The organism is Vibrio gigantis, from assembly GCF_024347515.1.
Lineage (GTDB): Bacteria > Pseudomonadota > Gammaproteobacteria > Enterobacterales > Vibrionaceae > Vibrio > Vibrio gigantis.
The window spans coordinates 230685-288355 of record NZ_AP025493.1 but is presented as its reverse complement, the minus strand read 5'-3'; the positions used below and the strand labels follow the sequence as shown (position 1 = coordinate 288355).

Genomic DNA, 57671 nt, shown 5'->3' with positions numbered 1-57671 from the left:
ACAAATTCATCGCCCGACAAACGCGCAACCAAATCTCCCGCTCTTACCTGAGATAACAACCGGCTTGATACTTCTTTAAGGATTTCGTCACCCGCGTCGTGCCCATAGTTGTCATTCACTTCCTTGAAGCCATCCAAATCCAAGTAGATTACCGCAAAATGCTGATTTGAGTAGTGGCCAGACGTGACAACATCATCCATAACCTTATAAAGCTGCGCTCTATTAGCTAACCCCGTTAACGCATCGTGATGAGCTAAGTGCTCTAGTCTTTCCATCTCTTTTACATTGGATAAATCAGACAGCGTTAATACCATATCAAACTCGTCTTTCTCGTTGTCTGAGGCTACTCGATTAACTTTGACAAACATTGGAACTAACTTACCAGATGCACTCTTCTCCCATACTTCCCCTTGCCACTGGCCATAGTTGTCTAACGAACTACGAATTGTCGGCATAAGTGAAGAAAACTGTTGCCAGGAAAATACTTCAAAAGGTGTTTTGCCCACCAGCAGATCGGAATGATAACCGAGAAGTTGTGTGATAGCTGGGTTAACCATGGTTATCACATTGGACGAGTTCAGCACAATCAAGCCGTCTTTACTGTTTTCGAAAACACCTGCCGCGATACGCTGACGGCTCATGGCTGTCTCTATCTCAGTGACATCTTGGATTGCATAAAGAATACGACCATGTTTTGACAGCGAACGGCTACTCACTCGTAGCCAGCGCTTTGATTGAAAGAGATCCGTGGTTTCGAGCAATTCATCATTGAGTTCAATATTGGTATCTATAACATCTTGTATGAAACCCGTTTGCTTAGTCGCGATCAACTCTTGGATCAACAAGTTTTCAAGAAAGGCTTCTGAGCATTTAAAAATATCGCGAGTGGCCGCATTCGCATGAACGATGAGCCCTTTTTCATCCACCACCAACAACGAGTGCTGAACGGTCTCAATTACCTCATTCGCGAAGGATTTTTCTTCTTGAAGTTTGTCTAATGTAAAATTGATTTGGTTGTCGCGATGTTGAAGCCTTTCTAGCATTGTATTAAAAGCTCGAACCAGATCACCTATTTCATCGCGGTTCGTAGCGATTAATTTTGGCTGTTCGGAACGACGCTCAACAAAAGCTTGCATTGCTTCATTAAGATTAAACATTGGTTCGATGATGAAACGTTGAACCAATTTGACCAGCACTGCACCTAAAACAACCAGAAATAGCAGGTATACGGCTGCAACTTTAAAAATATGAGTCAAGATCGTCGTAAACGTCTCTTTCGATATCGTCACCCTTAAGTTTGCGATAACAGCATCATCCAGCGTCACAGGAACAAGCAAAAAGATGAAATGCTCAGAGATGGCAAATTGGTGATCCGCTATATCGTCTAGTTCATCTTCATTTGGCCTTGGAACCAAAGTGTTGTTCACCTGATAGCTCGCAAAAAGCTGTTCGTTGATGTCATAAAGCTTCACTCTAACAATATCTTTATCCGCAACGAAAGCAGACAAGATTTCCTGAGCCGATGACTTGTCTTCAAATAAGATCGCTGCTTGTAGGTTGTAAGCAACACCTTGTGCTAACACTTTAACACGCTGGATAAGACTCTCTTTTTCCCTCTCAAACGTTACAGTGTAATTTATAGATTGAATAGTAACAAAAGTGACTGCGATGAAGATGATAATGGGCAATATCAGCTTGTTTTTAATCGATATATTATTAATGAAAGACAACATTATTGGCCCTCCACTATAGCGATTCGTAACAAGTTGGATCCAATGACGTATTCACCGCGCCTTGCGTTCTCTAGGTTGATCTTAGGTTTGAGTTTATTGTTGATGTGCTTGAGTTCAATGACCCCACCTAGGTCTGTAAAGTTAGGGATATCACTGATTGTCACAGTGTGTGGGGAGTGCTCTTGACTGCGAAATTGATCATTTTCACGGTAAGATAAATAAGTAATATCACACTTAGAAGTAATTGACTGTTGAACGTGGATAGCGAGTGAACGAATAGATTTCCCTTCTGTAATTGATGTTAGTACTTGGCTTACCTTTTCATCGCCAATCACACAAAAGTTCACAGCATTCATGGAGCTTTCATCATTCCAACGAATAAAATTCGCAATTCTAAAAAGGTATACCGCTTTCACTTCATAAGGTTTGAAGCTAGCCGCAGTGGTATTCAAAGGCACAATAAGCATCGTTAAAGCGGCAAAGCCGAGTTTAGATAAGCCCAACTTCATTTGGTGCTTAAGCCATCTAGAATTCATGAGAGATCCTCACATACACCGATTCTTGATTAACGCTTTTCTGAGAGGTGAATTCAGCTTGATAGCCGTCACTCTTACCTATGTTTTCAACAACCACTTCAATTAAAGGCGCTGCGGACGATTTTTTCCATGCGAGACGCGCATTAAAGGTTATTTCATGTGGATAAGATTGCCATTCATATTGAGTGCCATCACCTGCTACCCAATAGTCTGGGTAATTCACATTAATGTATTGACCGATAACATCGAATTGCCAGCTGTCGGTGATATTCCACATTAATTGTGCCGTAGCTAGATGTTCATTATCAATGTCGTAATAGACGGCAGTTTGCGGGCTAGATTGAGGGTCATCACTTTTATTTTTTCCCTCTAATGTTGCGTAGGCATAGCTCAAGTAACTGGTGATATCTTCAGTGAGCTGATAACTTGCGCCTAACTCCAAGCCATACGTTTTCGCTTTATAGTCATCAGACAGCGCGCCAACGTAGACATGATCCGCCGGGGTATCATTGGGGTCATAGCTATGGAAGCGAAGGTTGTCATGTTCACTTAGGTATATCGTTGCATCGAGTTCTAAATTTGAATTATTTGAGTAGCGATAACCCATTTCCGCCGTTACGACGTTCTCTGTTTCCAGGTCAGAGCTCGATTTATAGACATCTAGGTAACTGTCATTAGAATCAGCATAGTAACTGTTGAAGTAATATGTGGAGTTTGAATCCATATATGAAGGAGCAACCACCGCACGGCTAAGGCCCGCCCACACAGAATGGCGTTGATTTAGCTTATATAAACCGCGTAGTTGAGGGGAAAATTCTGTCGAAGCATTTTGTGTAAAGTGTTCAACCTTAGTACCGAGGGTAATAGATAACGCCTCAGTCATTTGAATTTGAGACTGCACAAAAGCGTTCGCAATGTAATCGTTGGTAGATTTGATGTTGTAGGCTCGACCGTAGTAATCGGGGTTGTACCAATCAACGTCCGAAACTTGGCTAGAGGAGAAATCAAGGTACATATACCGCAAGCCACCACCGAGTGTTAACTGATGGTTTGCCGATAGCTGGTGAATATAAGTAGAATCAAAATCGATTGTGGAATAGCTTCCCGGAGCGTCTGGCGCGTTATCTTCATTATATTCACCCCATAATGAGTATGAGACTGTCGAGCTTTCATCCAAATCGTGAGAATCGTTGAATTGGACGTAAACAGATTGGCTCTTGTTATCAAAGTCATTAGCTTGTGATCCGACAAACAATCCTGAATTATCATATTGGAACGTATATAACTCCGATTCATAATAGCTTTTCTCACCACCAATACGTAATGACCAACCTTCTTCAGCATTACTTGGTTGAAACACCATTCCTGCTGTTTGTGCTTTCCACTTTTCAGATTCGTTTGTGCGATATGTTGGCTCTTCGCGGTACTTATAGAATGCACGAGCATTCACGTTGTCATTGAGGCTTAAACCCTGACGAACGCTAAACTCGTAATTATCGGTATTTGAAGCGACACCAGAAAGATAAGTTCCTTGGGTATCATTGGCAGACTTCGTAATGATATTCACAACACCATTAACGGCATTACCTCCCCAAATCGTACCCCCGGGCCCTTTTAGTACTTCGATACGTTCGATGTCGGCAAGAACGTAATCAACATCACTCCAATAAGTACCTCCATACACCGGGCTAAATAAGCTTCTTCCATCCATCATCACGAGCATTTTGTTATATAGGCCATCGTGAAAACCGCGGGTGGAAACAAACCATGAGGTCTCGTTAAACTTAGTTACTTTTAGTCCAGGTACAAGCGCAAGGACTTCTGCAATGGTTTTCGCCCCACTGCGTTGAATTCGCTCATTAGAAAGCACATATACCGACGAGGGAATGTCGGTGAGTTTCTGTGTCGCTTTCGAAGCTGTTTCCATTTCGACATCTAACATAGATAACTCTTCAAGGCTCATGGACATGAGTTGGTCTAGAGAGTTTTCTTGAGCAGATACAAAAACAGGAGTCGTTAATGCTAGTCCCAAGTAAACCTGGTGGGATATCATGTGCTCACCTAATATGCAGATAGATATTAATCCTTTAATCAATAGGCCAACTATATATGAAATACCATACTGGTAAATATACGGTATCAAAAATTTGAGTTAGGTCACTGTTTATTTATGGTATTTATAAGACCGTCATTACTTACCTCAACGTAAAGGATTAGCACCACGTGACAACGAAGATTTTGCTTAATTGCGACATGGGAGAAAGTTTCGGCAATTGGAAGATGGGCGATGATGAGTCGGTCATGGAATGGGTCGATATGGCAAATATCGCTTGTGGCTTCCACGCGTCTGATCCGCACGTTATGTCCAAGACCATAAAACTGGCACGGCACTATCACACCCAAATCGGTGCCCACCCCGGTTATCAAGATTTAGTTGGATTTGGACGCCGTTCTATTCCACATACCATGGATGAAATCAGTGAGTTGGTGTGTTATCAAGTCGGCGCACTACAAGCGCTTTGCCGCTATCATCACACCTCTGTTGATTATGTGAAACCTCATGGTGCGCTTTACAACGATATGATGGCAAACATTGATGTATTTAATGCGGTTGCCCAAGCAGTCGCTGAATTTAACATCCCTTTGATGATTCTCTCTTCATCAGACAATCAACAATATTTGGATATTGCTGACGATCATGACCTGCCACTCTTATTTGAAGCGTTTGCCGACCGTGCCTATTTAAACAACGGGCAGTTGTCGCCACGAACTCAAAAAGGCTCGGTTTACACCAATCAAGACGATATCTACAACCAAGTCATGCAAATCATTAACTACGGTTCAGTCACGACTATTAAAGGTGAAAGACTGCCTATTGAAGCAGATACTATCTGTGTTCATGGCGATAACCCTCAATCCATCGCATTAATTAGAAAAATCAGACAAGACCTCAACGCTTTTAATTAGTATGAAGCGTGTAATTTGTATAACGCATGGACTAACCGTTCGCCTAACCAATAGCTAATAAAATCTAATTCTCTGTATTGGTTAGGGCACGGGAGTAAGAAGCACCAAGTAAGCAAACAAAAGTATGGATACGAAATGACGACGAATCAGATTGAATTCAATATAGCGCCAGTCGCAGAATGCAGCGTTTTGGTAACTTTGACGCTATCGCCTTCAAATAGTCAGTCTAGCATTCAATATGCGCAGTACATGGCTCACTTCTCCGATGTCATTCGTCAGAATTTGGCATCGGTGTTGATGAACGTGACGCCGGCTTACCACACTATATTAGTTGACTACCTACCTTATCGAATTTCAGAGCAGCAGATTACTGAACAACTTAACTCCTTGTTGAATCAAGCTCTGATTTCATTTTCCAGTGCCAATAATTATCGCAAGACTATCGAGCTACCGGCTTATTACTCACCAGAAACCGCACTCGATTTAGACAGGTACCAAGACAAAGGCATGTCTATCGACGACATAATTCAACATCACACATCTCAGACATACAGCGTCAGTGCTATTGGGTTTATTCCTGGTTTTGCGTTTATGTCTGATGTGGTTAGTGAGCTTGCTTTACCTCGTCATTCAACTCCACGCTTAAGTGTACCGAAAGGCAGTATCGCCATCGCTGATACAAAAACGGCGGTATATCCTTCGGAGTCCCCAGGCGGCTGGAATATTATTGGAAATTGCCCACTTCCGTTGTTTGAACATAGCCTATTGAAGGACGCCAACATCACGCAGAGGCCTCTGTCTCTACTTAATGTTGGTGACACCGTCCGTTTCCACGCAATTTCAAGACAAGAATTCATAGAGCTCGGTGGAGGTATCGTTAATGGCTAAGACAAAAACTAAACCAACGCTGACAGTCATTAAGCCTGGCCCGTTGAGTTTGATTCAAGATTTCGGACGATTTGGTGTTGCTCATCTTGGATTAACTCAAGGCGGTCCAGTTGATGATTACTCTTATAGTTGGGCCAATCACCTATTGGGAAACCCAGTAAACAGAGCAGCGTTGGAAGTCACACTCGGGCAATGCGCGTTACGAATCAATTTTGATTGTGAAATGGCGTTATGTGGTGGTGATTTACAAGCGAAACTCGATGGTAAACTACTGGCTAACTGGCGTACTTTTCAAGCTTTTAAAGGGCAAGTTCTCTCATTCGGCTTACCTAAAAATGGTTTAAGGGCCTACTTGGCCGTTAAGGGTGGCTTCAATGTTCCATCAACTCTTCATAGTTGTTCTACAGTAACTCGTGAAAATATTGGTGGGATAACGCAAGATGGAGAGCCATGTCAGCAGGGGCAACAAATTGCTTTTACCCAACACGAACTCTCTCGCCCATTTAAAGCGTTGAGTGTCACCTTCCGATACACGCCTGATTACAACCTACCAGTGAACCTGCGAGTTATTGAAGGCTATCAAAGCGAATTATTCTCCGAGTCTGCAAAAGAGACTTTGTATAATGCACAGTATCACGTTAGCCAAAACTCTAATCGGATGGGCTATCGACTCAATGGCGAACCGATCGACTCGCCTGAGATCTCGTTATTGTCAGAAGGCATTGCTCTCGGTTCGATTCAAATCCCACAAGATGGGCAACCTATTGTGTTGCTTAATGACAGACAGACCATTGGTGGCTATCCCAAGATTGGATGTGTCGCCAGAATTGACTTACCGCGCTTGGCACAAGCTAAACCTGGACATGAGATCTCGTTTAGCAAAGGCGATCGCTTAGGCTTACAAGATGTTTGGTGCCAATGGGCTCAGTTTTTCAGCTATTAGCCTTTGCTATTTGGTAAGTTGTTAAGAAGACTTCGCTTGGAAGGTATCGTTCAAACAATTTACAAGATACAAATTAGCGTTTTAGTTGAAGGTTCGGCTTACTTATCCTAGTAAGCCGAGTTGAAGGCGCCCAGCGTAGTTGATTATGACTGCCTATTGAACGTGATCTTGGCCTGATACTTTTGCAAGCGCTTCTGGATATCCACGTTCTTTTGTCAAACCTATTGCTCGGTTCTCAATATCATTCAGATTAAGTGACATTGTCACTGAGTGAGCATCTTCAATTGCCCCCGCCTCTCCTACATCAAACCATTGCGCAGCGATCTTTTGTGCAGCTTCTAGCGTTGAAGAAGCTTTGACTACTTCAAGTCGAGCATAGCGATCACCACAGAATGAAACGTCTGACGCTCTTAGGCTAGGATCAGTTCCTGGTATTTGCTGTGCACCAAACAAAGGCTTACCACCTACTAAGGCAGAACTAAAGCTTGGGATGTACTGAGACATATGCGTAATGGCCGCACGCGTTCTTAGTTCTAGCTGTTCTTCAGTCCAACCAGACACTATCTTCTTGAGCAGCTTTGATGGCAACTGAGGCTGTGACGAGCCTGTAGACGATGAAACCAGTCCGCCTTCAAACAAAGTGATCCCTTCCGTCATACCGTGAAGTTGGAATACGCCATCAGCATACGGGGTTAATTGAGCCATACCTTGTGGTGTCCCTCTAGGACCATGGAAGATAACCTCTGGCCACTCTTCCTTACATTCTTGCGAATACGGCCACTCTGTAACGTATGCGGCTTTAAACTCAACGAGCCTTTGCTGCTTAGAGCCCACAAAGTCGTCCACGATACCTGTTTCAAATCCACTCGCATTAATCAAGTAGTCGGTCGTAAGTTGACAGCTTTGATTATTAGCGTCTGTATACGTCAAAGACCACCCTTTCCCTCTCGATTCAACGGATTGTAATCGGCTCTTGGTTAACACCGTACAATTAGCCTGTTGCCCTAAAGAAAGTTGAGCGGTCGCAGATAAGCGGAATACACTCCAGCCGTACTCTTGAACCATAGCAACAGGGTACTTAAGAGTTTCAAGATCCGTGTGTTTGGCGAAAGGAATACACCAATCATCAAGAGATGTTGGCTTCAGAGGTTGTGTTTTCGCAGAAAGAGCTATTAAATCTTCTTTGCTGTACAGCTTGTAATACTGTTCCGGATCACCAAGCACTTGGTTGCTCTTATCTTGTTTTACAAGTTCGGCATAAGCGCTTTTGATTATCTTAAGGCGAGGAAGCAGATCCAACGGCTCTCCACCATCACTGTGCGGAACGGCGATGATTGTCGGACGAATATTGATCGTGTGAGGAAACAAACGAACGGTTTCAATTGACTGCGTGAGTAACTGAAGACACTGCTCTACAGAAATATCTCGATACAAATTGCCGCCAGCGTGCAGGTGGCAAATTGGTGGACCATTAACCAAACTCGGCCCTTTTTCCAATATAGTGACCTTAAAACCCAACTCACTAAAGTGAATAGCGCTCGTTGTACCGGCAATACCACCACCAACAATGGCAATAGAAGCTTGATTTTTATCCGTTTTGTCGTGGTTCATCGTGTTCTGTAGAATAAGATTAACTGACGCTATTCTACTTTTGTTCTGCAATGAATTAAAACACATTTTTATCAAGGTCTTAGGTAGGCGGGATTTAATATCTATGTAAAAAACAGAAATAATCTCTTGACTCAATAACTCAAGGTAGAGTTTTAAAGGTTATTCTAACAGTCAAATTTGTCCTAAGTGACGCCACATAAAGGCTGTCTCAGTACTCTTAAAACATAGAGGTTAACTTATCCCTAAAGTTATCCACCGTTTTTGTGGATAACTGTTGATAACGTTCTTGCTAAGTTGCGCAAACCCTTTGTTTACAGGGACTAACCGCTGTTCATTAAACCGACACTATTGATCAATTAGCTTTAAAAAACGCTAAAAAGAGTGGGATTTAGGGCGCGATATTTTTAGTTATGCTAAAGGTTGGTCAAATAAAAAACGGTCTAAAGCGACGTGATATAGATAGTGCATAACTAAGTATCAATAATTTCACTTTTAGACCGTTTTTAGTATTCGACTAAATCTCGTTAACTATTAGCCAAAATCCTTGTTTACAGGTGCCAACAAACGTTTGATTAAGCTATTCACTACCGCGGCTAATGTGATGAACGTTAGCACTGGTAGTGCTATCCAGAGCATCGGGTGGAGTGAAGGCTGTAACTCAAAACCAAAATTCATAACGCCTGCAACGCTGAGCTCAGAACCTACAGCCGCAATTGAGCCTGCCACTAACGCCATTAACCCGTATTCACACCAAATAGTATTGAGAATTCGCTTCTTACTCGCGCCTAGCGTTCGGTACAAGCGTATCTCTTGTTGCCTTTGAGATAAGCTCAATCGCAATAGAGTGAAGATAAGCAGCAGTCCCGCAACGACACCTAACGCAGCTAGTACGGTTATCGACCAAACAATCTGTTTGAGCAACTCTTGGATCTTACTACCCATCATACGAATATCCATCAAACTCACGGTTGGATGATTTCGAGAAAGTTCGTTGAGCATTTGATTGTGTTGTTCTTCTAATCTGAAACTGACTAGCCATGTAGAAGGAATAGAGCTCAAAACATCTGGAGTAAAGATGAAATAGAAGTTCGGCTTCATTTCACGCCACTCTACTTTGCGGATGCTATTCACATTGGCAGAGACATTCTGGCTATTGATTGTGAACGAAAGCTCATCGCCAATCTTTAAACCGAGCTGCTCCGCGACATCGGATTCCACAGACACCCCCTGCTCTTGTGTCCAGCGGCCTTCTAACACGTCATTGTACTCAGGTAGGCTATCTCCCCAAGTGAAGTTGATCTCTCGACTTAGCGCGTCTGTATCTCCTGAGGTATCGCTGTATTCTGATGCTTCAATACCGTTAATCGTCGTGAGTCTTCCTCGGATAATTGGAAACGCTTGGGTACGCTCTACTTCGTTTGCATCAATCGTCTCGAGATAACTGTCTTTCTCATAGCTTGCAATGTTAAGTGCAAACGCGTTGGGCGCATTCTCGGGCAAGGTTTGTTGCCAATCTGACAGTAAATCACTTCTTACCAGCCAGATGATAGAAAGCAACATGAGTGAAAGTGCCAATGAACCAAATTGAATCCCAGTTGCTAATGGCGTGCGATTAATTCGGCTTAATGCTAAACGCATAGATGTCGACGTCGGCAACTTACTCACCAAACGCAGCACAAGCGTACTTACAATCGCGAGCACTAAGAACAAACAAGCGATACCCGCTAGAACTATCCATACCAATAGATTGTCACCATACATCAGCATCATTGGAATAATCGGTACCAGTAACAACAAGTATTTCTTGTAGCTTTCATTGGCCTGATGACTTGATTGAATAACGCTGATTGCAGAAGTGCTGACCAAGCCAATTAACGGGATACCAAGAGCCGGAACACCAATTAAGATGCTTGATAAAATCGCCAAGATAGCCGGTTCAATACCATAGCTAGGAAGTGGCGTTGGTAATAGGTCGCCCAGAGGTATACGAAGCAAAAACTCTAAGCCAATACCGATGGTAATTCCCAGCACAGCACCGATCACCACTAACATCGATACCTGTACAGACAACCATTTAACGATCCACTGCTTGCTTGCACCTAAACTCTTAAGCATCGCGATGGTTTTACGACGACTCGCAACATAATGTTGGCACGTGAGTACCAAAGTGGTCGCAGCCATGATCACAACGATAGCAACGGTTAGCGAAAGGTATTGAGTTGTACTTTCGAACATGTCGTTAGTACGACTCGCTGAATCTTGCGTACGCCAGCGATCACTCGGGGTTAACTCTACGCTGTCTTGTGCCGCTTTGAGTTTTGAATCATCACCATTCAAGAACAGCCTGAAACTCACACGGCTTCCCGGTTGAATGGCACCAGTCGCGTCTATATCACTTTTGTGTATCAATACAGCAGGCATTTGCTGGAATGGGTTAAAGCTCAAGCCCGGCTCTTGAGTGATGCGCCCGGTTATCGTTAGATCGGCATCGCCAATGGTGACATTGTCACCCATCTCAACCTCTAACTGCGCAAATATACGCTCGTCTAGCCAAAGTTCACCTGGCTCAACATGGTTACTTAACGCTTTATTTGCACCCTCTAAGAGCATTTCTCCGCGTAATGGGTAATTACTTTCCACCGCTTTCACCGTCACTAACTGCATCGAGTTGTCACTGAACGCCATGGTTGCAAAACGGGTCAACTGAGAGCTTTCTAGCTGCTCAACCTGTGTGAGGTCTAAAAGTGGTTGAGGAATTGGGTTTGCTGAGATAAACACGCTATCGGCTGTTAGCGCATCTTTACCCTGCTTGACGATCACTTGTTCCATACGCTCAGCTAAAGCTGATAGCGCGAAAACACATGCAATTATGAGCGTCAAAGCGATGGAAACCGGCCATAGCTGGCCATGTCTAATCTCTTCAATGCTCCATGAAAACAGGCGCTTGTTCAGTCCATTTGATGAGTTCAATTTAGACTTCCTCTATCTGACCGACATGCATCTTGAGTGTGCGTTGGCAACGTTGTGCAAGTTTAGGATCATGTGTCACTAAAACTAGCGTAGTGCCGTGTGATGAATTCAATTCAAACAACAACTCAACAATTTTAGCTGCCGTTTGTTGGTCTAGGTTGCCTGTTGGTTCATCAGCAAAAAGGATTTTTGGTTTAATCATAAACGCGCGCGCTAAAGCGACTCTTTGTTGTTCGCCACCAGATAGCTGAGATGGCAAATGATCGAGTCTATCTTTCAACCCGACTGATTCAAGCAGAGCGGTAGCTCGCTCAACGTCTTCGTCTTCTCCCTTCAACAAACAGGGCAACGTGACATTTTGCAACGCAGAAAGGCTTGGGATTAATAAGAAACTTTGAAATACAAATCCTACCGATTCACTACGGATCTTAGCCCTTGCCTCATCGTCAAGCTGTGAAAGTGGCTGTCCTAATAAGCTGATTTCGCCTTTCGTTGGTACATCAAGACCAGCAAGCAACGTCATCAGGGTCGACTTACCCGCGCCAGACGTGCCGACAATTGCGACAGTTTCGCCTTCACGAATATCAATATCGACATGCTCTAGGATTGTTAAATGTTCTTGATTAGTAGACACTGTCTTCGAAACAGCTTCTGCTTTAATGATGGATGTATGCATGACTCGACTAATTTCCTTTTTATTCTTTATTTTATTTTCAACCGCTTCTTTGGCTCAAGATACCAAGTTAGATTCTAAGTTACTGGTTCTTGGTGATAGCTTGAGCGCTGGTTACAACATGGACATAAAACAGAGTTGGCCAAGCCTGTTACCAGACGCGTTAGCAAAGCATGACAAAACGGTAACCGTGGTAAACGGAAGTATTTCTGGTGACACAACGGGTAATGGTTTAGCTCGTCTACCACAACTGCTTGAAGACCACGCTCCAGACACCGTTCTTATTGAACTTGGTGCGAATGATGGACTTCGTGGATTCCCACCTAAGCTGATGTCTGCGAATCTTGATCAAATCATTAAACAGATAAAAGCAGCGGGCGCGAAACCGATAATGATGCAGATTAAAATCCCACCGAATTACGGAAAGCGTTACAACCAGCAGTTTGAATACGTTTTCGCAGAGCTTGCTGATCAACAAAACGTGCCACTTTTGCCGTTTTTCCTAGAGCATATCATCGTTAAACCTGAGTGGATGATGAACGATGGACTGCATCCAAAACCAGAAGCTCAACCTTGGATTGCTAAATTCGTCGCTGAAGAATTATATCAGTATCTTTAAGTTTTAATGGTCTAGCTCAATAAATTTTACACAGCTTTACGTTAGCCTGAATGCATATCATCGTTAACTGTAAGGTTATTTATGCTGATCGAACCTGTTATCAAGGGTGTGGTAGCCAAAAGCGCTCACCCTCTTGGCTGTCAAGAAGCCGTAAAGCAACAAATTAAATTCGTTAAGAGTGCGCCGCAAATCAAAGATGGCCCTAAACGAGTACTGATCATCGGCGCTTCCTCAGGCTTTGGCCTTGCCGCTCGTATCGCTCTTACCTTTGGCGGTGCTCAAGCCGACACCATTGGCGTTTCATTTGAACGTGGTCCAAATGATAAATCCCTCGGTAGTGCTGGTTGGTACAACAACATCTACTTCAAGAAAGAAGCAGAGCGAGAGCAACGCACTGCTATCAACATCGTTGGCGATGCATTTTCGCAAGAAACACGTTCACAAGTTGTCGAAGCAATTGAAACCTACTTCGAAGGTGAAGTGGATTTGGTTATCTATAGTTTAGCTGCGGGCATTCGCCCTAAACCAGATTCCGATGAGTTTTGGCGCTCTGCTATTAAACCTATCGGCGAAAGCGTGACAGGCGCGACAATCTCTCTTGAAAATGACAGTTGGGGTACTAACACCCTTGAAGCCGCTACTGCAGAGGAAGAAGAAAGTACCCTCAAAGTAATGGGCGGTGAAGATTGGGAACAATGGATTGATGAGCTCATCAACGCTGAATCTATTGCTCCGGGTTGTAAGACGATCGCGTTTTCTTATGTTGGTCCAGAAGTTACGCACCCTATATACTTAGATGGGACGTTGGGACGCGCTAAGATTGACCTTCACCAAACCAGCCACGCACTTAACCTAGAACTAGCTAACTTTGATGGCAACGCTTACGCTACGGTCTGTAAAGCCCTAGTTACCAAAGCGAGCGTTTTCATCCCAGGACTTAGCCCTTACCTACTTGCTTTGTATAAAGTAATGAAAGAGCAAGAGACCCACGAAGGTTGTATCCAGCAAATGCAACGCCTGTTCAGCAGCAAACTTTATGGTCAATCAAAAGTACCACTTGATGGCGAGCGGTTGATCCGCATGGATGACTGGGAATTAGCCCCAGAAACCCAAGCACACGTGACAGAGCTACTAGAAAAGATGGATGAGAACAACTTCCAAACTTTAGGCGATTACCAAGGGTTTAAAGAGGAATTTCTACAATTAAACGGGTTTGCTCAACCATCGGTAGACTATAGCGAGAAACTTAACAGTGAAGACTTTATAAACTTAAAGCCTTAATCGAAACTTATCTCATTACTGAGACCCAGATTCACATTTGAAAACCTCTGCAAAATTGCGGAGGTTTTTTCGCGCAACATTTCTTATACTTAACTAACGTAAGGTTCATAGTTTATTTGGTTCATCATAATTAACACAGGATGTGTTGATGCATTCAGCATGATTGACTCGGAGTCATATGAAGAAAATAAAAACGATAGACTTAGATATTCCAGACGATATGGAATCCGGTTGGCAGAACATTGTTGACCTTTTAGCTCAAATAACTCAAGTGCCCGCCGCACTCATCATGCGTGTTCACGCCAACTATATTGAAGTATTCTCGACCAGCCGCAGTAAAAACAATCCATACAACAAAGGTGATGCTGAAACCTTAGGCAATGGGCTTTACTGTGAAACGGTAATGGAGTCTCAACAACAACTTATAGTGCCCGATGCCCTCGCCGATCCTAATTGGGAAAACAACCCAGACATCAAGCTTGGTTTGGTCTCTTACTGCGGTATTCCGCTGCTTTGGCCTAATGGTGAATTGTTTGGTACCATCTGCATTTTAGATTCAAAAGAAAATCACTACACGCCCACCTATATCAAGCTTTTACAAAGCTTTCGTACCTCAATAGAGTCTCAGCTTAAAACCCTATTTCAGCATGCCAAGCTCACTCAAATGAATAGAGACTTAAAAAACCGTGTTTACACTCGAACTAAAGATCTTGCGAGCCTGAATTATTCATTAAATCAAGAAATTGATAAGCGAAAAGCAGCAGAGCAAAAAATCAATTTCCAAAAAAATCACGATCTGGGTACCGGCTTTTTAAACCGAAACGCATTTGAGTCCCGCTTAAACCACAAGCTAATGTCACAGCGAAGGCTAACAGACAGTACATTCGCAGTCGTCCATATTGGTTTTACCAATGGCAGACGAATTCAGGCTCGATACGGCTATAACGCGTTAGACCAAGTGCTTGTTGAATACCGAAAACGCATCGACAGTGTTTCTGATATCGATGTATTAACTGCGCGCCCTACTTCAGTTGACTTGGTGTTGGCGTTTAGCGTTAAAGATTTGCACCAACGCCTAGAAGAACTTTGCCAGACGCTCGTAAAAGTTGGTCATTCAGAATTCGACATCGAAAGTGACAAAGTGCATTTACACGCTTTTATTGGGATTGCAATTACGAACGACGAAGATGATGCGGAAAGCATTCTCCAAAAATCTTCTGAAGCGATGTTAGCCTGTAAAGATTCAGGACAAAAGTTCGCTTACTACTCTCAATCGCATACCGAAGAACAAACCCACATTAATAAGATCGAAGGCTATTTGCTTCAAGCCGTTCGTAATGATGATCTTATGCTCTACTTTCAACCCAAAGTATGCCCATTGACGCATCGCTGGGTTGGTGCAGAGGCTTTGCTTCGTTGGAGGCATCCTGTTTTAGGGGACATATCTAACGAAACCCTCATACATATGGCCGAGCAAAACGGATTGATTTTCGAAGTGGGAAGCTTTGTTCTACGTAATGCGATTGAAAAAGCCAAAGAGTGGTCCGAGTACGTTAACGACTTCAAAATAGGCGTTAATGTGTCTGCGATTCAACTCAAGAATGTACATTTTGCAGAACAAGTGGTTCACCTACTTGAAACCTATCATCTAGAGCCTCGTTTCTTAGAACTTGAAGTTACAGAGAGTGGGCTCATTGCCGATGAAGTGGTTGCCAAGAATACCTTAGAGTCGCTGCACGACATTGGCGTTACATTGTCACTAGATGACTTCGGTACGGGCTACGCCTCTTTCAGTTACCTGAAGAAATTCCCATTCGATACCATTAAGATTGATAAGAGCTTTATCGACCAAATGCTTAACTCACATGAAGACTCGGAAATTGTTCGCTCTATTGTCCAAATTGCGAAAAAGCTCGACCTAAAAGTGACAATTGAAGGCATAGAGTCAGAGGTTCAGGAGCAATTTATTATTAACGAGGGCTGCGATGTGGGCCAAGGCTACCTTTACGGAAAGCCAATGCCGAGCCAAGAATTCGAACACAGCTTAATCAATCAAAACTATTTGGGGACAACTCGTTACGCTTAAAACGAAAAAGAGCAGTTAGTTTTGGATTTAGGCCTACTTTCTCTTTACTCTAAAGGTGGTGATTTTTATAATCGCCGCCTTTCTGTTTTTATCTTTCCCCTTATATAGGCATTCCTCGTTATGGATCAGTTGACTGCAAAGCTTAAAAAGCTCGAAAAACAAAACTACCGTGCATATCAACAAATTAAAGGTCAATACGACTTTGCTGATTTTGAATTACACATCGACCACATCCAAGGTGACCCGTACGCGTCAGCTTCTCGTTTTCGCGCAACGCGCGCGTGGTCGTTGACCGGGTTAGATTGGCTGAAAGAAAAGTCTTACGAATACCAAGTAGCAGCCCGTGACTTTATCGCACGTAGCTTCTCTGAGTTCGCAAAACAAGAATCAACCGTGTCTATCGCCCTGACGGGTCAAACGGTATTAGACAACACAGCCGTTGTTTTCACAGAACACGGCATCGAAATTCGTTTCCGCATCAACCTACCAGCCGATGGCCGTAGCATTCTTGCTAAGAAAGCGAACAACATCATCACTTTCTACTTACCGAAGTTTATTCGTCGCGCGACACTGGAGCGTGAATTGAACATCGATGCAATGATTAAGCATTGTGAAACCATTGAAGACCAAGAAGCGCTACGTGCTCAATTGGATGAAAACAATCTAGCGGCGTTCGTTGCAAACGGCAGCGTACTACCGCGTATAGCAGGTAACTGCGACCTTCCAATGAAAAATGCTGTACCTTTCGCTGCTCCAGAATCACTGAGTGTTACTTTAAATACTCCAAACCAAGGTGACGTGACTGGTCTAGGTATTCCAAAAGGCATCACGCTAATCGTTGGTGGTGGTTTCCATGGTAAATCTACACTGTTGAACGCCGTTGAACGCTCTATCTACAACCATATTCCTGGTGATGGTCGCGAAGGCATCGTAACTGCGACTGATACAATGAAGATCCGCGCTGAAGATGGTCGATGTGTACATAGCTTGAACCTATCAAACTACATCAACCATTTACCTATGCAGAAAGACACATCTGATTTCAGTACACAAGATGCGTCTGGCTCTACGTCTCAAGCCGCTTGGTTACAAGAATCAATTGAAGCCGGTGTTCAAACTCTACTTATCGATGAAGATACGTCAGCGACGAACTTCATGATTCGTGACGAGCGTATGCAAGCACTCGTATCAAAAGGTGATGAGCCAATAACGCCACTTGTCGACCGCATTGGCCAGCTGCGTGATGAAATGGATATCTCTACCATTGTTGTAATGGGCGGATCTGGTGACTACCTAGATGTTGCGAACACTGTGATTCAAATGCACGACTATCAAGCGGTAGATGTGACTGAAAAAGCAAAAGACGTTATTGCTCAACACCCTACTCAGCGTACTAACGAATGTGAGACAGCTTTAGAGACGTTTGTACCACGTTCATTGAACCGCGCATCACTCATGAATATTCTTACTGATGGTAAGTTCCGTGTTAATGCTAAAGGCAAAGAGTCACTGCGTTTTGGTAAAGAATTTGCAGACCTTTCAGCGCTCGAGCAATTAGAATCGCCGTCTGAAGTAAACGCGATTGGTTGGGCTTGGTTCCAATTTGCACAAACTCCAGGTTGGTCAAATAACCCTGCGAAAGAGTTCAACGCTATTTTAGAAAACGAATGGCACGCTAACATGCCGAACTACGGTGATCTAGCGAAACCAAGAACATTAGATGTGATGGCAGCTCTGAACCGTATGCGTAAATCTCAGTTCAAGCCTTCGAACTGATTTCGTTAAATAATAGATTTATTGTGTTTCTAGGCTTTTGAAGTTTACCTAAGCCATTAAGTAAGCAAATTAACTATCTACGGCTCTCATTCTGAGGGCCGTAAATTTATCCAACTCCTGCTGTTATCAAAACTCTTCAACTCTATAAATTCATAACAGAAATTCTATTATCAAGTACCTATCAACTTTGGTTATAAGAAAGCTAAAGACGCTACGTACTGCCATCTAATGCAGTTGATCACCAAAATCATGACACAGCTTTTACAAAACCCTAGTGATATTCAGATAAAGTCCCGATTCGACAGGTGTAACCAAATGTAACAAAACCTTGAGGCTTCAATGAATCATAAACGCGTTAAGATGCGTGACCATAAAATCGAAGTGAACCTATTCAAAAACCGTGTAATCGTAGCGTTTTGTGGGATCCTGCTGTTCACTCTTGTCTTAGTCGGCAACTTATACCGACTTCAAGTCGAAAATTTCAAAAGCTATCAAACTCGTGCCGATGGAAACAGAATCAAAGTACTGCCTATCGCCCCTACTCGTGGCCTTATTTACGACCGTAACGGCGTCTTGCTCGCAGAGAACAAACTTGTTTTTGATCTGACTATGATTCCAGAGAAAACCGATGATGTCGATGCGATGCTCGCCAAACTAAATAAATACGTCCCGCGTGATGCTGAGCAGATCGATCGTTTCAAAAAACGTTACCACAACACCCGCCGTTTTAAGTCGGTGACTATTCTAGAGAACTTAACTGAAGAAGAAATTGCGAAGTTCTCCGTACACCAGTACCAATTCCCCGGCTTGTCTATTGATACTAGCTTAAAGCGTTTTTACCCCAATGGTGAGGTACTTACCCACGTACTCGGCTACGTTGCACACATCAACGATCGCGATCTTAGAAAGCTCGAAGAACAAGGGATTGAAGCGAATTATCAAGCCACAACAATCATAGGTAAGCTCGGTGTTGAACGTTACTATGAAGATATTCTACACGGTACTAAGGGTTATCAAGAAGTCGAAGTAAACAGCCGTGGGCGGATTGTCCGAACCATCGAATATGTACCGCCAGTAGCTGGCAAAGATATTGTGCTTAATATTGACCTTGAGCTACAAAAATACGTCTTTGAACAACTTGATCACAGAACCGGAAGCGCGGTTATTCTCGATCCGAAAGACAACAGCGTGTTGGCGATGGCATCAAGCCCGAGTTATGACCCAAACCTATTTGTCGACGGCATTTCGAGTAAGAACTACCAACGTCTATTAAATGATCCTGCTCACCCGTTGGTCAACCGCACGACTCTTGGTGTTTATCCTCCGGCATCAACCGTTAAGCCATTTATGGCTGTGGCCGGACTGCAAGAGCATGTTATCTCAGAAGATACGATTCGTAATGACCACGGCGTTTGGAGAATTCCCGGTTCTAAGCGAAACTCTAAATCGTGGCGAGACTGGAAACGTTGGGGTCATGGGCCTGTCGATGTAACCCAAGCCATTGAAGAGTCGGTAGACTCATTCTTCTATCAAACTGCTTTTGATTTAGGTATTGACCGTATATCAAGCTGGATGAATCGTTTTGGTTTTGGTGAGCCGACAGGTATCGATATCTACGAAGAAAGTACCGCCAATATGCCGACTCGAGAATGGAAGATGATGCGTTATCGAACCCCATGGTATCAAGGTGACACCGTCCCTATTGGTATTGGCCAAGGTTATTGGACGTCGACACCAATGCAACTTGCTAAAGCAACTTCAGTGCTGGTCAATCACGGAAAGGTGATGCCACCTCATATCTTAAGAGCCACCTTAGAACATGGTGAAGATTTTACTACGCAGCAACTTGTCGAGCCCGAGCCAATGCCCTCGATCACTGAAGTGCCCGATAGAATTTGGGATGTGCCACTCAACGCAATGCGACTCGTAAACCACGGCAGTCGTGGTAGTGGCAGACGTGCATTCAAAGGAAGCGACTACACTAGCGGCGGAAAATCTGGTACCGCACAAGTGTTTGATCTTGCGAAAGATCAAGTCTACAACTCAAAGAAACTCGCTAGACATTTACTTGACCATGCGCTCTACACGGCTTTCGCACCTTATGAAAACCCTGAATATGTCGCGACAGTGGTTATTGAACACGGCAACGGGGGTTCAAAAGTCGGCGCACCTTATATCCGTAAAGTACTCGACTATGCGTTTGAGCATAAAAGTGGTGAGAATAAAGACCACTCTTAGCACCAATAAATACAGTAGCAACAACACATAACGTAGCTACAGCGTAAGATAAAGCCCCACTTGTATCACTCACAATGTGGGGCTTTCTATTTAGGGTTTCAGTCAACCGGGCAGCTAAGAGTTACTTTCGATTACGAGCTTCGTAAAACATGCCATGCTTCACAGAGCGTCTGAAATTTTGCCGTGTTGCCCTCATCCCTGTCTGGATGCCATCTCAATGCCAACTGTCGCCAGCGCTTTCTAATCTCAATTTGAGTCGAATCCAACGGTAATTCAAACAGGTTTAACGCTCGGCTTCTATCCATATCAAGTTCGTCACCACCAACAAATTTTCTATATCGGGTCCAAAACTCGTTCAGCAACCTTTTGACTTCACCTTCATCCGCTTCATAGTTAACCCAATTAATGTAATAGTCTCGAAGTGGGTCTTGATGATCAATGCTGTGACTGCTTCCGTGATAACGGCCGTTCATCAATTCGATGTCCATCGCTTGCACCTGAAGCCAACCATCAGGATGCAAAGTTTCTTGAAGCTGATAAAGCGCATTCATGATTAGGAAGTTCTTCTTAAACAACTCTTTCTCAGGTACAGCATCTAAAACCGGCACGAATCCAAGGTCGTTCAGGTGAGCTGCCAATGTGTGCACTTTCCACCCTTTTGGTTTTTGCTTCAGCACTTCCATGATCGGCCAAAGCAAAGGGTTCTCCATATGGCAGTGAAAGTTTGCTCTCACATCTTGATGATTCGACATAGTTGGCTCAGTTAGCTTCTCTGAATTAATGGATTACTAGATCAGTGAATACAATGGGTAATCTATTTCATATCCACGACTTATCTTCCTTAATTGAAAGCGATTTTTTACGTTTTGTCGAGCTTAAGGGCAAACAACTTTTAATCGCTTGGCTTAAAGACACCTTTCATCATCAAAAACTGGATAGCATTTACCTGAATACAACCATGAGCAATAAAAGAAATTCTTCTACTGTACAGAAACAAAAAAGATCAGCAATTTAGCTGACCTTTCGTATCTATCCGGCTTTGGGACGGCGTATTTAACTAATTAGATAACGCCAAGCTCTCTCAGGCGTTCCATTAGGTATTCATTTGCTGTGTATTTTTCAGATAGCACAACTTCTGGTTTAGGGTGAAGGAATAGAGGCAAAGAGATGCGAGATTTCTCTTGGCGTTCACCTGATGGGTTAATTACACGGTGAGTTGTCGATGGGAAATAACCACCTGATGCTTCTTGAAGCATGTCACCGATGTTGATGATCATGTTACCGAAATCACATGGTACATCTAGCCACTCATCGTTCTGAGCTTTAACTTGAAGGCCTGGCTCGTTTGCTGCAGGAAGAACCGTCAGTAAGTTGATGTCTTCGTGTGCTGCTGCTCGGATTGCACCTGGCTCTTCATCACCTTGCATTGGTGGGTAGTGAAGAACACGAAGCAGAGTCTGCTCACTGCCGTTGATCATTTCTGATAACGCAATAGAGAATTTCTCTTGCACTTCTTTAGGAGCATGAGCTTCAACCCAACCTAGAAGCTCTTGAGCAAAAGCATTCGCACGCTGGTAGTAATCTAGAATCTGTTCTTTCAGTTGCTCAGGAATTTGTCCCCAAGGGTACACGTGAAAGTACTCTTTGATGTCTTTTACAGTGTGGCCCTTAGCAACTTCAGACACTGAAGGTGGAAAATATCCATCTTGTGTTTCAACATTGTAGTGGAAGTTCTCTTTCTCTTCAGAAATGAAGAATTGGTACCAGTTTTCGTAAATTGACTCAACAAGCTCTTTCGGGATTGGGTGGTTCTTAAGAACACCAAAACCCGTTTCACGTAAAGAGCGAACAAATTGTTCTGCTGCGTCTTCAGCAAGGTAATCGACAGTTTCCAGTTTCATGACTTTCTTTCTTGTTATGTAGTAATAGAGGGATTTTAAGGTTCGCTTTGTTGTAAATCAAACTTTTGTGAAACTCTAGCAACCGTTTGTCTAGATACTGGGCGATAACGCCAGTTTTCAACAAATCTGGTGATAAAAGTACAATTGAACACTGTTCATTACTATGGGACACTAATCAAAACTTCGACGAGATTTCGATATGACAATTACGCCTCTTGCTCAAAATCGACCATTGCTTTCATTAACAACGCTGTATCTGATTGTGTTTCTCTTTTCAGCGTTTGCTCCCTCTTCAAGAGCAGTATGGATCGCCGAAATAGTCCCAGCGCTTGCGATATTAGTAGGTATTTGGTGGCTGTCAACAAAGCTAACCTTCACTAAGACAGCTTACGTTTTGATGTTTATTTGGCTGATTTTGCACACGATAGGTGCGAAGTATACCTTCGCAGAAGTGCCATTTGATTGGTTCAATAACATGATAGGCTCTGAGCGTAATAACTTTGATCGTGTCGCACATTTCTCTATTGGCCTTTACGCTTACCCTCTCGCGGAGTACTTAATTCGCAAGAAATTAGCTCAACCCATGATTGCGTGTTTCTTCGCACTGTTTGCAATCATGAGTGTTGCAGCTGGTTACGAGATTATTGAATGGTGGTATGCAGAGATTGCCGGTGGTGACGAAGGTATCGCGTTCCTAGGGTCACAAGGCGATATTTGGGATGCTCAAAAGGACATGCTTTGCGACACAACGGGGGCAATTGTCGCGTTATTACTGCTCAAGCTACAAGGGCGAGTCAGAGTCTATTAATTCAAAGCCTTCGCTTACTCTGAATTCAGGTCTGAAATGCCACAGCACATATTACATGTACTGTGGCGTTTTTATTTCATTGTTACCTTTCCGCCAACAAACTTATAGGCTGGCGTACCTCGTACCAAAGTGTCTCGCGCGAATTCTATGCCACATTCAGGGCATATACATGGCTCAGTCGTGAAGTCTTCAACGATACGTTCCTTAAAACATTTCACGAGTGCACCTTTACCGCCTTTCCGATACTTAAAAAGTTGGGTTTTGCATTTGGCACAGAAAATCTGAACAGTCTTAGTCGGTTGTTTCTTGTTTGGTTTAGCCATAGAAGATAATGATTGAACTCTTTATTTCTTAAGTTTAGGGGCAATAAGAACCAAGCTTATCCCAAGAAGTATAACTGTTGATGAGATTAGAAATTGCATCGTAACAGGTTCAGATAACAGTACTACGCCACCAAGTGTTGCTATAACTGGTACTGAAAGTTGTGCAATAGAAGCGACCACCGTATTCAGCTTTTTTACGACGTAATACCATAAGCTATAACCCACGCCAGAGGCTACTGAACCAGACAATACTGCGTAAATCAAACCTTGTTCAGTGATGGATATTTGCGATGCCACACTAGTGATGACAGCTAACAGGCTTACTAACACAAGGATCGCTAACGAGCCAAAACTGAAGTTGGCAGTCGTAGATTGCAACGCATTTTTAGACTTCTTACCCGCCAGTGTATAAATCCCCCACCCAATTCCAGCCAGAGCCATCAATATGATGGAGGTTATATCTGGTGAACTTGTCGATTCCGTCGGCATGAGCAAATAAACGAGCCCCGCAACAGACAACAAACATCCAACCCATTCAAGCGATGACATTCGATTACCAGCGAATAAGTGTGCGGCAATCATCGTGAATTGAACCGCGACAAACAGGACCAAAGCACCAAGCCCTGCCCCTAGCGTTAAATAGGCAAACGAGAAGCCGAACATGTAAACGAGTAACGCCGCTATGGCAGTTAAATCACACTGAGAACGAACCTTGGTATACATTGATGCGTTGTCGACCGCCTTCTCGTGTTTGCGTTTAGCGTTTGAAGATAAGGTTAATAAAATCAACAGGGTGACAGCACCCGATATGATACGCACGATCGAGAAACTCAAAGGATCAATCGTTTGATCCATCAAAGCCCAACGACACAACACTGAATTGGCAGCAAATGCCACCAGCGTAATGAATGTGATAATTACCGTTTGCATCGTGTTGTCCTAATTGAGTTTTCTAGGTTTTCAATCAACGTCTGGCTTCACCCAAACTTGGCTGAAGTCGAACCAACCTAACGCATTACATTTCGCGTTTTGTAGCGTACCACATTGATCTTTATTAACGCCTAACCAGCAATGAAACATTGGAATCAATTGATTGCTTTGAACCAGTTGTTTACCTAACTGTCTCGCTGGGAATTGGTCGAATTCCCCAGAACGCCAACGATCAATCATGTGACACCATTGATCAAAGTCTTCTGCAGGGCTCGACTCGTCAAGAAAACTGTAATCCATTAGCCAACCGGCCAAGGCGTCATCTCTGTTATTGGCAATGCCCATTGGGTTAATCCAAATATCAACGTCATCAGCGTGTGGAGGATCAGTCTCGTAGCCGCAAAGAACGACATCGACATTGTATTGCTTCAACACAGTAACGATTGCTTTGGCAAGTGTTGGAAACATAGGATGTTGGCATTGATACGCCAATCTCACGCTTGGTTTAGCGCTTGCTGGTGGGCAAACTGGTGTTTTTAACTTGATGTCATACCAACCGGGTTTAATTCCGTAAGCATGTAGCACACCTAAGTCGATAACCGTCTCTTTGGGAATATGTACAAACAGATCAGCCGCATTTAGAGCATTCGATAAAAACTGAGCCCACGCCGGGTCTTGTGCGATGCCCTTCTTTCTATTCAACAATAAATACGTACAGCCAGGATCAAGTTCTACTTCATCGCTATCGCCACGATCTGCCATTACTGGTTTTGAAAGGCTTGGGTACACCATTGATGAATAAGCCTCATCGACCACCCAAACTTCAACGCGATCAATCAGTGGTCTGAAGCCAAAATATCCATTAAAAGCCGTTAATACGAGTTGCTTTTCATCATTCTTTTCAATGCGATAAGGGCCAGTACCAATCGGTCGAATATCATAGTCTTCACCACGTAAAATCATTGGTAAGGTGACTTTAGCGACCGATTCCGTCAGCGCGAGCGGAAAATATTTATCTGGACGCGTGAGAAAGACATCAATTACACAGTTTGCAGGTGAAGAAACATCTTTAATATGCGAGAACATGTTGAGAGGTTCGAGTGCAAGAAGTGTATCAACTACATGGTTGGTTAACAGAGGCTCACCGTTATGGAAACGAACACCCGGCCTCAAGAAAAACCGCCATTGATAATCACTGATTTTTTGCCAAGAATGCGCAAGATCAGGCTGTAACTGGTCATTTTCATCCAAGCGAGTCAAACCACTAAATACTTGGCAGGCGATGTGTTGCTCTGAACGACGCATCGATTTGGTTGGGTTAAGCATTGAAAGCGGTCGGTAGTAAGGTAAGCGAATGACCTGCTCACCTTCTTGATATTGCACACCTAAGTAGTTTTGAATGACTTGAGTAAGTTTGGCTGCATTGTGATCAAGCACTGACAGCGCCTGTCCGATTTTGCCTTCCTGTAAGTAGCGCCTTGCTAAGTTCTCGCTGACATCACAGCGATTTTGCTTAAAGATAAGTTGAGATAACTTCCCTCGACCAGCTGCAGGTAACCATTCAACCCATCCTTCTTCCTCAAGCTTGTTGAGTACCATTCGGGCATTACGACGGGTACAACAGAGCACATCCGTGATGTCATCTAACTGAACATCAGAATCTTTACCGTCGAAGTATTCAAACAGGGTTTCAAATTGAACGCGAAGTCTAGGGCTGCTCATAAAGAGGAAAACTTATTCAAAGGACATTGAATTCAGTTTCCCTATTTTATGACGTAAAATCAATATTGCTGAGACGATTTTATTGTGAATTATTAAGTATGACATCCTAAAATGTTACTCAATCTGAAGGGCTAAGTGCTTTTGTAGTATAGGGTTACATCACATCGCAGCCAATTTCATTAGCGATGTCACGAAGTTGTTGTTCATCGTCTAATTTTATTGACCATTTACACTCAGAACCATTGGCTGAAATTACATTTGCCCCTTTTCCGATCAGTTGAATTGCATCAACTTGAGCTTGAAGCGTGACTCTATGCTCGCCATCTAAACGAACAACCAATTCATGTGCGGTTGCGATTACTTTTCCACTTTTAAACGTTATGACCATGGGTTTCTCTGCTACTTCTTTAACTACTGATTAATTATTCTAAACATCAAACGGGCTGACGACTGACCAATCTATTATCGCTTATGTTTCTTGACGGCAATGGTTAAGCGGCTCGTACAAACTAAGCGTTGACGTTCATCAGTGATATTGATCTGCCATACTTGAGTAGAGACACCTAAGTGAATAGGGTCAGCAGTACCGACTACGTGACCTTCGCGCATTGATCTTACGTGGTTCGCGTTAATGTCTAGCCCAACGCAATAGTAGCCTTCTGGTACGCAGAAATTCGCAGCCAATGAGCCAAGCGTCTCTGCTAACACAACCGATGCGCCGCCATGAAGCATACCCAGTGGTTGATGCGTAAAGTGACAAACCGGCATGGTGGCTACCAAAGAGTTGTCGTTTACTTCGGTGTAAACAATGTTGAGGTGTTCAATTAAGGTATTTTTTGAGGTCGCGTTGAAGGTATCTAGGTCAACGGGCTTTTTCCAAATACTCATGAGGATTCCTTAATTATTGATCTTGTTATCGCGTGCATAGTTTTTCTATATTACAGCGGTTAGTTATCTTACAGCCCTTAGCTATTGCGCAAGTTGATGTTAACATGCATAAAAACCGAATACACAGAGGATATTGTATGACGTCATGGATGAAGTTTACCTCGCTTCTCACACTTGCAGGCCTAGCCGCGTGTAGCGCTTCCCCGACAGGTAGAAACCAATTGCTGCTTTTTTCAGATAAAGATATGTCTCAGCTCGGAGCACAGTCTTTTGAACAAATGAAGAAAGAACAGCCCATCAGCAAAGATGCCAAAACTAACGCTTATGTACAATGCGTTGCAAACAGCATCACTCAATATATTCCTAAACAAGGTTTTAGTGAATGGGAAGTTGTTGTCTTTGATAGTGACCAAGTGAATGCATTCGCCCTACCCGGCGGGAAAATCGGTGTATACACAGGGTTACTCAAGGTCGCAGTTAATCAAGACCAACTCGCGACGGTTATCGGTCACGAGGTCGCGCATGTTTTAGCAGACCACAGCAATGAACGTCTATCTCAGTCTCAAATCGCTAATACTGGGTTATCTATTACTAGCATCGCGCTGGGCGCATCAGAATACAAACAGTATCAAGGTATGACGATGGCCGCGTTAGGGTTAGGTGTTCAATATGGCGTAATTCTACCGTATGGGCGAACTCAAGAGTCAGAAGCCGATGTCGTTGGTTTAGAGTATATGGCTCAAGCAGGGTTCGATCCGAACCAAAGTGTCAACTTGTGGCAAAACATGGCGAAAGCTTCAGGTGGTAACCAACCGCCAGAATTACTTTCTACACACCCTTCCCACAGTACGCGTATTAAAGATCTAGAAGCGACAATCAAAACGCTTCCTCAATCGGCTTCCCCACGACCCAATTGCAAAGCGTAATCTAATTTAAAATCACCTCGCTGGCATATATACAAAAATGCCCTATCCATATTGGCTAGGGCATTTTTTGTTTCTCACAAACTATCAGTTCAAGTGTACTATGTAGCTGAATAAATAAAACAACGGCGACTCACCGGCTAAGTACCAAGAATTTGTAATGGTAGGCTTAATAGCTGATCACCAGTAGATGCAAAATACCAGATAACACCGATCAAACTACTCACTAAACCCACATACCAAACGAACGACACGACTTGACCGTATTTGTCTAATGGTAACAAGTGACTGTGATGACGCCCTTTCCATTCAAACAGGATTTCAACACTGCCCATGATCAATAAGAAACCAAACAGGGTTAAATTCAATTGATAACTCAATACCACGCCAGCAACAGCAGCCGCGACACACAGTACAATACCAAGCACACTGTTCATCGAGAAACTGATACTTTTAAGAACATGCCCGCCATCGAGAGGTAAAATAGGTAATAGATTAAACAGATTTAATAAAGCGTTGAATACCGCAAGTCCAGCAAAGAACATTTCACCGGTAACCCAATACAGCACCATAAAGACTAGAGACAATATCAGGCCGAACAGTGGCCCCATGATTGAGATAACCACATCTTGCCAGCGCGTATTAATCTTTTCGTCGGATAACGCCAAACCACCAAGAAATGGTATCAAATAGATGCCTTTGGTTTTCATTCCGAAGTATTTCATCGCTCTAATATGACCGTACTCATGAAACATTAAACAAGCGATTAAGGCCAAAGCGAACTGAATTGAAAACAACCATGAATAAGCCGCTAAACTCGCAGAAGCAAGAACGACCTTAATTAGCTTGGCGCTTTTCAGCGCTTTCATACCAAGCGACACCAAGCCAATTAAGCTAAAACGTTTCTCTGGTTTAGGAGCGACAACAGGGGTTTGTTGCTCAATATCTTTGGTGTTTCGATTACCTTCGGTAATAGTTTGGCCATTCACCGACGCTTTATACGTCATCTCAAACGGTTGCCACTGAACGGTCGACTCAACGTGACACTGCAACGTCTCTTCGCCAGCACGTAGTGTAAATGCGTGTGTTCGTGCGTCTTCTTGGTCTGTGGTCGCATCTAATTGAGAAACCAAAGTGTTATCCCAATATAACTGTTGCCAACCTGCCATTGACCCCTCTAAACGAAGCGGTTTACCAAGAAACTCTATCGCGAGTAATTCCAAACTTAAATTCCAAATTTAATGACTTTTAACGAGTGTCGATATTATGCCGATTTAGCGATCGGCGGTAAACATAAACAAAGTTGTTACATATCGAACAGTTGAACACTATTTATACCAATAGCCAACATAAGCATTCTGGTCACACCTCCAACCACACATAAACCATTGATTGCAGTTATATTATTAGTGTTAAAGTGCCGCCCCTAAAAAATATAACCTCACAAAATGACAACTCTTTCTTTGACTTTATATAAAACATGAATTTAACATGCCATTTACATTAGAGCATCAACACCAACAATGCTCAGTGTGTTTTCAATCAATAATAATGAAATTCGATGCCCTAGGAGGGTCAAGGATGAAAACAATACAACGCTCTCTCGTTTCACTTTCTGTGCTATTTGCATGTAATTCACTTGCGGCTGGTTTCCAAGTTGCTGAGCATTCTGCCTCAGGTCTTGGTCGCGCATTTTCAGGTGAAGGTGCCGTAGCCGATAACGCGAGTGTGCTAGCGAGAAACCCCGCCGCAATGACCCTATTTGATACAGCCCAATTTTCAGGCGCGGTTTCTATCGTTGATCCGGAAGTCGACGTAACTCAAACTAAAATTAACGACAACGATTTCAACCAAAAATCATCGGATGTCGCTCCTTTACAAATTGTCCCTGCCGCTTATTACATCAGTCCTATCAATGATAAATGGGCTTGGGGAATCGGCATGTTCACGACATACGGCGTTGCCACTGATTACCCAGACGATATATACGCAGGGGACTTAGCCGGTGATACGTCTCTAGTATCCGTTAACCTAAATCCAAATATCGCGTACAGAGTCAACGATAGTTTTAGCGTTGGTGCAGGCGTCAATTTCGTTTATGCAGAAGCTGAGCTCAACAGGCATAAAGGTAGTCTTCCTGTTGGTGGTTCACCAAGCGACAAGCTCATCTCGATGACTGGTGAGACATTCGCTTTTGGTTGGAATGTGGGCGCTTTGTATGAACTTAACGAGTACAACCGTTTTGGTTTTGGTTACCGATCATCTGTCGAACTAGATTTCGATGACGGTGAGTTTACAGATTACACCGGCTTAAAGATGGAGAATGGTGCACCAGGCAAAACCACCGGTCGTTTAGAAATCGAACTTCCTGATATCTTCGAACTGTCGGCTTTTCATCAACTTAATGATGCTTGGGCAATACACTATGGCTGGCAGTTAACTAAGTGGAGTAAGTTTGAGGAGTTAAAAGCGACGAGCCCTGATTGTAAAAATAATGAATGTTTCTTGAAGACTGAACATTACGAAGACAATCAAAGATGGTCTGTTGGTGCGACCTATATGGTTAACTCAAATTGGACGCTACGTGCGGGTTTGGCTTATGACGAGCAAGCGGGCGAAGCGACATTAAGCATCCCAGATAGTGATCGCATGTGGTACTCAGCAGGTTTAACTTATTCTGTATCAGAGAATATGACTGTGGATGCAGCATTTGCACTTGTACAAAGTGAAAGTGGTTCGTTTACAGAAACTGATGCAGCAGGCCAAAAGCTTACATTTGATGCCGAAGGCGCTGCTTACCTTTCTGCGATACAACTTAACTACACCTTCAACTAACCGTACGGGAATACACATATGAACAACAAATTTTCTTTATCTCTCGTATGCTCAGCAATACTACTTGCGGGTTGCGGGGACAACAGTGAAAGCTCTGGCGATTCAACGGCTGCACCTTATTCCGATGCAATCAATCAGTCATTGGCTAGAAGTTCTAAGATTAGCTTTACGCTTTTAGGTAGTGAAGCGGATGTCCCTCTTCCCTCTTTCTTTCTATTCGATACCAATGATCACACATTGAACATTCCGCTTGATGCAAATTCAACGGGGTTACTGAATGATCCAAAAGTAGCGATGGGAGAAGCTGATGGTTGGAGTACTATCATGCCATTCACTATCAATGTGAACCTTCCTAGTAACAGAACGTTGAAGAATGATGTCGTAATGATGGGCACGACACCGTTTAGCGCGCACTTAAATGCTGGCGTGAAGGTCGCTAAAGTGGATGTTGACCTAAGCACCGGGATTATGTCCAATTTTACAGCGCTCACTGCGGGCGTAGACTACTTAGTGATATCTAGCGACTTTAAGACCATACAGATTTTACCTCTTAAAGGCTTAGATCCTAGCTCTGACTATATCTACGCATTGACCGACTCTATTGTTGATAGTGCAGATGAACCGCTAGGGACATCAAGCTCCTATGCGTCTTTAAAAACGACAGATGTAGACCAAGCAGGCTCGCTCGATTTGCCACAAAAAATAATCCATCAGGTTGAAGCGTTATTTGCTGGCTATGGGGCTGTATCAAGCTCAGATGAAATCATCTACTCATCTTGGTTTACCACCGCCTCGGCAGGTAACGTCATGCAAAATGCAAAGAACGCATTAGCACTAGGATATGAATCGACCCAATCTCAGATTTGGCAAGGCAGTGCCAACCCAAACAATATAGACGATGACATACTCAATAGCCTTTATGAGATAGAAATAGACAGTGCAAGCCCGATTCCAAACACTATGCCATTTGATACCGCGTTAAGCGTTGACCCGTATGCAATGGCTGCTCTGGGGACGGCAGGTATTGATGCGCTAACAACCAACTACGCAGGTTTCAAGTTAGCAACAGGAAGCGAGATCACGGTATATCGTGCCAAGGTGAAATTGCCTTATTTTCTGTCAAATGATACGGCGAATAGTGGTTGGAAAACTCAGCCTTGGCGCAGTAGCATGCCAAGTGTACTCAAGATACTAAAGGTTCTATCATCGGGTTCAGATGCGGACAAAGGTGAGATTGCACGACAACTATTTGAGTTAGGTATCTCAGATCCAGCTAATCAATTATTGGACCCAAATTACCAAAAGAACCTAATTGGTGCCGAACTTACCTTAGCGGATGGCTCACAGTTAGACCAGGAACGAATTTTAACCAAATACAGCCCAGTACCACAGATTCGTTCTGTTGAAGCCGTTGATGTGATCATGTTCATCCCATCTGGTGGCCTCGTAGGCAGTAACCTACCAGTACTTCAATACCAGCACGGTATCACTAGTTTGAAAGAGACGAGTTATGCTTTCGCTCTACAACATACCGCAGGCGCAATCCAATTAGGTCAGCAACCGTATGCCATTGTCGCTATTGATCAACCACTTCATGGTCAGCGCGGTCTAGGAGAAAATGGCGAAATAGTGACGACACCGGCAGAACCGACTGTGTATATGAATCTTGAATACTTGCCTGTTGCCCGCGACAATATTAGGCAAAGTGCTATTGATGGTATTGGTTTAAGGCTTGCGCTCAATAACGGGACTGGTTTGCCATTTAGCTCTTTAGATGCAACTAACGTATCTTTGATGGGGCACTCTATTGGAGGTATCACAGGCATTAGCTCTTCCGCCATTGCCAATACCAAAATAGATACTGCATTTGGCATTACTGTAGATGACGAACTCGCCTACAAAGCTACGACTTTAGCAAACCCAGGGGGTGGTATTGGTCCATTCTTACTCGAGTCCGGCTCATTTTCTGGTACTATTAAGCACTCGGTTATTGGCTCTCAAGTCACTGCGTATCAAGAATATTATGCCTTAAATTGTTACAACAAAACGCCAGCAGTCGATGATGGCGATTGTTTTAATAATTTCTATGCAACGCTCAATAGTTCGAGTGCCACGGATGAGCAAAAACAAACGAAAACCGTGGTCGATGCTACGCTAACGTCATTCACTTATGCAGCACAAACCGTATTAGATAATGTAGACCCTATTAATATTGCCACGCTAATGTCTGGCCCTGTACTTGGCATACAAGCTGAGAATGATGAAACGATCCCTAATACAACTCAGCTGCCTACGGCCGGTACGCAGCCGCTGTTTAGTAAACTAGGGTTGAAGAACAGCGTTAACAATTCGACGAGCCAATTGGTAGCATCATATTTTGCTCGTACTTCTTTTGCTGAACACAGTACTGTTATTGCGCCGCAAAAACCTCACCTTCCAGCAGAAGATGACAGTGCCGCACATGCAGAGATGGTCTCGCAAATAGTTCAGTTCAATTTAACCCAAGGCAACGCCACAGGTAGCTTAGCTGTAAACCCTACACTGCTTGATGCAACGATTGATTAGAAACAAGTAACTGATGGATAAATAGCAAATAGGCCATCTCATTAAGCAAAGTTGAAGCTTATTTATGCCAGCCTAACCGCTGGCATTTTTGTATCTGCTATTTGTAACCAAAGCCTAGTTAACCGTTTGCATAAACCTTTAAAACACAAATGGTTGATCTCAGCTAAAATTAATCAAGACAGAATACCGTACGACCTCTTTCTTTATTGTAAATAAAGTGGATAATAGCCCCGTAATTTAATACCTAATAAATGTGAGTCCATTATGTCTTCTGAAGCTACTATGCTAGAACGCTGCCAATCTAAATGTGAACTATGTGGTTCTGATTCTTCTCTTACTGCATACGCAGTACCGCCACACAGCCACGTAACAGTGGATCACGGCATCATGGTATGTGACAAATGTCTTGGTGAGATTGACGATCCTAAAGATATCAACCACTGGCGTTGTCTAACTGACAGCATGTGGAGTCAAGAAGCGCCAGTTCAAGTAACTGCATGGCGTCAACTTACTCGTCTGAACACAGAAAGCTGGGCTCAAGACGCGCTAGACATGATGTACCTTGAAGAAGAAACGTCAGTTTGGGCACAAATCGGTATGTCTGCTGATGACAAGCCTCTTGACGTGAACGGCGTTGAACTTAAGAAAGGTGACGACGTAACAGTAATCAAAGACCTGCCAATCAAAGGTACTAACCAAGTGATCAAGCAAGGTACTGTTATCCGTGGTATCAGCGTGGGTGACGATCCAAAACTTGTTTCTGGTAAAACAAACGGCGGTCAATCAATGTACGTAATCGCTGAGTTCTGCCGTAAGAAGTAATTTCTTTTTACTGTTTGAATTAAGAAAGGCGCTCAATTGAGCGCCTTTCTTGTATCTACTATCTAACTGTTTTCAATTTAATTATTTCTTAACCAAACATCTTGATTGGTTTGTGCTTTTTTCTTTTTCTTCTTTTTACCTGTGCCAGCAGGTGGCGCAACAGGTTTAAGCGCTGCAATCAGTTCAGCTGTAGCTTCTTCATCGACTTCAAAACCTTCGATTTGCTCACGCTCAAGACGAATCTTGTTCTTCTTCTCGATGATTTTGAAGTGATGGTAATCTTCGTGATCGATCAGAGACAACGCTAGACCAACCTCACCGGCACGACCACTTCGGCCAATACGGTGCATGTAGTCTGATGGGCTACGCGGTAAATCAAAGTTGATAACAACTGGAAGCTTTTCGATATCCAGACCACGTGCCGCGATGTCTGTCGCGATCAGAACATCGATCTCGCCAGATTTGAAATCTTCAAGGATACGAGTACGTGAACCCTGCCCTTTATCACCGTGGAAGACTTCTGCAATGATGCCGCGTTTGTATAGCTTGTCTGCTAGGTGTTCACAGCTGTTCTTTGCATTCACGAAGATCAGAGCTTGGCGCCATTCGTGTTGCTGAATTAGGTGCGCTAGCAATGCTGTCTTACGGCCTTTTTCGACTTCGAATACACGCTGAACCAATGTGCTCGCATTAGCACTTTGAAGTTGAACTTCAATTGGGTCAGTCAGTAGTTCGTGGGTAAGCGTTTGAACTTGCTCTGGGAACGTTGCAGAGAACAACAGAGTTTGCTTCTTGCTTGGCAGTAGCTTCAAGATAGCATCTAGTTCTTCGGTAAAGCCAAGGCTTAACATACGGTCGGCTTCATCAAGCACAAGCGTTTTCACTTTATCAAGCTTGATTGCGTTGCTTGAAATAAGGTCAAGTAAACGACCCGGTGTCGCCACCAAGATATCAGTGCCGCCACGTAATGCTTGCATTTGAGTGTTCACAGACACACCACCAAATACACAAACCGTCTTAATCGCACCGTTAAAATGCACTGCGTAAGATTTAACGCTGTCAGCCACTTGCTTAGCCAGTTCACGAGTAGGTACTAAGATGAGGCCAGACACGAAGTTACCTTTGCCCGAACGACGGTCTAAAGGTGCATCTTCATGGATCTGTTGTAACAGAGGAAGTGCAAATGCAGCGGTTTTACCTGAACCCGTATTTGCGCCTGCAATTAGATCGCGTCCTGCTAACACACTTGGAATAACTTGCGCTTGGATAGGCGTTGGCTGTTGGTATTCAAGCTCGGTAAGACGAGCCATCAAAGGAGAAATTAAGCCAAGATCAGAGAAGTTGGTTGGTGTTGTGGTGTTAGTCATTAATTGCAGGAACTCAAAGCTAAAATAATAGCGCGCTATATTAACGTATTTCAGCAGTATTACGTAACTAAATCGCCCTTTCACTTCTATTTGACCAATTAAATCTCCTCACGGACGCCGTTATATATGAGAGAACCTCAATACACGCCGTATCCACTTCGACTAAATGGCACTAGCTCAATAATTATCGTTGTTGGCAACTTAATTCAGCCACCCAGCTACCGTTTGTTCAGGAGCATACGAGCTCGGCTCGGTTAGCCAAACGGCTACTGCATCTGGCGTAGCGACTAGTGGCTCGAAATTGATATTAAATTGCCATTCAGACTCACCGCGTTGGTAACCATCGTAAACGACGACGAAATCGTGTTCGAGTTTCTTACCTCTGTTTTCGCCCGCTTTGACGCTGGTAACTTCGTTCATCGCTAACAAGGCAATATGAGCCACATAATCACCTTTGCCTTCGTAACTCACCTTGAAGGTGTCGCCTTTATGATTGACCGTCAGCTTGGGGTTATTTTGTTGTGGGAGTGAAGGCAACGTTCTGTCGAGCCAATTGAAATAACCGCGCCACTCTTTTCCGTCAACGACAAAACCCGGAGTATAAACCCCGCTCGTTACACCATAAGCTTTATACAAACGTTGCTTCTGACTGAAGGCTTTGCTCGCGAACTTATCCCCCCAACCTAGGTAATCCCAGTAATCGACGTGATACGCGAGTGGGATAATTTGTGTCCAGAGTGCAGGGTCATCTTCAAAAGTCCTGAGGTAGGCATCAGCAGGTGGGCAACTCGAACAACCTTCAGAGGTGAACAGCTCGATAACCTGCGCAGGTTGCCCTTCGTTACTCCAGGTTTGCGCATTCGACACTGGAGAATATAAGACGATCGGTAAAGCAAATAAGCAGAGTTTGATTAATGATGCGTTGCATTTGGCGTGTGACATACCGTGATCCTTGTACGAAGCGAATTTACTGGCGCTCAAATACAGACCGTTATGCCTAAGTATTTCTTTCAGGTGCTTATTTTGCGAAGAGATAAAGTTTCTTTCAGATACAAAAACGCCAGCTTCTCAGCTGGCGTTTTTTTTAATTCTGTCTTTCTTTTATTCTATGCGTTTACGCTTAAATTAACGGTTAATACCGATATCGCGTTGCATGTGACCAGATAGGTCGCTCGCGTAGTAACTACGTGGAGAGTTGTCTACGAAAAGAATATCGAAAATGTGTGCAATCAATCCTTTGAAGTTAACCGAGTAGGTCTTCTTATCCATAGAGTTAGGAACAGCGATAGTATTCATTTGTACTGCTTGAGCCATGATTGCCTCTCTATAAATTTGTTTGTGTGTTTCGTTCTGATAACAAGAATAATAGGTGATCTTTTGCAGGTTAAAAAATGACTAAAATTGGATGTTCAGATTAGTTTTTCTAATAAAACAAACCATTAACAACACGTCGAAATACATATGCATTGGAAGCGATTTAAAATTCAATATGATGCTTAAATCATGCATTTAGTACAAATAGCCCTCAAACAAAAGTGGTCGATGTCACAGAAATTTTACATGAATAAATTTCCTGCTTCATCGACCACCTATCTCTTATCGAGTTTTCGATAAGTTATATTTGTTTTAATTTACTTGTTCAATGTCTGGCTTCTTTGCATAAATCGACGCTATAACCGCAATCGTCATCGTTGAAATCAGCACCGCTAGAGACCAATAAGTTGGGATAGCCCATTCACTGTCGACCAATAGCATTTTCACACCGATGAAGACCATGATGAATGCCAGTGCCGGCTTCAAGTAAATGAACTTATCCATCATGCCTTGCAGTACAAAGTACAATGAACGAAGGCCAAGTAACGCAAACACGTTAGCAGCAAGTACCAAGAACGGTTCTTGTGTTACCGCGAAGATTGCAGGAATAGAGTCCAAAGCGAACATTACGTCCATGACTGCAATCGCGCCGATTACCAACATCATCGGAGTGAACGCCCATTTAGCTCCCTGCTTAACCATTAATGCAGGCCCATGAAAATCCTCAGTTACTGGCATCACTTTACGAAGTAGCTTTTCAGGCAGTGTGTTCACACTCTCCTCTTCGCCCTTGTCTAACGCCAGTTTAATACCAGTACCAATCAAGAACGCAGCAAACACATAAAGCACCCAGTGGTATTCAGCCAACAACTGAGCACCTAATGCGATCATAATTGCACGAAGTACCAATGCACCAATTACACCCCAAAGAAGCGCACGAGGTCTTAAATGCTCAGGAACTTGGTATTGAGCAAAGATCATCGCAAACACAAACAAGTTGTCTACGCTAAGAGATTTTTCTAGCAAGTAACCCGTAATGAATGACACCGTTGCTTTTTGCGCTGTGTAGTCACTATTGGGCGCATAAATGTCCCAAAACAAGTAGATAGAGCCAGCAAACAAAAACGCTAGGACAAACCAGAAAACACTCCAGATTGCCGCTTTTTTAATCGTAACGTTGCCGCCACGAGTCTGATAGATATCAATAGAGACGAGAATCACCGTCAGCAGGAAAAAGCCCGCATAAGTCGTCATGATTGGTGATGAAAAAAAGGATTCACTATTTGTAGATAATAGAGATTGAGTTGAGTTCATTATTCCTCCGGGCGGAAGAACTGTACAAAGACCTTCCGCAAACAAAGCATATCAAGCTCCATTACGGATCTTGACTGTGATTGCGTTGGTCTCGTTGAAGTGAAATATGGGATTTCACCTTTACATACCGGATAGACTCTTGGCCTAACGAGATGACGATATGTAAACTTGCGCTAACTACTCCCCAAACGCGTGGATAATAATCCTCAGATTGTGTTTCGTCTATATAAATTTGCACAGGAAAAGCAAAAAAGGAGCAATTTGCTCCTTTTCATTTCTTCCACGTACGCTAGGAATAGCGTTTATTGATAGTAAGAATATTGCGACTATTACGTAACGTTGAACCTATCTATCACGCAAAACCATTACAAGCCTGCGGTGGGCACCAAATACACTAACGCAGACCAAACTGATACCCAACCTACAACCGCTACCGCATCCAACCAATCTTTCTTATCCATGCATATCTCCACAAGAAGGCGACCTGCAGAGATAAAGCATAAACAATGCCAATTTTATAAATAACCCCAGGTGATATCATTAAGCATCAGTATTAGCTTTGATTATCTAAAACACTCCATACAATTCAACGGTTCATTGTGTTGAAGTGATTCAGGGTGCGCTTGCAGAAACTCAATGAAACAGTCTGCCATTGAGTTAGTCGTTACCATGCCATCGCCTATCATATCCAACACAGCGTTGTAGCCCTCTTTCCCTTTCATGGTGTAGGCCGACGATGCTCCCCGGTAAATACGGTTGCGAGAGACAACCTGCCAGCCCAACTCATCAGAGTGGATTTCTAGATTGTGGATCCTGTGGCCTAGAGGCGCTTCTTTGTGGTAACAAAACCTCAGGTTGTGAGTATAAGGAAAGCTGCCTGAACCTGTGCCTACGACGCCATTATCGAGCGCGTTGTTGATTGCACCTTCAAGCATCCCTGCGATCGTTTCACCTTTTACTTCATACACACCAATAGGTACGGCAAACGGTAGTAGTTTTCCGGCAATATCGGCAACAGAGACATCACCGCTATTCAGTGAATTTCTAACACCACCGGCATTGTGAATGGCAAATTCAACCTGATGTCCTTTCTTGTTCATCAGATAGTGAAATGATTGAGCAACCAAGGGCGCTAGTTGGCTCGGGCCTTTGTCATCTGGGATACGTACATGGCGAAGTTTACTGTCAGCATGAGCAATGACTTGCTGCTGAAGCTTACGAACTCTAGGCTGATACTTGTCCGTCAGAATACTCTGTAATTCAGGATCTTTCTTACACACTGCGATGTTCTGGTGATTGTTCAAAAACTCACATGCCATATCATGTGCGTCGTCTTGTCCTACTTCACTCAGTTTAGCGTCTATAAACAGTCGACGGCCTAATAACAGTTCGTTCTTGCCATTGAAGTTCGTGACTTTGCCTTGCGCATCGAACTCAATTTCGCAGTGTCCTAGGCTCATGGCGTGGAAACCCGCTTGCACAACATAGGTGTCGCCAATTTTTACTCCGTAGTCATCGTCCTTCACTAAGCCGATATCCGAGAAATCACCCTGCAAGCGGTGACTATGACCACCAACAATCACACCGATGCCTTGCACATTCGCAGCTAGATCTAAATCAGCTTCATAACCGAGGTGACTAAGCAGCACTATCTTGTTAATACCAGCCTTATGAATTTGTTCTATCGTTGCTTTCGCTGTTTCTAATGCGTTTTCAAACGGTGTATCGATATCTGGGTTAGCGATGCCTGCCATCTTGTCGATGCTTAGTCCGAAGATGGCAACCTTCTCGCCATCAAACTCTTTCGTTATAAAAGAAGCACTTTGTGTTTCAGGCAGATATGGCTTAACAATTTCGTTGTCTGCTAAGGTATGAGTTTTATTGATATCCTCATTCGATAGATTCCAGTTACCGGCCAACAGTGGGAATTTGATTCTTTTAGCGAAAATAGCAACGGGCTCGTTACCCATGTCTAACTCGTGATTACCGAGCGTCATAGCGTCTATATTAAGGGCATTCAACAAATCAGCGTTGGCTTTTCCCTTGAATAAAGAAAAATACAAAGTGCCCTGGAAGCAGTCGCCAGCGTGCAGGAACAAGGTTCCAACCTTCTGGCGCTGGGCATCTTGTTCTATTTGTTTAAAGCGTGTTGAAATTCGAGCAAAGCCACCAGCACTGACATAAGGTTCAATGATGTGATTGTTCATTTTAAGTGATAGCTGTAACGAGGTTGGTTCAAAGTATGAGTGGGTGTCGTTGATGTGTGCCAACACTATTTTTGTCGGCTTATTCTTTTTAGTCATATTTTCTTCTCTCTTTGTCCCTTCATACTAGGTCGAGAATCATGACAGAATCGTGAATTTTATGAAACTGCACTGCAAAAAAATACTCGAGATAGATCAAAAATCTCATTTTGCGACGTATAAACAAAGAGTGGGTTTTGTGACAGATGAGCATACCGATTATGCATTTTTCGATTATGATTAAAGATATCTGTTAGCTTTCAAACAATTAGCAGAGCCTTCCGTTAGGAGTAAGCCTATGCAACTAGAAAGAATCGAGATTTCTGGCTTTCGAGGTATCAAGCGCATGTCACTTGCGTTTGACGAGCTAACCACGCTGATTGGTGAAAATACTTGGGGTAAGTCTTCATTATTGGATGCCCTTTCCGTCGTTCTGCCCTCAGACGGTGTGCCATATCACTTTGAAATGACCGATTTTCATGTCGATTACTCAGTTTCACATCCACAGTCTCAACATCTTCAAATTGTTCTGGCATTAAAGGCCAACGACAAGAGTGAACTCAACGCTGGTCGTTATCGCAAACTCAAACCGATTTGGGTTCAGGATGAGTTTGGCGTATTTCGCATTTATTACCGAATCAGTGCGACATTAGAACAGTACGAAACCACCACCCACTATGCATTCTTAGGGTTGGATGGTAACCCTCTCAAGCTTCATCATTCTGAAAAGCTCGCTCAAGAATTAATGACCTTGCACCCAGTGATTCGCTTGCGAGATGCAAGGCACTTCGATCGTCCTTTTAACGGCAAATCCCTAAACCACAATGCGCATCTTCCTAGCAATGGAAATGGCGCAAACGGAAACAGTACCAATAATGGTAATGGGCGCCAAGCAAGAATAGAAAAGCGCATCGACAACACCTGCCGTCGCTTAATGGCGATACCTGGCCATGTAAACAAAGGTGAAATGCGCAGTAGTCTAGAGTCGATGCAAAGCTTGATCGAACACTACTTTTCTTTCAAAAGTACTTCTCGTCGTAACCCTAGAAAACAGCGAGACGGATTGCTTTATTCTGCAGGTGCCAATGACCAGAGTATTCATCAACTTGTCGAAGAGACCAAAAATAAGCAAACCCGCCTCTTATTCATGGGGTTACTTAACGCTTATCTGCAAGCTAAAGGACCAAACGACTTACGAAGATGTGCACGCCCTCTTTTGATCCTTGAAGATCCTGAAGGTCGATTGCATCCAACGCACTTGGCAAGAGCTTGGAGCTTGATGCAAAAATTGCCAATGCAGAAAATCCTCACCACCAACAGTGGCGACCTACTCGCAGCAGTTCCTTTGCAATCAATTCGTCGCTTAGTACGTCAGTCTGATAAAACCATCGCTAATCAACTCAACATGAACCACTTCAGTAAAGATGAACTAAGACGAATTGGTTTCCATATTCGCTTTCACCGTTCAGGAGCACTGTTTGCGCGTTGTTGGTTATTAGTAGAAGGTGAAACCGAAGTTTGGTTGTTCAATGAACTTGCCAATCAATGTGGCTATAACCTTGCAGCAGAAGGTGTACAGATTATTGAGTTTGCTCAATCTGGACTCAAGGCTCTGATTAAGGTCGCTCAAGAGTTTGGTATTGATTGGCATGTGGTGACTGACGGTGATGCCGCTGGTAAAAAGTATTCCGCGACAGTGATATCTAAATTGGGAAATGACCAAGAGAGGCATCGCCTTACTGAACTGCCCGATAAAGACATTGAACATTACTTGTATTTGAATGGCTTCGAGAACTTTTTCCGGGACATGGTTAAGATTCCTTACGATCACCCTATCCCTCCGAAGAAAGTTGTAGCTAAGGTATTGAAGAAACACGCAAAACCCGACCTTGCACTCGCGATCGTCTCGCATTGTGAAAACCAAGGGCAAGAATGCATTCCATTGTTGTTAAGGTGGACACTTAAACGCGTGATCACCATGGCGAATGGAAATACCTAAGCATAATTTATTTTATCGATGCTATCAGTTGCTCTGCTGATCACATCTTTAATTGATTATCGTGACCCAAAACCAAAAAAGGCACACCAAGTGGTGTGCCTGTATAAATTGATATACAAATTAATTGGGGGTTATCTTGCAAGAGTTCACAGTGACTAAAGCATCGCTGCTTAACGTATTCATTAAGCCTTTGCCTGTTTAGCGTTTTGTTCAACAACTTCCGAAGATTGAGTCGATTTCTCGTGAAGCCATAGACCCGTTGCTTTCATCAAATATCCAAATACACCACCAAGCAGTAAAGATGGTACTACAAGTTGCCAATCGCCACCTGCGGCAAACGTCGCACAACAACCAATGAAGGTTCCTGGGATATAACCGAGCCACGCTTGTTTTGCTTGAATACACATAAAGAAAGCGACAATAGCAGTAATCACATAGCCTAAAATCTCTAGCCCTGCGAAGGTTGAGCTTTCGATAATCACCATTGCCCAGAATACGCCCGTCATGTTGGTTAGTAAGCTACCTGCCAATCCTTTTACCCCGCCTGTTGGCGACGCAAAGTAACTGGTGCAACCTAAGAAACCTGCCCATGACAATAAGCCGAAAGAGATAGCAATCCATCCCCAAAGACCTGACAAAATACCTGTTGTTAATGAAATCGCGACTAATGTACTCATACTATTTCTAAAGCCTAATTACGTAATTGTCCGCAACCGGTTTTAGCCTCACTTAAAATCAAGTAAGCATACTATGGGAAGATAGCCCTTATTTAGCCGATCATGATCACATTAATAATGTATGCGGTTGCGCATTTATCACCATATAGAGACCGAAATCGCTTATTCAACATATTTAGTTATTGGTATTTTATCAAATCAAGATTACAGGACCGACCGTTTGCCTTTCATCATACGCTTACCCTCTCGCTTGATACACTCAGCAAGCGGGTTTTCTGCCATGTCAGCACGCCAAATAAAAGACAACGTTCTTTCCATTTCAAGCTCAGGAACGTTTAAGGTAACAAGCTGGCCAGATTCAACAAACTGCTCGACATCGAGATAAGGTAGACACGTTAAATATGGGCCGTTTGCAACCAAACTTCTTAAAACAGGAACGTGTTCGTACTCTCGCCAAACATCGAGATCGCCAATTAAATGGTGAATAGAGCTATCAAAAACTTTGCGAGTACCCGAACCATGTTCGCGTAATACCCATTTTGCTTGCTCTAGTTGTGCCAAGCTTACTCTTTCACGCTTCGCAAACGGGTGATGAGCCGACGCAACCACCGTTAAATGGTCGGTACACCACACTTCTTGGTGGACTCGGCTATCGTCACAACGACCTTCGATAACACCCAAATCATATTGATAATCTAATACACCATCAATGACAGCATCGGTACTTTGAACGCCAAGTGAGATTCGCATCTCAGGAAAGTCGTTATCAATAATACTGATGAGGTCCGGGACGAGGTGTTCCGCCGGGGTTTGGCTAGCGCCTAATTTGAGTTCACCACTCAACAAATGCTGTTCGTAGAAACCCATCTCAATTTGTTGCGCATCTTGCAGTAAGCGCTTCGCTTTTGGTCTCAACCACATGCCCCAATGAGTCAGAGCCATTTGCTTACCTTGCCTCTCAAACAAAGGCCTGCCAAGCATTTTTTCCAACTGTGCAAGAGACATACTTGTCGCCGACTGAGTCAATGCCAACTTATCCGCTGCCTGACTGACACTCCCGGAATCTGCTACCGCATCAAATACCGCAAGTTGCTTTAATGAATAACGCAAAATTCATCCTTAATTCTTTTAATTATCAGGTTCCTGTTGCTCTGTTTTTGTTAAGCCGATGAGCAACCAATTTCATTTTACTCGTAACCCAATCTATATCAATAAATTTGATGTGGTTTTTAAAAATTATCAATTTTACCTCTACCTACCAACCCCCTAATCTGGAATGGCAGGACGAAACGAACCCTGCAAAACATTACTGATTAACCATTACGGATTAACCAAGTCATTAACACTAGGAATTACACATGACGGATTGTTCAAGGGGGGGATATGGCAACCAGCACTTCTGAAAATCATCAACTGTTTTCACCAACAGAAATGATGGCGGAAGCAGAGAAGTTTGCATTAAGCAAAGCAAATAAAACCAGCAGCATGACATTAAGTTTGGCGATCATGGCTGGTGCATTCATCGGGCTTGCTTTTCTATTCTACATCACGGTAACCACGGGTAGCGCTGATGCTGGATGGGGATTGAGTCGTTTAGCCGGTGGTCTTGCATTCAGTATGGGATTGATCTTGATTGTGATTTGCGGTGGTGAGCTATTTACTAGCTCGGTGTTATCAAGCATCTCATGGGCTAACAAGCAAATCACCTTCACTAAGATGCTGTCTATCTGGGGCAAGGTGTACGTCGGTAACTTTATCGGTGCCATGTTCCTACTGGCTTTGGTAAGCGCCGCAGGCTTGTATCAACTGGATGGTGGGCAATGGGGCTTAAACGCTCTGAATATTGCTCAACACAAGCTACACCACAGTCCTGTTCAAGCTTTCGCTTTGGGTGTGCTTTGTAACTTGTTGGTGTGTTTAGCCATTTGGTTAACGTTCAGCTCTGCTAACGCAATGACCAAAGCAATGATGACCGTATTACCCGTTGCAATGTTCGTAAGTTCAGGCTTTGAACACTGTGTGGCGAATATGTTTATGGTGCCACTAGGCATCACGATTCAAGCATTCGCACCAGAAAGCTTCTGGATACAAATCGGCGCAACACCAGCGCAGTACGCAGACTTAAACGTCATGCAATTTGTCACCGCAAACTTAATACCAGTGACAATCGGCAACATCGTAGGTGGTTCAGTATTGGTCGGCTTAGCCAATTGGAGCATCTACCGTCGCCCACAACTTAAAGCAGCAAAAATTACCGCTATTACACAAACAACAGAAATTACGTCAGTTAAGGAAATTACTATGAACACAGCAACTATTATCAAGCAAATCATGAACACTCAACCAATTACACTGAGCGTAGAAATGCCAACATCAGTCGCGATTGATACACTTTTAGACGCGCAACTTGTTAGCGCTCCTGTTTGCGATGTTGAAGGCCGTCTGGTTGGTATCTTCTCTGTTCATGACGTAATGGTGGACCTTTGGTGCCAAGATTACATCCCAACTAAAGGCCAAAAAGTCGTAGACCTTATGAGCCGTGACGTTGTGGCAATCGATGCAAATGACAAGCTAGTAGACGTTGCTGAGTTCCTATGCATCGACAAAGAGCAACTGTACCCGACTACAAGCATGGGCTTCGCGACTCGACTGACTTCTCTTTCTCTAGAAGAGCGTGCAAAAGCAATGAAAGTAAGTCAACCACATATGCTTCCAGTATTAGAAAATGGCGCAATGGTAGGTGTATTGACTCGCATTGAAGTGATGCAAGCACTGCGTCCAATCTACGGTGACCGACTAAACGTGGTTCCTCAAGCTGAGCTAGAAACTGCATAACTAGCGACTGTTTGCATAGCAAGCGCCTAACTAGAAACAAAGTAACGAATCTTAGGTTGAACTATTAGGGGTTAGTCGTTCAACTAGATAACTCAGTCATGGCAACGTTGACTGGCTAGAGGCAAATGGTGGCTTTAACGTACTAAATGGTTTGACACAAAACAGACCTAAACACGTTGCCATTTATCTCAATAAAAAAGGCGCAAAGTGAAAACTTTGCGCCTTTCTCTATTTCTAACTGCTGACCCATTTAGTATCGACTAAACTTTTGATGTTTCTAAAAAATATTGATACCTGTCAGAAAGCTAGATTACTTCTTTACACCTTCAACGTGTAGATCCATGTCTACGTAGCTTGAAGCGCCCATTACTGGAATATTGAAGTCAGCAAGTTCTAGACGAGTTGTACCAACGAAACCTGCACGCTCACCGCCCCATGGGTCTTGACCAGCACCGATGAATTCAGCTTCGATAACGATAGGCTTAGTTACGCCGTGAAGTTTAAGGTCACCCATAACTTCAAGTTTGCCGTCGCCTTTATCAACCACTTTTGTGCTGTTAAATGTCGCTTCAGAGAACTTACCAGCATCGATGAAATCGCCGCTACGGATATGCTTATCACGTTCTGCGTGGTTTGAATCAAGGCTTGTAGTGTCAACCGTTACGTTTACTGTAGACGCTTCAACGTTGCTTTCATCAAATGAGAAGTCACCTGAGAATGTATTAAAACGACCTTGGATAAAGCTGTAACCTAGGTGGCTAACTTTAAAGTTAACTGAAGCATGCGCACCTTTTGTATCAATCACGTAATCAGCGGCGTTCGCAGCGAAAGGCATTGCCATTGCAAATGCTAATCCTGTAGCGATAATTGACTTTTTCATTTTGAAGCTCCTATCATTTTTCGTAGCGTATCGTCTTTGTCGATAACGTGGTGTTTTATCGCCGCTAAGGCGTGCACTGATGCCATGATGATCAGTACCCATGCAGCATAGTAGTGAACCGTACCTGCGAGATCAGATTGGTTTGCAAACAGTTCACCCATACTTGGTACAGTGAACCAATTGAATACGTCGATCCCACGGCCATCTGATGTCGAGATCAAATAACCTGAAATAAATAATACCGCTAAGTTAATGTACATAAAGCCGTGAGCGACCTTCGCAGCTACAACTTCATAGCTTTTACCTTCGACTTTAGGTGACGCGGTAACTAGTTTCCAAAGTAAGCGGATAACGGTAACGGCAGCCAAAAGAATGCCTACCGAACGGTGGTAGTCTGGCGCTGTTTTGTACCACTCGCTGTAGTATGAAAGATCAACCATCCAAAGGCCTACACCAAACAAACCAAATATTGCGAGTGCTGAAATCCAATGCATCGCTCTTGCTAAAGGATTGTAATTTCTAACGTTGTTGTCCATGCATCTCTTCCGAATGTTAACGAGTCGTGTAGTTTTGAAAAGCGTACCCTACACTAAGTTTGTGTAACATATTATTTACCAAGCTTTACAATAGTTACATCACTGCAAATTAAACGAGTTATTCAAATTATTTGAACAACTTTGAGCTAAACGTTAGATTTCAACGATTTGTTCGATCTCGTAAAGCTCATCTGAGATATCTAACATCTTACGCTCCATCACTTTTTGGGCCTCTTCTATCCCCTTGTTGTAATACACCGCCCCAAACTTTTTGCTGATAAAGTCGACTAAGAACTCCGTGTCGAACTGACCCAGCTCCACATCGAGTTCATCTTGTAGGTACTTTTGGAGCGTATGAGTAAGTTCAGATTTTTGTTTCGAATCTAATTGAATGGTCATGAATGTTTCCAAATAAAGAGTAAGTAGATCAATCGTGATTTGCTGACTAGACTATATTCGTGGTAACTAGCTAGAATTCCTCATAATTTAGAATACAGACCATTGAAGTGCCAGTGCTATCCATAAAATCACTCAGCAATGGCTAATTTTGATAGAGAGATCAAGAACTCGCACTTTGAAGATAGGTAACGGCACTGCAATTACCGTACTATTGCCCATCAATAAGATAGTAGCTGTGTATAAGGGACTTCATTGTTATTAGATCTAGTGATTAAAAGCGTTAATCAGTTTCAAGACGATTGCTTAAAGCTTTGTGAGCGCCACTACCCTACGGTACACAACCAAGGGATCAGTGAGCACCATATAGGCAAGGCTTTTGCCCGCCGAATGGACCACACCTTCATTAGTTTTGATCATGCAAGTAACATCAGCCCACTTGAAATGCTTTCCTCTGGTGAAACTCCTAGACACTTCCGAATATCTTCCGAAATCGGTACCGTTTGGATGATCAGTCATCATATGGTGAGCGCAGGGAAAACCTGCCGAAGAAAGCTGATGTTGGACATCCATAATTGGCAACAAGAGTATGGATTTGCTATTCAACCGAATGACGTTTTAATCATTGTCTCCGATCATTGGATTAGCCGAAGTAAAAACAGCGGCGAGTTATTGCATTGGTGGATGGGTGAGCTCCCAGACGAGATCACTGAATATAGCCAACAAGGTATTACGCTAAGAGAGAGTGATTCTCAATTCGCTACTGACTTAAATAATAATTTTAAAATCAGCCCTTGTTTTATAAAATACGGACACCCTTTAAAACGGTCAGGAAATCAGCAATTAGTTCGTAAATACCTACAACTTTATGCGGTACTTCAGTGGCAGTAAGAATACGGGTCAACTTTTTTAATCAGCCTTTAAAGTAAATTGTTAGACCTCCATCCCAATATTTTATAAAACCCAACTCAGCCCTACCCAATAATCAATCATAGTTTATCTTTGAAAAAATAATAACTTATCAGCTCATTGTTCATATTTTGAGAAGTAGATATCATTTATATGCAAACAGAACTGTTTGTGTAAATTATAACTTTGACGTTCCACCATAATCTGGAGCTTTATCCTTACTTTTAGCTAGTGTATTGGCGCTGAAAGCTTATATTGATTGGCGTTGATATGAGATAGATCACTCAGAGCTTAAATTCACAGTAATCATTATTAGTGGTGAATGATAAGTAATTACTATGAATAACATCCATTATTATGCTGGTTTTTTGTTAGTTATATTTATTTAAATATTGACTCTACAAATGAGTTTTTATTAATTGACAATTTATTTACACCTGTCAATATTGTGACAGCCGCGACATGTACGTCCGCATGGAATAACCCCTTTTTATTAGCGACTATGATTTTATCAGACAGAAGTGAATTTATTAGCTGTATATCCGTAGATGCTGATATGCAGTTTATTGCGAAATACCAAGACCTGACGCTTAAAAGCGTCTATCAACCTATATTCGACTCCTCTATGACTCAAATAGGTGTCGAAGCTTTAGTACGCATTTCAAATAACAAAGGTGATATCGTTCGCCCTGATCGCTTCTTTCATTCAGACGAAACCTCATGCACAGACAAAATTAATGTAGAGAGGTTGAGCCGAGCAATTCATATCCGTAACTTCGCGCAATCAAATGTTCGTCATTTAAACCTGTTTTTGAACGTTCTTCCAAACGTAGGTGAACTATTTGCTGAGGAGAAAGTAAGTGACAGCTTGTTAGCCAAACGTCTTCACGAGCTAAACCTTTCATGCGAACAGATAGTGATGGAATTGGTAGAACTGAGTGCAGAAAGTGAAGAGCGTTTGAAAGATGCAGCCCTCTCGCTTGCTGATAATGGCTTTCAAATAGCGGTCGATGATTTTGGAACACAAGCATCAACAGAACTGCGCGTTCGTCATATTAACCCTCATATCATCAAGATAGACCGTTCAGTTATGTTGGACTTTGAACAAGGCGACAGTCGAGAAATGGAGTTAGTACTCGATCTTGCAAAGCAAATTGGCGCAAAAACGGTTATTGAAGGCATTGAAACCCAACAACAACTTGAAGCGATGCAAAGCTTAGGCTTCGATATGTATCAAGGCTATCACTTAGCCATGCCAAAGCCGATTGAGTTGGACTTACGACTTGCCATCTAGAATCCCGAACTAGTCTTCATAAAGCCGCTTTACCATTGGTTAGCGGCTTTTTTATTGCTTACCTATTCGTATGTGCTTTCCCGTCTCAAGTGTTAACAAAACCCATGTATAAAAAAGCCCAGTCAAAACTGACTGGGCTGGCTTAAAAGAATCTGTTTTATATCAATCCCTAATAACCCGCAGTGGACGGTTTGATTCTATATAAAATAGCGAACATCACTGGTACTACGATTAGCGTTAGTACTGTAGCAAAGCCTAAGCCTGCCATGATGGTAATCGCCATCGAGCCGAAAAATGCATCGAATACCAAAGGAATCATACCCAAGATAGTCGTTAGTGCTGCCATAGATACCGGTCGTACGCGACTGATCGCACTGTCGACAACCGCCAAATATGGGTCTTTACCTGTTGATAGCTCACTGTTGATCTGGTCAAGCAGTACAATACCGTTCTTCAGAATCATGCCGCTTAGGCTTAGTAAGCCTAAGAACGCCGTGAAGCTGAATGGCATATTGGTACCCAACAGACCAATGGAAACACCAATGATAGAGAGTGGAACCGTAAACCAAATCACCAGTGGCTTACGAACCGAGTTAAACAGAAGCATAGTGATGATAAACATCAGCAAATAACCCATTGGTAGTGAGCCAAACAGAGATTCTTGCGCATCTTTAGAGCTTTCGTACTCACCGCCCCAACTAATGCTGTAGCCTTCTGGTAAATCTAATGCTTCTACCTTTGGTTTCACACGAGCAAACAGACTCGCTGGAGTTTCATCACCAAGAACATCGTGGTCAGCCAATACCGTTAGCGTACGTTTTCTGTCGCGACGCTGAATCAGTGGCTCAGACCATTGAAGCTCTACGCCATCAATCACTTGCTCAACTGGGATGTAAGTTTGTAGCGATGGGCTCCAAATCTTCACATTGTTTAGCGACTCGAAATCAAAACGCTCTTCTTCCGGTAAACGCGCCACGATAGGTAACATATGAGTACCATCACGCAGTAGGCCGATGTTGTAACCGCCAAACGCCATCTGTAACGTCTCAGACAAGTCAGTTTTTGAAATGCCTAGGCGACGAGCCTTAGATTCGTTGAACAGTGGTACAAGTTCTTTAGTGCGTTCACGCCAGTCATGACGAACATTTCGAGAGCCTGGATCGGCAAGCAAGATGTCTTCGACTTCAACTGCAATGTTACGCAGTACTTGTGGATCGGCACCGATAATACGCGCTTCAATTTTTGAAGCTGGTGAAGGCCCAAACTCAATCAACTTGAACTGGAACGTTGGTTGCTCAAATTCGTTCGCTAAGTCTTTGTCTAACGCCTCTAACGCCTCTAACGCCTGAAACATGGTGTCGCGGTCAGTCGTTCTTACTTGTAACTGAGCGTACGCTTCATAGCTTTTCTCTGGTTGGTATGTCAGAGCGAAACGTTGCATGCCCTGTCCAACCGTTGTCGTTACGAACACAACGTTGTCTTGCTGGCGAATGTAGCTTTCAACCTTTTCAGTCTGCTTGATGGTTTCACGAACATCTGTGCCTTCTGGCATCCACATGTCGACGTAGAACATTGGCGTGTTTGATGGCGGGAAGAACTGTTGCTTCACCATACCGAATCCAACAATTGATGCGGCTAGCAGAGCAATCATACTCACTACGGTTAGCCATCTGAAGCGCAATGCGAATTTCAAAGACGCGCCGAATACAACGAACAGGATACCTTTGTATGGGTCTTCGTTCGCATCAACCTTGTCTTCTTCTTTAAGCATCATTTCGGCAAGGAATGGTGTTAATGTCAGTGCCGTAACCCAGCTCAGGAATAGTGAGAAACATAGTACCCAAAACAGAGAGCCCATGAATTCGCCAGTTGCGTCTTTCGATAATCCGATAGGTGCAAAAGCGGTAATAGCAATAATGGTCGCACCCAAAAGAGGCCATTGTGTTTGTGTCACGATGTCCTTCGCTGCTTGAAGTTTGGTCTTACCTTTCTTCAAGCCAACCAGAATACCTTCAACGACAACAATCGCATTATCCACCAACATACCCAGCGCGATAATCAGTGCACCCAGTGAGATACGGTGCAATTCCACGTTGTTGTAGTCCATCAAGATGAAGGTTCCGAATACCGTTAACAAGAGAACCAAACCAATGATCAAACCACTGCGTAAGCCCATTGCGAACAGCAAGACAATGATAACGATCGCTACCGCTTCAACTAGGCTGATTAAGAAGTCAGCCACTGATTTGTCTACTTCTTGCGCTTGGTTGTAGAAGTAATTCAGCTCCACACCGGCAGGCTTAATGTTTTCTAGGCGATCAAGTTCGGCATCCAGTGCTTTACCAATCTCAACCACGTTTACGCCTGATGAGAAAGCAATACCTAAGTTGATTGCAGGTTTACCGTTGTACGTTAATACATTACCCGGTTTTTCTTGAATACCACGAGTCACTTCAGCAACGTCTTTTAAACGAATCAGATTGCCAGTGTCACGACCATGAATGATTAGGTTTTCTAACTCTTCAACAGTGCTCAGAGTACCGTTAGGTTTGATCGTTAGGCTTTGACCATTGAGCATTACCTCGCCCGCTGATACAACGCTATTTTGTTGTGCTAACAGTGACGTAACCGTCGACATATCAAGGTTTAATGCGGCTAAGCGTTCCAGTGACATCTCAACAAACAGTTGTTCTTGTTGATCACCTGCAATACTTACTTTGCCGACGCCATCGACCAGTTCGATTTCACGCGTTAGGTAATCTGCGTACTGTTTGAGCTCAACGTAATCGTAACCGTCACCTGTCAGCATGATCATTACACCAAACACGTCACCAAAATCATCGATGATCTGAACGGAATTTACACCACTTGGCAGTGTTGGTTGTAGATCGTTTATCTTGCGGCGCATTTCATCCCAGATCTGAGGCAGCTCGTCTGGACCGTAGTCCATCTTCATACTGACCATAATTTGAGACATACCGTTCGATGATGTCGAGGTAATCTTGTCGATGTACGGAAGCTGTCTTATCTCTTTTTCTAGTGGGTAAGTCAGCTCTTCTTCAACTTCCATTGACGTAGCGCCAGGGTAAGTTGAAATAATCATTGCATCTTTAATGGTAAAAGCTGGGTCTTCTAAACGGGATAGATTACCAAAAGACGTCACACCGCCAATGGCCAAAATGACTAGAAACAGCCAGCTGATTACTTTGTTCTTTATTGAATATTCTGCGATGTTCATTCTGCTTTTCCTGACAATTGGATTCCGTCACGGAGTTTTCTTAAATTCGAATTTACGAGTAGCTCACCTTGCTCAACACCATGAGCGATGAGTGCGCCTTGGCCGCTGATCTTGTCGACTTCCACTTCACTTTTGAATGCTTGGCCGTCTTCCATTTTCCACACGTAAAATTGATTAGCGTCAGCGCCAGCTTGCAGAGTCGTCATCGGTAATTGGTAGCCTTGAACATCACTCAGGCCCGCTTTTGCCATGTCGACATTTACCGTAACGCTCGTACCCGGCAGAATTTCACTTTCGGGTTGCTGCATCTGCATCCAAAACTCATATGTGCGAGATTGTGGGTGCAATTCACTGGTGTGCTCTAGGTACGTCAGAGGATATTCTCCAGAGTGACCACCAAAGGTCGCTTCAGGACGGTAGCTGCTTGAACGCATGTCAGGGCTGATCGACGCTAAGATCGAATCGGATACTTGGATTCGCACGTATACCTTATCGTTCTGATACAAGCTAAGTAGCGTTTCACCCGGTGTCGTGTTTTCAAAACGCTGTTTATCAACGGTTGAAACCGTGCCTGAAAATGGTGCTAGCAACTCTGTGTAGCTCAGCTTGCGTTGTGCTGCAGCCAAATTAGCCGATGCCAGTTTGTAGTTAGCCGTGAGCTGGTCGTGTTCCGATTGCGACAACATCTTGCTACCAAACATCTCAGTACCACGAGACAATTGCTTGCTCGCCAATTCAAACTGAGATTGAGCGTCCGTTAAGTCTTGTTTATATGTCGCGTTGTCTAGGGTCGCCAGTAGCTGACCTTTTTCGACCTTGTCCCCCGCTTCAACCAATACTTGCTGAATTTCACCAGCAAGCTTAAATGCCAACGGTGTCAGTTCTGCAGGCATCACCTGTCCGTTAAAACTTCTGAACTGATCAGTAAGCGGTGCACCGACTTCAAAGGTTGAAACCAATAGTGAAGGCTGATCACGGTGGGCTGCTTCGTTATTGCATGCTTGAAGTAATAACGCAGATGCAACCACTACTGATAATTTGGAAAGGTTCATTAAATACCGCCCTCACGTAACCAAGCTTTTACTTGCTGTCCATCTGATAACACATCGACACCTGCTTCAACGATTAAGTCGCCAGAAGACAGGCCGTCAATCACCTTGCCTTGTTCATCAAGGGTAACTTGTACTTTAAAAATCAATTGCGATTTTGGGTTGTAGCGCCACAGTTCACCGTGGTCTGCGTCTTTGCTTAACCAAGCAGAATCAACAATTCCGATGCCGTAGTCAGATTTGTTTTTCTGTACTTCAACCTGTGCCGTCATGCCAGAAAGCAAGTTGATACCTTCAGGTTTTTCGATAGACACAACAGCTTGGTAGCTGTTTGTGTCTTCGTCTGGCTGAGTTGAGATCTCTTTAAAGCGAGTCGGGATACGAATGCCGCGGTGGCTATCCATCACAACCCACATGTTTGAGCTTGTTAGGTCTTGAATTGAACGGTCTTCAAGCTTTGATACCGGAATAGAGAAAGTCACATCCATTTCGCTGTGATTCAAAATGTTAAGTACCGGCTGCTTTTCTGCGATCAATTGATATTGCTTACCAAACACCATCGATACCACGCCATCGAATGGAGCAACTAATGTGGTGTAACCAAGGTTTGTTTTTGCTTGGTTCAACTCAACTTCAGCGGCAGTAAAGGTGTTTACGGCTTGGTCGTAGTAATCCGTGCTCACAAGCTTCTTAGAGTACAACTCAGACGCTTGCTTATATTGGCTGTTAGCCAAATCAAATTTTGCTTGTGCTGCATCAACGGCAATTCGGTAATCCGTCGCATCTAACGCAGCGAGTACTTGCCCTTTCTTTACTTCTTGTCCCATGCGAACAGAGAAGGTTTCAATATCGCCCCCCACATTGAAAGAAAGCGCAGCACGGTCGGTCGCATCCACTTTTGCGATAAAGCTATCAAGCTCAATATCTGTCTGTTGCGGGATCTCAAACAGCTTTACTGGCTTTACAACTTGAACGGTTTCTTCTGACTGAACCTTGTTACATCCGGTCAAAGAGCCAGCGAGTAATAGTGCGGCAAACGCCAATCCTATCTGCTTACTCGTCTTGGCTTGAATAGACAACTTGGATTGCATGATGCTTCTCCATTTAATTATTATGATTTATTACACAGGTGGGCAGTATATTTAATATTAAATAATTCTCAAGCTTTACTTTCCACTTGTGCAGTATTTTTTATTTCAATAAAAACAGTGTAGAATGTGGTAATCAGGTAAATGTGTGAAATGAAGATGACAGAAAAAAAACAAGGTAGAAGAAGCGCAAAAGACGCCGAAGAGACTCGATTTTTGATCATGAGTGTTGCTGCGGATATGTTCTGCGAGCATGGTTATGATAGCGTTTCGCTGCGAAACATCAGTGAAAAAGCAGGCGTTTCGCATAGCCTTATCCGCCATCACTTTGGTAGCAAAGAAAAGATCTGGCATGCTATAAGCGATTGTTTACATGAGTATTTTCAGTCGTACATTGCTAAAATCATGGAAGAACTGCCAAAAGGTGTTACGCCGAGTATTACTATTTATTTGTTTAGTATGCGTCTCTTTAGCAACATGGTTCACTCACGTAAACCGATGCAACTTATCACCGACTCTGTTCGCCAAAAAGACAACCTAGTCGATTACTTTATCGACAATGTTGGCGATGTCGAAAAAGAAATTAATATGTTGGCAGAAGAATATAATGATGCGAACCCAGATAACTTGATCAACATTTATGAAATTAAATGGCAAATGATCATGTATGCGCACGGAGCGGTATGCCTAACCCCTTTCATGGAAAGCACGTGGAATGAAGGTGACATGCAATCGACGCCTGAAGAAGCATTGTTAAAACATTGGCAATTGTTCAACAAGCAAATGGTCAGTACGTTCAATATCAGTGAAGAATGGGTCTTGAATCCAAGTTCGATTGAAGAATTAATTTATGAAGTCCCTTGTGTGTGGAAGTGCAATCAAGAACACCGTTAATTGAATGCTTTTTTCGACCCTGATCGTAAATTAATTTACTTGATACAAAAACGCGCCCTTACAGAACCAACTGTAAGGGCGCGTTTTTATATGTATAGATCTTTAATCTAGCTCTTTAGGTCCGCTTATTAGCGACGTGCTTTACCACGGTTTTGGTGAATCTTAAGCTTCGCTTTCATCTTACGTTTTTCTGACGAACGACTTTTGCTACGTCCACTGCGATCAGGTGCAAGGTCTTTCTCTAGGCTTGGTTCAAAGCCCTCTAGCCACTCTTGAGGCAAGCGCGTATCCAGTAGTCGTTCAATATCACCCAATAGGTAAGCTTCGTCCTGACTCATCAATGAAATCGCAAGACCGCTGTTACCTGCACGACCTGTACGACCAATACGGTGAACGTAGTCTTCTGCTTTAAAAGGCATATCGTAATTCACAACTTGTTCTAGCTGCTGAATATCGATCCCACGCGCTGCTACATCCGTTGCGATCAGCGCGCGCACTTTGCCCGATTTGAAATCATCCAATGCTTTTTGGCGCGCACCTTGGCTCTTATCACCATTGATTGATGCTGCTTTAATACCGTCTAGCTTAAGCTCTTTTACTAACGCATCCGTACCCTGCTTAGTCTTTGTGAACACCAATACTTGTTGCCAATTTTTTGAGCCAATCAAATACGCCAACAGTTCACTTTTACGCGATTTATCTACCGGGTAAACCATCTGTGTTACGGTGTCAGCCGTGCTGTTTTTCGGCGTTACTTGAATTTCACTTGGCGACTTCATCATTCGGTACGCAATCGCTTTGATTTTGGTATCGAAGGTTGCCGAGAAGAACAAGGTTTGGCGGACTTCATTCATACGCGAAAGAATGCGCTTGATGTCTGGCATGAAGCCCATGTCCAACATGCGATCAGCTTCATCCAATACCAACACTTCTGTTTGGCTTAACATGATGTTTTTAGTAAACATGTGGTCAATCAAACGGCCAGGTGTCGCGACTAAGATATCTGCGCCACCACGTAATTTGTCGGTTTGAACCTTCATGCTTACGCCGCCGTACGCTACAACCACTTTAATGTCTGTGCCCTTCGCGTAGCTAGTGAGGTTGTCAAACACCTGCTGTGCTAGTTCACGTGTTGGTACTAGCACCAATGCACGAACTAACTTCGGATTGGGAATAACGTTGTCTTTAGTTTCGATTAATCTTTGAATAATCGGTAAACCAAATGCGGCTGTTTTACCAGTACCCGTTTGAGCACCAGCCAGTACGTCTTTGCCTTCTAATACCAATGGAATCGCTTGTTCTTGAACACTGGTAGGAGCCGTAAAGTTAAGCTCAGACAACGTGGCAAGAAGGTGCTCAGATAATCCTAGTTGGTTAAAAGATTTTGTAGATTCAGACATAGTATGATGCTCAAAGATTAAATAGGCGCGGATTGTAGCAAACCTGCATTACGCTGTTTACCTTTCCTTTTGATTTTTCTTCATTTGAAGCGCATTAAACTGCTTCGCTTCTTTTAAAACGTTGGGATAAAGCTCAATAAAGTGACACTGCAACGTATCATAGTGACGTTCGAGGTCATCGTAACATGCCTTGAGCATAC

At 43.3% G+C, this 57671-nt stretch carries 47 protein-coding genes (2 of these 47 cut by a window edge); 18 read left to right on the top strand and 29 right to left on the bottom strand.

The window, feature by feature from the left end; translation table 11 throughout:
- The 3 genes in view from OCV56_RS17345 to OCV56_RS17335 are tightly spaced (each overlapping or abutting the next) and all read right to left on the bottom strand, a layout consistent with a single transcriptional unit that may run on beyond the window.
- A protein-coding gene (locus tag OCV56_RS17345) for a sensor domain-containing diguanylate cyclase (protein ID WP_086713960.1) crosses the window boundary here: on the bottom strand, positions 1-1733 show its 5' portion. Its footprint begins 244 nt before the window's first position; only the first 1733 of its 1977 coding nucleotides appear in the window; it begins with the start codon at positions 1731-1733; its stop codon lies off the left edge, out of view.
- A complete protein-coding gene (locus OCV56_RS17340) occupies positions 1733-2269 on the bottom strand; it encodes a YfiR family protein (protein WP_086713959.1) in 537 nt (178 codons plus the stop codon). Before OCV56_RS17340 ends, OCV56_RS17345 begins: the two co-directional genes overlap by 1 nt.
- Entirely contained in the window at positions 2259-4322 is a 2064-nt protein-coding gene (locus tag OCV56_RS17335) for a TonB-dependent receptor plug domain-containing protein (protein ID WP_086713958.1), read from the bottom strand. The genes OCV56_RS17340 and OCV56_RS17335 overlap by 11 nt, the downstream gene beginning before the upstream one ends.
- Before the next feature lie 170 nt (positions 4323-4492).
- Here OCV56_RS17335 and OCV56_RS17330 point away from each other — a divergent pair, with 170 nt between their 5' ends.
- From OCV56_RS17330 to OCV56_RS17320, 3 genes are all read left to right on the top strand, one after another.
- Entirely contained in the window at positions 4493-5236 is a 744-nt protein-coding gene (locus OCV56_RS17330; RefSeq protein ID WP_086713957.1) for a 5-oxoprolinase subunit PxpA, read from the top strand.
- Positions 5237-5371: 135 nt separating this feature from the next.
- Positions 5372-6124 (top strand): 5-oxoprolinase subunit B family protein, encoded by a 753-nt coding sequence (locus tag OCV56_RS17325; RefSeq protein ID WP_086713956.1) that lies wholly within the window; start codon positions 5372-5374, stop codon positions 6122-6124.
- Positions 6117-7067 carry a 5-oxoprolinase subunit C family protein gene (locus OCV56_RS17320; RefSeq protein WP_086713955.1) on the top strand — a complete coding sequence of 317 codons (951 nt, stop codon included), beginning with the start codon at positions 6117-6119 and terminating at the stop codon, positions 7065-7067. Before OCV56_RS17325 ends, OCV56_RS17320 begins: the two co-directional genes overlap by 8 nt.
- A 153-nt stretch (positions 7068-7220) precedes the next feature.
- On the opposite strand, the gene OCV56_RS17315 is transcribed toward OCV56_RS17320, so the two are convergent.
- From OCV56_RS17315 to OCV56_RS17305, 3 genes are all read right to left on the bottom strand, one after another.
- The gene (locus OCV56_RS17315; protein ID WP_086713954.1) at positions 7221-8678 is read right to left on the bottom strand and encodes an FAD-dependent oxidoreductase; all 1458 of its coding nucleotides are present in this window, start codon (positions 8676-8678) and stop codon (positions 7221-7223) included.
- 531 nt (positions 8679-9209) lie between these two features.
- The gene (locus OCV56_RS17310; RefSeq protein ID WP_086713953.1) at positions 9210-11648 is read right to left on the bottom strand and encodes an ABC transporter permease; all 2439 of its coding nucleotides are present in this window, start codon (positions 11646-11648) and stop codon (positions 9210-9212) included.
- Position 11649: 1 nt separating this feature from the next.
- Positions 11650-12324, bottom strand: coding sequence for an ABC transporter ATP-binding protein (locus OCV56_RS17305; RefSeq protein ID WP_086713952.1), 675 nt, complete (start codon positions 12322-12324; stop codon positions 11650-11652).
- Here OCV56_RS17305 and OCV56_RS17300 point away from each other — a divergent pair.
- The 5 genes from OCV56_RS17300 to mrdA all read left to right on the top strand — a co-directional run bounded on the left by OCV56_RS17300 (position 12323) and on the right by mrdA (position 20321).
- A complete protein-coding gene (locus OCV56_RS17300) occupies positions 12323-12940 on the top strand; it encodes an arylesterase (RefSeq protein ID WP_086713951.1) in 618 nt (205 codons plus the stop codon). The genes OCV56_RS17305 and OCV56_RS17300 overlap by 2 nt on opposite strands.
- An 81-nt stretch (positions 12941-13021) precedes the next feature.
- Positions 13022-14221, top strand: a complete 1200-nt coding sequence (fabV, locus tag OCV56_RS17295) for an enoyl-ACP reductase FabV (RefSeq protein ID WP_086713950.1) — start codon at positions 13022-13024, stop codon at positions 14219-14221.
- A gap of 178 nt (positions 14222-14399) precedes the next feature.
- Complete coding sequence (locus tag OCV56_RS17290; protein WP_086713949.1) at positions 14400-16307, top strand: bifunctional diguanylate cyclase/phosphodiesterase; 1908 nt, start codon at positions 14400-14402, stop codon at positions 16305-16307.
- Positions 16308-16427: 120 nt separating this feature from the next.
- Positions 16428-18083 carry an ABC-ATPase domain-containing protein gene (locus OCV56_RS17285; RefSeq protein ID WP_086713948.1) on the top strand — a complete coding sequence of 552 codons (1656 nt, stop codon included), beginning with the start codon at positions 16428-16430 and terminating at the stop codon, positions 18081-18083.
- Positions 18084-18422: 339 nt separating this feature from the next.
- On the top strand, positions 18423-20321 hold the full coding sequence (mrdA, locus tag OCV56_RS17280) for a penicillin-binding protein 2 (RefSeq protein ID WP_086713947.1): 1899 nt from the start codon (positions 18423-18425) through the stop codon (positions 20319-20321).
- A 131-nt stretch (positions 20322-20452) separates the two neighbouring features.
- Here mrdA and OCV56_RS17275 read toward each other — a convergent pair whose 3' ends face one another.
- Both OCV56_RS17275 and OCV56_RS17270 read right to left on the bottom strand, forming a co-directional pair.
- On the bottom strand, positions 20453-21073 hold the full coding sequence (locus OCV56_RS17275; protein WP_086713946.1) for a DNA-J related domain-containing protein: 621 nt from the start codon (positions 21071-21073) through the stop codon (positions 20453-20455).
- Positions 21074-21382: 309 nt separating this feature from the next.
- The gene (locus tag OCV56_RS17270; protein WP_086713944.1) at positions 21383-22222 is read right to left on the bottom strand and encodes an isopenicillin N synthase family dioxygenase; all 840 of its coding nucleotides are present in this window, start codon (positions 22220-22222) and stop codon (positions 21383-21385) included.
- 199 nt (positions 22223-22421) lie between these two features.
- Between OCV56_RS17270 and OCV56_RS17265 the strand changes: the two genes are divergently transcribed.
- Positions 22422-23030, top strand: coding sequence for a DUF2238 domain-containing protein (locus tag OCV56_RS17265; RefSeq protein WP_086713943.1), 609 nt, complete (start codon positions 22422-22424; stop codon positions 23028-23030).
- Between the two features lie 71 nt (positions 23031-23101).
- Here the strand turns inward: OCV56_RS17265 and OCV56_RS17260 are convergent, their stop codons facing one another.
- The 5 genes from OCV56_RS17260 to OCV56_RS17240 all read right to left on the bottom strand — a co-directional run bounded on the left by OCV56_RS17260 (position 23102) and on the right by OCV56_RS17240 (position 26893).
- Positions 23102-23353: a hypothetical protein gene (locus OCV56_RS17260; RefSeq protein WP_017632610.1), complete on the bottom strand. Its 252-nt coding sequence runs from the start codon at positions 23351-23353 to the stop codon at positions 23102-23104.
- Between the two features lie 21 nt (positions 23354-23374).
- Entirely contained in the window at positions 23375-24283 is a 909-nt protein-coding gene (locus OCV56_RS17255) for a DMT family transporter (RefSeq protein ID WP_086713942.1), read from the bottom strand.
- Positions 24284-24313: 30 nt separating this feature from the next.
- Positions 24314-26005, bottom strand: a complete 1692-nt coding sequence (locus tag OCV56_RS17250) for an SgrR family transcriptional regulator (protein WP_086713941.1) — start codon at positions 26003-26005, stop codon at positions 24314-24316.
- Positions 26006-26159: 154 nt separating this feature from the next.
- Positions 26160-26393 (bottom strand): DUF3389 domain-containing protein, encoded by a 234-nt coding sequence (locus OCV56_RS17245; RefSeq protein ID WP_086713940.1) that lies wholly within the window; start codon positions 26391-26393, stop codon positions 26160-26162.
- A 74-nt stretch (positions 26394-26467) separates the two neighbouring features.
- A complete protein-coding gene (locus OCV56_RS17240; RefSeq protein WP_086713939.1) occupies positions 26468-26893 on the bottom strand; it encodes a hotdog fold thioesterase in 426 nt (141 codons plus the stop codon).
- A gap of 137 nt (positions 26894-27030) precedes the next feature.
- On the opposite strand from OCV56_RS17240, the gene OCV56_RS17235 reads away from it, so the two are divergent.
- Complete coding sequence (locus OCV56_RS17235; RefSeq protein ID WP_086713938.1) at positions 27031-27819, top strand: M48 family metallopeptidase; 789 nt, start codon at positions 27031-27033, stop codon at positions 27817-27819.
- A 137-nt stretch (positions 27820-27956) separates the two neighbouring features.
- On the opposite strand, the gene OCV56_RS17230 is transcribed toward OCV56_RS17235, so the two are convergent.
- Positions 27957-29039 (bottom strand): site-2 protease family protein, encoded by a 1083-nt coding sequence (locus OCV56_RS17230; protein ID WP_086713937.1) that lies wholly within the window; start codon positions 29037-29039, stop codon positions 27957-27959.
- Positions 29040-29397: 358 nt separating this feature from the next.
- Here OCV56_RS17230 and OCV56_RS17225 point away from each other — a divergent pair, with 358 nt between their 5' ends.
- The 3 genes from OCV56_RS17225 (at position 29398) to OCV56_RS17215 (ending at position 34038) form a co-directional block, all read left to right on the top strand.
- A complete protein-coding gene (locus OCV56_RS17225) occupies positions 29398-30651 on the top strand; it encodes an outer membrane protein transport protein (RefSeq protein WP_086713936.1) in 1254 nt (417 codons plus the stop codon).
- An 18-nt stretch (positions 30652-30669) separates the two neighbouring features.
- A complete protein-coding gene (locus tag OCV56_RS17220) occupies positions 30670-33216 on the top strand; it encodes a VolA/Pla-1 family phospholipase (protein WP_086713935.1) in 2547 nt (848 codons plus the stop codon).
- 264 nt (positions 33217-33480) lie between these two features.
- Positions 33481-34038 carry a PhnA domain-containing protein gene (locus tag OCV56_RS17215; RefSeq protein ID WP_017060062.1) on the top strand — a complete coding sequence of 186 codons (558 nt, stop codon included), beginning with the start codon at positions 33481-33483 and terminating at the stop codon, positions 34036-34038.
- Positions 34039-34115: 77 nt separating this feature from the next.
- Here the strand turns inward: OCV56_RS17215 and OCV56_RS17210 are convergent, their stop codons facing one another.
- The 5 genes from OCV56_RS17210 to OCV56_RS17190 form a co-directional block, all read right to left on the bottom strand.
- A complete protein-coding gene (locus OCV56_RS17210) occupies positions 34116-35405 on the bottom strand; it encodes a DEAD/DEAH box helicase (RefSeq protein WP_086713934.1) in 1290 nt (429 codons plus the stop codon).
- Between the two features lie 201 nt (positions 35406-35606).
- The gene (locus OCV56_RS17205) at positions 35607-36347 is read right to left on the bottom strand and encodes a DUF1223 domain-containing protein (RefSeq protein WP_086713933.1); all 741 of its coding nucleotides are present in this window, start codon (positions 36345-36347) and stop codon (positions 35607-35609) included.
- A 183-nt stretch (positions 36348-36530) separates the two neighbouring features.
- On the bottom strand, positions 36531-36719 hold the full coding sequence (locus tag OCV56_RS17200) for a hypothetical protein (RefSeq protein WP_017059812.1): 189 nt from the start codon (positions 36717-36719) through the stop codon (positions 36531-36533).
- A gap of 312 nt (positions 36720-37031) precedes the next feature.
- Entirely contained in the window at positions 37032-38033 is a 1002-nt protein-coding gene (locus OCV56_RS17195) for a TerC/Alx family metal homeostasis membrane protein (protein WP_086713932.1), read from the bottom strand.
- A 563-nt stretch (positions 38034-38596) separates the two neighbouring features.
- On the bottom strand, positions 38597-40336 hold the full coding sequence (locus OCV56_RS17190; RefSeq protein WP_086713931.1) for a bifunctional metallophosphatase/5'-nucleotidase: 1740 nt from the start codon (positions 40334-40336) through the stop codon (positions 38597-38599).
- A gap of 238 nt (positions 40337-40574) precedes the next feature.
- On the opposite strand from OCV56_RS17190, the gene OCV56_RS17185 reads away from it, so the two are divergent.
- Complete coding sequence (locus OCV56_RS17185; protein WP_086713930.1) at positions 40575-42275, top strand: ATP-dependent endonuclease; 1701 nt, start codon at positions 40575-40577, stop codon at positions 42273-42275.
- Between the two features lie 182 nt (positions 42276-42457).
- Here OCV56_RS17185 and OCV56_RS17180 read toward each other — a convergent pair whose 3' ends face one another.
- Both OCV56_RS17180 and OCV56_RS17175 read right to left on the bottom strand, forming a co-directional pair.
- On the bottom strand, positions 42458-42952 hold the full coding sequence (locus tag OCV56_RS17180) for a DUF1097 domain-containing protein (RefSeq protein ID WP_086713929.1): 495 nt from the start codon (positions 42950-42952) through the stop codon (positions 42458-42460).
- A 204-nt stretch (positions 42953-43156) separates the two neighbouring features.
- Positions 43157-44062, bottom strand: coding sequence for a LysR substrate-binding domain-containing protein (locus OCV56_RS17175; RefSeq protein WP_086713928.1), 906 nt, complete (start codon positions 44060-44062; stop codon positions 43157-43159).
- Between the two features lie 273 nt (positions 44063-44335).
- Here OCV56_RS17175 and focA point away from each other — a divergent pair, with 273 nt between their 5' ends.
- The gene (gene focA / locus OCV56_RS17170) at positions 44336-45787 is read left to right on the top strand and encodes a formate transporter FocA (protein WP_086713927.1); all 1452 of its coding nucleotides are present in this window, start codon (positions 44336-44338) and stop codon (positions 45785-45787) included.
- 310 nt (positions 45788-46097) lie between these two features.
- Here the strand turns inward: focA and OCV56_RS17165 are convergent, their stop codons facing one another.
- The 3 genes from OCV56_RS17165 to OCV56_RS17155 all read right to left on the bottom strand — a co-directional run bounded on the left by OCV56_RS17165 (position 46098) and on the right by OCV56_RS17155 (position 47602).
- Positions 46098-46667 (bottom strand): YceI family protein, encoded by a 570-nt coding sequence (locus OCV56_RS17165; protein ID WP_065675357.1) that lies wholly within the window; start codon positions 46665-46667, stop codon positions 46098-46100.
- The gene (locus OCV56_RS17160; protein WP_086713926.1) at positions 46664-47203 is read right to left on the bottom strand and encodes a cytochrome b; all 540 of its coding nucleotides are present in this window, start codon (positions 47201-47203) and stop codon (positions 46664-46666) included. Before OCV56_RS17160 ends, OCV56_RS17165 begins: the two co-directional genes overlap by 4 nt.
- 153 nt (positions 47204-47356) lie before the next feature.
- Positions 47357-47602, bottom strand: a complete 246-nt coding sequence (locus OCV56_RS17155) for a DUF2164 domain-containing protein (protein ID WP_086713925.1) — start codon at positions 47600-47602, stop codon at positions 47357-47359.
- Positions 47603-47854: 252 nt separating this feature from the next.
- On the opposite strand from OCV56_RS17155, the gene OCV56_RS17150 reads away from it, so the two are divergent.
- Together OCV56_RS17150 and OCV56_RS17145 are read left to right on the top strand one after the other, a co-directional pair.
- Positions 47855-48490 (top strand): hypothetical protein, encoded by a 636-nt coding sequence (locus OCV56_RS17150; RefSeq protein WP_086713924.1) that lies wholly within the window; start codon positions 47855-47857, stop codon positions 48488-48490.
- 574 nt (positions 48491-49064) lie between these two features.
- On the top strand, positions 49065-49802 hold the full coding sequence (locus OCV56_RS17145; protein WP_086713980.1) for an EAL domain-containing protein: 738 nt from the start codon (positions 49065-49067) through the stop codon (positions 49800-49802).
- A 169-nt stretch (positions 49803-49971) separates the two neighbouring features.
- On the opposite strand, the gene OCV56_RS17140 is transcribed toward OCV56_RS17145, so the two are convergent.
- The 3 genes from OCV56_RS17140 to OCV56_RS17130 are packed head-to-tail and all read right to left on the bottom strand — an operon-like array spanning position 49972 to position 55180.
- Positions 49972-53040, bottom strand: coding sequence for an efflux RND transporter permease subunit (locus tag OCV56_RS17140; RefSeq protein ID WP_086713923.1), 3069 nt, complete (start codon positions 53038-53040; stop codon positions 49972-49974).
- On the bottom strand, positions 53037-54092 hold the full coding sequence (locus tag OCV56_RS17135; protein WP_086713922.1) for an efflux RND transporter periplasmic adaptor subunit: 1056 nt from the start codon (positions 54090-54092) through the stop codon (positions 53037-53039). The genes OCV56_RS17140 and OCV56_RS17135 overlap by 4 nt, the downstream gene beginning before the upstream one ends.
- Positions 54092-55180, bottom strand: a complete 1089-nt coding sequence (locus OCV56_RS17130) for an efflux RND transporter periplasmic adaptor subunit (RefSeq protein ID WP_086713921.1) — start codon at positions 55178-55180, stop codon at positions 54092-54094. Before OCV56_RS17130 ends, OCV56_RS17135 begins: the two co-directional genes overlap by 1 nt.
- Before the next feature lie 150 nt (positions 55181-55330).
- On the opposite strand from OCV56_RS17130, the gene OCV56_RS17125 reads away from it, so the two are divergent.
- On the top strand, positions 55331-56071 hold the full coding sequence (locus OCV56_RS17125; RefSeq protein WP_086713920.1) for a TetR/AcrR family transcriptional regulator: 741 nt from the start codon (positions 55331-55333) through the stop codon (positions 56069-56071).
- A 128-nt stretch (positions 56072-56199) separates the two neighbouring features.
- Here OCV56_RS17125 and OCV56_RS17120 read toward each other — a convergent pair whose 3' ends face one another.
- Together OCV56_RS17120 and OCV56_RS17115 are read right to left on the bottom strand one after the other, a co-directional pair.
- Entirely contained in the window at positions 56200-57471 is a 1272-nt protein-coding gene (locus OCV56_RS17120; protein ID WP_086713919.1) for a DEAD/DEAH box helicase, read from the bottom strand.
- Between the two features lie 57 nt (positions 57472-57528).
- Positions 57529-57671, bottom strand: the 3' end of a protein-coding gene (locus tag OCV56_RS17115; protein WP_086713918.1) for an acyl carrier protein phosphodiesterase. The gene runs 469 nt beyond the window's last position; only the last 143 of its 612 coding nucleotides appear in the window; its start codon lies off the right edge, out of view — the gene reads right to left on this strand; the stop codon is at positions 57529-57531.

Bases quoted from the DNA above. Each gene is read 5' to 3' on its own strand.
- OCV56_RS17340 (WP_086713959.1), bottom strand. From the start codon at position 2,269: ATGAATTCTAGATGGCTTAAGCACCAAATGAAGTTGGGCTTATCTAAA.
- OCV56_RS17335 (WP_086713958.1), bottom strand. From the start codon at position 4,322: ATGATATCCCACCAGGTTTACTTGGGACTAGCATTAACGACTCCTGTT.
- OCV56_RS17325 (WP_086713956.1), top strand. From the start codon at position 5,372: ATGACGACGAATCAGATTGAATTCAATATAGCGCCAGTCGCAGAATGC.
- OCV56_RS17320 (WP_086713955.1), top strand. From the start codon at position 6,117: ATGGCTAAGACAAAAACTAAACCAACGCTGACAGTCATTAAGCCTGGC.
- OCV56_RS17315 (WP_086713954.1), bottom strand. From the start codon at position 8,678: ATGAACCACGACAAAACGGATAAAAATCAAGCTTCTATTGCCATTGTT.
- OCV56_RS17300 (WP_086713951.1), top strand. From the start codon at position 12,323: ATGACTCGACTAATTTCCTTTTTATTCTTTATTTTATTTTCAACCGCT.
- OCV56_RS17305 (WP_086713952.1), bottom strand. From the start codon at position 12,324: ATGCATACATCCATCATTAAAGCAGAAGCTGTTTCGAAGACAGTGTCT.
- fabV (WP_086713950.1), top strand. From the start codon at position 13,022: ATGCTGATCGAACCTGTTATCAAGGGTGTGGTAGCCAAAAGCGCTCAC.
- OCV56_RS17290 (WP_086713949.1), top strand. From the start codon at position 14,400: ATGAAGAAAATAAAAACGATAGACTTAGATATTCCAGACGATATGGAA.
- OCV56_RS17285 (WP_086713948.1), top strand. From the start codon at position 16,428: ATGGATCAGTTGACTGCAAAGCTTAAAAAGCTCGAAAAACAAAACTAC.
- mrdA (WP_086713947.1), top strand. From the start codon at position 18,423: ATGAATCATAAACGCGTTAAGATGCGTGACCATAAAATCGAAGTGAAC.
- OCV56_RS17275 (WP_086713946.1), bottom strand. From the start codon at position 21,073: ATGTCGAATCATCAAGATGTGAGAGCAAACTTTCACTGCCATATGGAG.
- OCV56_RS17270 (WP_086713944.1), bottom strand. From the start codon at position 22,222: ATGAAACTGGAAACTGTCGATTACCTTGCTGAAGACGCAGCAGAACAA.
- OCV56_RS17265 (WP_086713943.1), top strand. From the start codon at position 22,422: ATGACAATTACGCCTCTTGCTCAAAATCGACCATTGCTTTCATTAACA.
- OCV56_RS17260 (WP_017632610.1), bottom strand. From the start codon at position 23,353: ATGGCTAAACCAAACAAGAAACAACCGACTAAGACTGTTCAGATTTTC.
- OCV56_RS17255 (WP_086713942.1), bottom strand. From the start codon at position 24,283: ATGCAAACGGTAATTATCACATTCATTACGCTGGTGGCATTTGCTGCC.
- OCV56_RS17250 (WP_086713941.1), bottom strand. From the start codon at position 26,005: ATGAGCAGCCCTAGACTTCGCGTTCAATTTGAAACCCTGTTTGAATAC.
- OCV56_RS17245 (WP_086713940.1), bottom strand. From the start codon at position 26,393: ATGGTCATAACGTTTAAAAGTGGAAAAGTAATCGCAACCGCACATGAA.
- OCV56_RS17240 (WP_086713939.1), bottom strand. From the start codon at position 26,893: ATGAGTATTTGGAAAAAGCCCGTTGACCTAGATACCTTCAACGCGACC.
- OCV56_RS17235 (WP_086713938.1), top strand. From the start codon at position 27,031: ATGACGTCATGGATGAAGTTTACCTCGCTTCTCACACTTGCAGGCCTA.
- OCV56_RS17225 (WP_086713936.1), top strand. From the start codon at position 29,398: ATGAAAACAATACAACGCTCTCTCGTTTCACTTTCTGTGCTATTTGCA.
- OCV56_RS17220 (WP_086713935.1), top strand. From the start codon at position 30,670: ATGAACAACAAATTTTCTTTATCTCTCGTATGCTCAGCAATACTACTT.
- OCV56_RS17215 (WP_017060062.1), top strand. From the start codon at position 33,481: ATGTCTTCTGAAGCTACTATGCTAGAACGCTGCCAATCTAAATGTGAA.
- OCV56_RS17210 (WP_086713934.1), bottom strand. From the start codon at position 35,405: ATGACTAACACCACAACACCAACCAACTTCTCTGATCTTGGCTTAATT.
- OCV56_RS17205 (WP_086713933.1), bottom strand. From the start codon at position 36,347: ATGTCACACGCCAAATGCAACGCATCATTAATCAAACTCTGCTTATTT.
- OCV56_RS17200 (WP_017059812.1), bottom strand. From the start codon at position 36,719: ATGGCTCAAGCAGTACAAATGAATACTATCGCTGTTCCTAACTCTATG.
- OCV56_RS17195 (WP_086713932.1), bottom strand. From the start codon at position 38,033: ATGAACTCAACTCAATCTCTATTATCTACAAATAGTGAATCCTTTTTT.
- OCV56_RS17190 (WP_086713931.1), bottom strand. From the start codon at position 40,336: ATGACTAAAAAGAATAAGCCGACAAAAATAGTGTTGGCACACATCAAC.
- OCV56_RS17185 (WP_086713930.1), top strand. From the start codon at position 40,575: ATGCAACTAGAAAGAATCGAGATTTCTGGCTTTCGAGGTATCAAGCGC.
- OCV56_RS17180 (WP_086713929.1), bottom strand. From the start codon at position 42,952: ATGAGTACATTAGTCGCGATTTCATTAACAACAGGTATTTTGTCAGGT.
- focA (WP_086713927.1), top strand. From the start codon at position 44,336: ATGGCAACCAGCACTTCTGAAAATCATCAACTGTTTTCACCAACAGAA.
- OCV56_RS17165 (WP_065675357.1), bottom strand. From the start codon at position 46,667: ATGAAAAAGTCAATTATCGCTACAGGATTAGCATTTGCAATGGCAATG.
- OCV56_RS17160 (WP_086713926.1), bottom strand. From the start codon at position 47,203: ATGGACAACAACGTTAGAAATTACAATCCTTTAGCAAGAGCGATGCAT.
- OCV56_RS17155 (WP_086713925.1), bottom strand. From the start codon at position 47,602: ATGACCATTCAATTAGATTCGAAACAAAAATCTGAACTTACTCATACG.
- OCV56_RS17145 (WP_086713980.1), top strand. From the start codon at position 49,065: ATGCAGTTTATTGCGAAATACCAAGACCTGACGCTTAAAAGCGTCTAT.
- OCV56_RS17140 (WP_086713923.1), bottom strand. From the start codon at position 53,040: ATGAACATCGCAGAATATTCAATAAAGAACAAAGTAATCAGCTGGCTG.
- OCV56_RS17135 (WP_086713922.1), bottom strand. From the start codon at position 54,092: ATGAACCTTTCCAAATTATCAGTAGTGGTTGCATCTGCGTTATTACTT.
- OCV56_RS17130 (WP_086713921.1), bottom strand. From the start codon at position 55,180: ATGCAATCCAAGTTGTCTATTCAAGCCAAGACGAGTAAGCAGATAGGA.
- OCV56_RS17125 (WP_086713920.1), top strand. From the start codon at position 55,331: ATGAAGATGACAGAAAAAAAACAAGGTAGAAGAAGCGCAAAAGACGCC.
- OCV56_RS17120 (WP_086713919.1), bottom strand. From the start codon at position 57,471: ATGTCTGAATCTACAAAATCTTTTAACCAACTAGGATTATCTGAGCAC.